59 protein-coding genes and 1 riboswitch (2 of these 60 running past the window's edge) are annotated in these 56986 nt (G+C 55.6%); of the genes, 10 read left to right on the top strand and 49 right to left on the bottom strand.

Annotated features, from left to right (window positions below; genetic code table 11):
* Positions 1-108: the 5' portion of an ATP-dependent RecD-like DNA helicase gene (locus WC600_01875; GenBank protein MFA4901472.1), read on the bottom strand. Its footprint begins 2106 nt before the window's first position; the window shows 108 of its 2214 coding nt (coding positions 1-108); the start codon lies at positions 106-108; its stop codon lies beyond the left edge, outside the window.
* Between the two features lie 379 nt (positions 109-487).
* On the opposite strand from WC600_01875, the gene WC600_01870 reads away from it, so the two are divergent.
* Together WC600_01870 and WC600_01865 are read left to right on the top strand one after the other, a co-directional pair.
* Positions 488-937, top strand: a complete 450-nt coding sequence (locus WC600_01870; protein MFA4901471.1) for a transcriptional repressor — start codon at positions 488-490, stop codon at positions 935-937.
* Complete coding sequence (locus tag WC600_01865) at positions 924-1229, top strand: FeoA family protein (GenBank protein MFA4901470.1); 306 nt, start codon at positions 924-926, stop codon at positions 1227-1229. Before WC600_01870 ends, WC600_01865 begins: the two co-directional genes overlap by 14 nt.
* A gap of 374 nt (positions 1230-1603) precedes the next feature.
* Here WC600_01865 and WC600_01860 read toward each other — a convergent pair whose 3' ends face one another.
* Positions 1604-2404, bottom strand: a complete 801-nt coding sequence (locus tag WC600_01860; GenBank protein MFA4901469.1) for an HD-GYP domain-containing protein — start codon at positions 2402-2404, stop codon at positions 1604-1606.
* A gap of 228 nt (positions 2405-2632) precedes the next feature.
* Here WC600_01860 and rnc point away from each other — a divergent pair, with 228 nt between their 5' ends.
* Complete coding sequence (rnc, locus tag WC600_01855) at positions 2633-3382, top strand: ribonuclease III (protein MFA4901468.1); 750 nt, start codon at positions 2633-2635, stop codon at positions 3380-3382.
* A 227-nt stretch (positions 3383-3609) separates the two neighbouring features.
* Here the strand turns inward: rnc and WC600_01850 are convergent, their stop codons facing one another.
* From WC600_01850 to WC600_01830, 5 genes are all read right to left on the bottom strand, one after another.
* Entirely contained in the window at positions 3610-4104 is a 495-nt protein-coding gene (locus WC600_01850) for a rubrerythrin family protein (GenBank protein ID MFA4901467.1), read from the bottom strand.
* Between the two features lie 14 nt (positions 4105-4118).
* Positions 4119-4241, bottom strand: a complete 123-nt coding sequence (locus WC600_01845) for a desulfoferrodoxin FeS4 iron-binding domain-containing protein (GenBank protein ID MFA4901466.1) — start codon at positions 4239-4241, stop codon at positions 4119-4121.
* A 1-nt stretch (position 4242) separates the two neighbouring features.
* Complete coding sequence (locus tag WC600_01840; GenBank protein ID MFA4901465.1) at positions 4243-4674, bottom strand: transcriptional repressor; 432 nt, start codon at positions 4672-4674, stop codon at positions 4243-4245.
* Positions 4675-4879: 205 nt separating this feature from the next.
* Positions 4880-5035 (bottom strand): hypothetical protein, encoded by a 156-nt coding sequence (locus WC600_01835; protein MFA4901464.1) that lies wholly within the window; start codon positions 5033-5035, stop codon positions 4880-4882.
* A 271-nt stretch (positions 5036-5306) separates the two neighbouring features.
* Positions 5307-5888 carry an acyloxyacyl hydrolase gene (locus WC600_01830; GenBank protein ID MFA4901463.1) on the bottom strand — a complete coding sequence of 194 codons (582 nt, stop codon included), beginning with the start codon at positions 5886-5888 and terminating at the stop codon, positions 5307-5309.
* Between the two features lie 486 nt (positions 5889-6374).
* Between WC600_01830 and WC600_01825 the strand changes: the two genes are divergently transcribed.
* Positions 6375-6608: a hypothetical protein gene (locus WC600_01825; GenBank protein MFA4901462.1), complete on the top strand. Its 234-nt coding sequence runs from the start codon at positions 6375-6377 to the stop codon at positions 6606-6608.
* A gap of 31 nt (positions 6609-6639) precedes the next feature.
* Here the strand turns inward: WC600_01825 and eno are convergent, their stop codons facing one another.
* The 7 genes from eno to WC600_01790 all read right to left on the bottom strand — a co-directional run bounded on the left by eno (position 6640) and on the right by WC600_01790 (position 17263).
* Positions 6640-7929 carry a phosphopyruvate hydratase gene (gene eno, locus WC600_01820; GenBank protein MFA4901461.1) on the bottom strand — a complete coding sequence of 430 codons (1290 nt, stop codon included), beginning with the start codon at positions 7927-7929 and terminating at the stop codon, positions 6640-6642.
* Between the two features lie 1426 nt (positions 7930-9355).
* Entirely contained in the window at positions 9356-11323 is a 1968-nt protein-coding gene (locus WC600_01815) for a DUF6600 domain-containing protein (protein MFA4901460.1), read from the bottom strand.
* Between the two features lie 283 nt (positions 11324-11606).
* Positions 11607-12353, bottom strand: coding sequence for a class II glutamine amidotransferase (locus WC600_01810; GenBank protein MFA4901459.1), 747 nt, complete (start codon positions 12351-12353; stop codon positions 11607-11609).
* Entirely contained in the window at positions 12353-13096 is a 744-nt protein-coding gene (locus WC600_01805) for a class II glutamine amidotransferase (GenBank protein ID MFA4901458.1), read from the bottom strand. Before WC600_01805 ends, WC600_01810 begins: the two co-directional genes overlap by 1 nt.
* Before the next feature lie 30 nt (positions 13097-13126).
* Positions 13127-15265: a DNA helicase RecQ gene (gene recQ, locus WC600_01800; GenBank protein MFA4901457.1), complete on the bottom strand. Its 2139-nt coding sequence runs from the start codon at positions 15263-15265 to the stop codon at positions 13127-13129.
* A gap of 283 nt (positions 15266-15548) precedes the next feature.
* The gene (locus WC600_01795) at positions 15549-16274 is read right to left on the bottom strand and encodes a CoA-transferase (protein MFA4901456.1); all 726 of its coding nucleotides are present in this window, start codon (positions 16272-16274) and stop codon (positions 15549-15551) included.
* 59 nt (positions 16275-16333) lie between these two features.
* Positions 16334-17263, bottom strand: a complete 930-nt coding sequence (locus WC600_01790; protein MFA4901455.1) for an MBL fold metallo-hydrolase — start codon at positions 17261-17263, stop codon at positions 16334-16336.
* A 201-nt stretch (positions 17264-17464) separates the two neighbouring features.
* Between WC600_01790 and WC600_01785 the strand changes: the two genes are divergently transcribed.
* Entirely contained in the window at positions 17465-17755 is a 291-nt protein-coding gene (locus tag WC600_01785) for a zinc ribbon domain-containing protein (protein MFA4901454.1), read from the top strand.
* 42 nt (positions 17756-17797) lie between these two features.
* Entirely contained in the window at positions 17798-18097 is a 300-nt protein-coding gene (locus tag WC600_01780; protein MFA4901453.1) for a DUF2442 domain-containing protein, read from the top strand.
* 178 nt (positions 18098-18275) lie between these two features.
* Here the strand turns inward: WC600_01780 and rho are convergent, their stop codons facing one another.
* The 13 genes from rho to WC600_01715 form a co-directional block, all read right to left on the bottom strand.
* Positions 18276-19523 (bottom strand): transcription termination factor Rho, encoded by a 1248-nt coding sequence (rho, locus tag WC600_01775; GenBank protein MFA4901452.1) that lies wholly within the window; start codon positions 19521-19523, stop codon positions 18276-18278.
* Between the two features lie 235 nt (positions 19524-19758).
* Positions 19759-20418 carry a dephospho-CoA kinase gene (gene coaE, locus WC600_01770; protein MFA4901451.1) on the bottom strand — a complete coding sequence of 220 codons (660 nt, stop codon included), beginning with the start codon at positions 20416-20418 and terminating at the stop codon, positions 19759-19761.
* Positions 20419-20572: 154 nt separating this feature from the next.
* Positions 20573-20833 carry a type II toxin-antitoxin system RelE/ParE family toxin gene (locus WC600_01765; GenBank protein MFA4901450.1) on the bottom strand — a complete coding sequence of 87 codons (261 nt, stop codon included), beginning with the start codon at positions 20831-20833 and terminating at the stop codon, positions 20573-20575.
* Positions 20830-21066: a hypothetical protein gene (locus tag WC600_01760; GenBank protein ID MFA4901449.1), complete on the bottom strand. Its 237-nt coding sequence runs from the start codon at positions 21064-21066 to the stop codon at positions 20830-20832. Before WC600_01760 ends, WC600_01765 begins: the two co-directional genes overlap by 4 nt.
* Positions 21067-21100: 34 nt before the next feature.
* Positions 21101-22060, bottom strand: a complete 960-nt coding sequence (locus tag WC600_01755) for an RluA family pseudouridine synthase (GenBank protein MFA4901448.1) — start codon at positions 22058-22060, stop codon at positions 21101-21103.
* 143 nt (positions 22061-22203) lie between these two features.
* Entirely contained in the window at positions 22204-23229 is a 1026-nt protein-coding gene (locus WC600_01750) for a TRAM domain-containing protein (protein MFA4901447.1), read from the bottom strand.
* A 183-nt stretch (positions 23230-23412) separates the two neighbouring features.
* Complete coding sequence (locus WC600_01745; GenBank protein MFA4901446.1) at positions 23413-23904, bottom strand: CarD family transcriptional regulator; 492 nt, start codon at positions 23902-23904, stop codon at positions 23413-23415.
* Between the two features lie 136 nt (positions 23905-24040).
* Positions 24041-24412, bottom strand: coding sequence for a hypothetical protein (locus WC600_01740; protein MFA4901445.1), 372 nt, complete (start codon positions 24410-24412; stop codon positions 24041-24043).
* 40 nt (positions 24413-24452) lie between these two features.
* Positions 24453-25334 (bottom strand): hypothetical protein, encoded by an 882-nt coding sequence (locus WC600_01735; GenBank protein ID MFA4901444.1) that lies wholly within the window; start codon positions 25332-25334, stop codon positions 24453-24455.
* A 117-nt stretch (positions 25335-25451) separates the two neighbouring features.
* Complete coding sequence (gene amrS / locus WC600_01730; GenBank protein ID MFA4901443.1) at positions 25452-26612, bottom strand: AmmeMemoRadiSam system radical SAM enzyme; 1161 nt, start codon at positions 26610-26612, stop codon at positions 25452-25454.
* Positions 26613-26753: 141 nt separating this feature from the next.
* Entirely contained in the window at positions 26754-27038 is a 285-nt protein-coding gene (locus WC600_01725) for an integration host factor subunit alpha (protein ID MFA4901442.1), read from the bottom strand.
* Between the two features lie 85 nt (positions 27039-27123).
* Positions 27124-28011 carry a 4Fe-4S binding protein gene (locus WC600_01720; protein MFA4901441.1) on the bottom strand — a complete coding sequence of 296 codons (888 nt, stop codon included), beginning with the start codon at positions 28009-28011 and terminating at the stop codon, positions 27124-27126.
* Positions 28011-28142 carry a hypothetical protein gene (locus tag WC600_01715; GenBank protein ID MFA4901440.1) on the bottom strand — a complete coding sequence of 44 codons (132 nt, stop codon included), beginning with the start codon at positions 28140-28142 and terminating at the stop codon, positions 28011-28013. The genes WC600_01720 and WC600_01715 overlap by 1 nt, the downstream gene beginning before the upstream one ends.
* A 405-nt stretch (positions 28143-28547) precedes the next feature.
* On the opposite strand from WC600_01715, the gene WC600_01710 reads away from it, so the two are divergent.
* The 3 genes from WC600_01710 to WC600_01700 all read left to right on the top strand — a co-directional run bounded on the left by WC600_01710 (position 28548) and on the right by WC600_01700 (position 30272).
* Positions 28548-28847 carry a metalloregulator ArsR/SmtB family transcription factor gene (locus WC600_01710; GenBank protein MFA4901439.1) on the top strand — a complete coding sequence of 100 codons (300 nt, stop codon included), beginning with the start codon at positions 28548-28550 and terminating at the stop codon, positions 28845-28847.
* A gap of 128 nt (positions 28848-28975) precedes the next feature.
* Positions 28976-29419, top strand: a complete 444-nt coding sequence (locus tag WC600_01705; protein MFA4901438.1) for a DsrE/DsrF/DrsH-like family protein — start codon at positions 28976-28978, stop codon at positions 29417-29419.
* 331 nt (positions 29420-29750) lie between these two features.
* Positions 29751-30272: an isochorismatase family cysteine hydrolase gene (locus tag WC600_01700; GenBank protein ID MFA4901437.1), complete on the top strand. Its 522-nt coding sequence runs from the start codon at positions 29751-29753 to the stop codon at positions 30270-30272.
* 288 nt (positions 30273-30560) lie between these two features.
* Here WC600_01700 and WC600_01695 read toward each other — a convergent pair whose 3' ends face one another.
* The 22 genes from WC600_01695 to WC600_01590 all read right to left on the bottom strand — a co-directional run bounded on the left by WC600_01695 (position 30561) and on the right by WC600_01590 (position 55896).
* The gene (locus tag WC600_01695; GenBank protein MFA4901436.1) at positions 30561-30728 is read right to left on the bottom strand and encodes a Flp family type IVb pilin; all 168 of its coding nucleotides are present in this window, start codon (positions 30726-30728) and stop codon (positions 30561-30563) included.
* A gap of 97 nt (positions 30729-30825) precedes the next feature.
* Positions 30826-30911: riboswitch (cyclic di-GMP riboswitch) on the bottom strand.
* Positions 30912-31099: 188 nt separating this feature from the next.
* Positions 31100-31840: a hypothetical protein gene (locus WC600_01690; GenBank protein MFA4901435.1), complete on the bottom strand. Its 741-nt coding sequence runs from the start codon at positions 31838-31840 to the stop codon at positions 31100-31102.
* Positions 31841-31888: 48 nt separating this feature from the next.
* Positions 31889-33697, bottom strand: coding sequence for a radical SAM protein (locus tag WC600_01685; protein MFA4901434.1), 1809 nt, complete (start codon positions 33695-33697; stop codon positions 31889-31891).
* Positions 33698-33866: 169 nt separating this feature from the next.
* Positions 33867-35057, bottom strand: a complete 1191-nt coding sequence (gene ftsZ / locus WC600_01680; GenBank protein ID MFA4901433.1) for a cell division protein FtsZ — start codon at positions 35055-35057, stop codon at positions 33867-33869.
* Positions 35058-35098: 41 nt separating this feature from the next.
* Positions 35099-36349 carry a cell division protein FtsA gene (ftsA, locus tag WC600_01675; protein MFA4901432.1) on the bottom strand — a complete coding sequence of 417 codons (1251 nt, stop codon included), beginning with the start codon at positions 36347-36349 and terminating at the stop codon, positions 35099-35101.
* 12 nt (positions 36350-36361) lie between these two features.
* Positions 36362-37270 (bottom strand): FtsQ-type POTRA domain-containing protein, encoded by a 909-nt coding sequence (locus tag WC600_01670; GenBank protein ID MFA4901431.1) that lies wholly within the window; start codon positions 37268-37270, stop codon positions 36362-36364.
* A complete protein-coding gene (gene murC / locus WC600_01665; GenBank protein ID MFA4901430.1) occupies positions 37267-38679 on the bottom strand; it encodes a UDP-N-acetylmuramate--L-alanine ligase in 1413 nt (470 codons plus the stop codon). Before murC ends, WC600_01670 begins: the two co-directional genes overlap by 4 nt.
* 40 nt (positions 38680-38719) lie before the next feature.
* Positions 38720-39397 (bottom strand): hypothetical protein, encoded by a 678-nt coding sequence (locus WC600_01660; protein ID MFA4901429.1) that lies wholly within the window; start codon positions 39395-39397, stop codon positions 38720-38722.
* Positions 39398-39452: 55 nt separating this feature from the next.
* Complete coding sequence (gene murG / locus WC600_01655; GenBank protein MFA4901428.1) at positions 39453-40544, bottom strand: undecaprenyldiphospho-muramoylpentapeptide beta-N-acetylglucosaminyltransferase; 1092 nt, start codon at positions 40542-40544, stop codon at positions 39453-39455.
* 284 nt (positions 40545-40828) lie between these two features.
* Positions 40829-41992 (bottom strand): putative lipid II flippase FtsW, encoded by a 1164-nt coding sequence (gene ftsW, locus WC600_01650; GenBank protein ID MFA4901427.1) that lies wholly within the window; start codon positions 41990-41992, stop codon positions 40829-40831.
* Positions 41982-43331, bottom strand: coding sequence for a UDP-N-acetylmuramoyl-L-alanine--D-glutamate ligase (gene murD, locus WC600_01645; protein MFA4901426.1), 1350 nt, complete (start codon positions 43329-43331; stop codon positions 41982-41984). Before murD ends, ftsW begins: the two co-directional genes overlap by 11 nt.
* 112 nt (positions 43332-43443) lie before the next feature.
* On the bottom strand, positions 43444-44523 hold the full coding sequence (gene mraY, locus WC600_01640) for a phospho-N-acetylmuramoyl-pentapeptide-transferase (GenBank protein ID MFA4901425.1): 1080 nt from the start codon (positions 44521-44523) through the stop codon (positions 43444-43446).
* 90 nt (positions 44524-44613) lie between these two features.
* Positions 44614-46035 carry a UDP-N-acetylmuramoyl-tripeptide--D-alanyl-D-alanine ligase gene (gene murF, locus WC600_01635; protein ID MFA4901424.1) on the bottom strand — a complete coding sequence of 474 codons (1422 nt, stop codon included), beginning with the start codon at positions 46033-46035 and terminating at the stop codon, positions 44614-44616.
* A 168-nt stretch (positions 46036-46203) separates the two neighbouring features.
* Positions 46204-47733, bottom strand: a complete 1530-nt coding sequence (locus tag WC600_01630) for a UDP-N-acetylmuramoyl-L-alanyl-D-glutamate--2,6-diaminopimelate ligase (protein ID MFA4901423.1) — start codon at positions 47731-47733, stop codon at positions 46204-46206.
* Between the two features lie 280 nt (positions 47734-48013).
* A complete protein-coding gene (locus WC600_01625; protein MFA4901422.1) occupies positions 48014-50056 on the bottom strand; it encodes a penicillin-binding protein in 2043 nt (680 codons plus the stop codon).
* The gene (locus WC600_01620) at positions 50053-50403 is read right to left on the bottom strand and encodes a hypothetical protein (protein MFA4901421.1); all 351 of its coding nucleotides are present in this window, start codon (positions 50401-50403) and stop codon (positions 50053-50055) included. The genes WC600_01625 and WC600_01620 overlap by 4 nt, the downstream gene beginning before the upstream one ends.
* A 17-nt stretch (positions 50404-50420) precedes the next feature.
* A complete protein-coding gene (gene rsmH, locus WC600_01615) occupies positions 50421-51311 on the bottom strand; it encodes a 16S rRNA (cytosine(1402)-N(4))-methyltransferase RsmH (GenBank protein ID MFA4901420.1) in 891 nt (296 codons plus the stop codon).
* Positions 51312-51328: 17 nt separating this feature from the next.
* Entirely contained in the window at positions 51329-51763 is a 435-nt protein-coding gene (gene mraZ, locus WC600_01610) for a division/cell wall cluster transcriptional repressor MraZ (protein ID MFA4901419.1), read from the bottom strand.
* 374 nt (positions 51764-52137) lie between these two features.
* On the bottom strand, positions 52138-52593 hold the full coding sequence (gene ruvX, locus WC600_01605; protein ID MFA4901418.1) for a Holliday junction resolvase RuvX: 456 nt from the start codon (positions 52591-52593) through the stop codon (positions 52138-52140).
* A 589-nt stretch (positions 52594-53182) separates the two neighbouring features.
* Positions 53183-53677 carry a hypothetical protein gene (locus tag WC600_01600; GenBank protein ID MFA4901417.1) on the bottom strand — a complete coding sequence of 165 codons (495 nt, stop codon included), beginning with the start codon at positions 53675-53677 and terminating at the stop codon, positions 53183-53185.
* A gap of 40 nt (positions 53678-53717) precedes the next feature.
* Positions 53718-55202: a glycosyltransferase family 39 protein gene (locus tag WC600_01595; protein ID MFA4901416.1), complete on the bottom strand. Its 1485-nt coding sequence runs from the start codon at positions 55200-55202 to the stop codon at positions 53718-53720.
* 286 nt (positions 55203-55488) lie between these two features.
* Positions 55489-55896, bottom strand: coding sequence for an EamA family transporter (locus WC600_01590; protein MFA4901415.1), 408 nt, complete (start codon positions 55894-55896; stop codon positions 55489-55491).
* A gap of 125 nt (positions 55897-56021) precedes the next feature.
* Between WC600_01590 and WC600_01585 the strand changes: the two genes are divergently transcribed.
* Positions 56022-56986, top strand: the 5' portion of a protein-coding gene (locus WC600_01585; GenBank protein ID MFA4901414.1) for an NAD(P)/FAD-dependent oxidoreductase. The gene runs 217 nt beyond the window's last position; the window shows 965 of its 1182 coding nt (coding positions 1-965); the start codon lies at positions 56022-56024; the stop codon falls past the right edge of the window.

Genomic DNA, 56986 nt, shown 5'->3' with positions numbered 1-56986 from the left:
GTAGTGGCTGGCCGGGTCGGCGAAGGTGAGGCGCTCCACGGTCCCTTCGAGGGTCTCCAAGGGATGAGAGGTCAGGTCTTGGGGTGAGGGAGGTTTGTTTTGTGCCAAGGTGTGGCTAAATCTCCTGTTAGAGTTGCCAGTGATCAGTGATCAGTGGCCAGTGGCCAGTGTGGTAGGGCGGGCCTCCCCGCCCGCCTCAGTAGTCAGAAAAAACTTGGGCAAAGAAGCAGGGTGGGCACACCCCAGGCACAGGCTGGAAAGCCTGTGCCACCAATTCAGTGTGGTTCATCATAAACTGGGCTGCCGCGGCCCGTCAACGGGAATCGGCCTTAAACCGGGACCACTACCCAAGGACTTCGCTCTCACCCCTGGGTTAATTTTCCGTGAGGATAAAGGGAATTCTTATAATTCGCTTGACTTCTCGGCGCAAAAAGTTATTATTGATATTGGTTCTCAATAATGTGGACTTGCTAATCCGAACATGGTAATGAAATCCGAAATCCAGGTTTTCCGGGAATATATTCGCCAGCGCAGTCTGAGGCGTACCCAGGAACGGGAAGAGATACTCCAAGAGATTTTTGCGATTCACGGGCATTTCGATGTAGACGAACTCCACCTGAGGCTTAGGGATAAGTGCTCCAAGGTATCCAAGGCCTCCATCTACAGGGCGCTGCCGTTATTCATTGATTGCGGTCTGGTCCGGGAGGTGGATTTCAGCGACGGTCATTGGCATTATGAGCACATTTACGGCCACGCCCACCATAGTCATCTGCGGTGCCTGGGATGCGGCGAGGTCCTGGAGTTCGTGGAACCGAGGTTGAGGCTCCTGGAAGAGCAACTGGCCCGGGAATACGGCTATCGGATTAAGGGCCACCAGTTGCAGGTGCATGGCTATTGCGCGACCTGCCAGGAGGCGGATAAAAGTGGCAGTTTTTGAAAAGGACCGAAACATCATGTCTGAAGCAGTGGAAACTCTGGAACACTCCCTGGCCGAGATGCCAGCCGGCCAGCGGGTAAGAATTACCGGGCATCGGGGCGGCCGGCTGTTGCGGGCGCGCTTGCTGGCCATGGGACTCAATCTGGGAAGGGAACTGGAAATTTTGCAGAACAACCGCGGCCTCATCATCGTAGGCATCAACGGAGGCCGCGTGGCTTTAGGAAAGGGCATCAGCGCGAAGATCCTGGCCGAGCCGGTGGTGCCTCTGCTCACGCACCAACACCCCGGATAACCGAAAAACGTCAAAATTCAATCCTGACGAAGTTGTATCCTGAAGAGTTTTCTATAGTTATGATAGGGAAATGCGTTCAAACAGGTATTTGGCAGCCGCAGGCTTTACCGTGAAAATCCAAATCCCCCTTTTTCAAAGGGGGACTTTTTATCCCCATCCCTTAAGGCCAGCCGGTTTCGGACAAGTTGGGTCAGCCGGCGCCTAACTTCTTTGAAATTGCCTTTATGAACGCGATCCGGTATGAGGGGAGGCGCATCTGCAGGTGCGACCACCAAGAGAGCGGACACATAGGTCCGCCCCTACAAAAACTATAATTACCTGTATGAACGCAGCTCGATATTACCGGCGCGGAGGTAGCTCGGACGAGAGTTCTATCAGAACACTCGGGAGCCAAACACCATAGCCAAGCCAACGACGGAGACGGTGCCGAAGGGCATCCAGGTAAGCTGGTCTTTGGAGAACAGTCTGGCCCACTTCCAGGTCTTGCCACTGGTGGTCTGGGGCAGTTTGCTCAAGTGGGTAAGATTAATATGGGCCTGGGAAAAGTCTCCCACGGGAGCCAGCGTTTGCGTGAGGTTGGTCAGCCTGGGGAGCAAGCCAGGGGTGGATGCTGTGGATTCCGGCAGGGTTTGCTCATAGAGCTTCAAGCAAGCTTCCACCACTGCGGGATCATAGAGAACCCCTTTGTTCATAGAGAGTTCTGCCAGGGCGACGGATGGGTCCAGGGCAGGGCGATAAGGCCGATGGGAACACATGGCCTCCATGACATCGGCTACGCCTAAGATCTTGGCTTCAAAGAGGATGTCAGGCTCCTTCAGACCTTGGGGATAACCGGAGCCATCCAGCCTTTCGTGATGCTGCAAGATGATCTCGGTGGTATCGGCAGGGAGCTTGAGGGGCTGCAAGATGTTATAAGCCACCTGCGGATGGGTCTTAATCAGGTCGAACTCTATGGACGAGAGTTTTCCCGGCCTGGCGAGCAATTCCGTCGGGATGGCGACTTTACCCAGGTCATGCAGCGTGGCGGCGATCCGGAGTTGCTGGACCCGGTCTTCAGGGAGGTCCATCTCCTGGGCGATAGCACAGGCGATCTGGGTTACCCGTTGCTGGTGACTAACGGTATACGGGTCCCGGGCTGCGATCGTAGACTCCATCACCTGAATGAGGGCATCCATGGCATCTCCTTCTTGACCGGAGTTTCTCCTCGACACCGTAGGTCATCTGCAGTATCAACCGTTGGCAGGCGAGCTTGATAATAGGGTATAATCCGAGAGTATGCCTGCCAATAAGGGTTTCCCTGATTTTATGTGCCGAAATCCCTTGGTTCTTCAGGAAAGGGAGGGTCAATTGAACATCATTGGTAAACTTGCGGCCGTACCCCTGCGGCCGGGGGAGAGGAGCTAGTGGTACAAGAGGGTACCGGCCTGCTTCCGGAGAGGAGGCAAGAACTGGAAAACCTGGCTCAACGGCTAGGATACCGCTTCGAGAACCTGGAGTTGCTCAACCAGGCCTTGCGCCACAGTTCGTATGCCCATGAGAACCCAGAGAGCGGCGTCAGCAATGAACGGTTGGAGTTCTTGGGAGATGCCGTCCTGGACCTTGTGGTGAGCGCCCTGCTTCTGGCCCGGTTTCCTCAAAGTCCCGAAGGAGATCTGTCTCGGGGGCGGGCCGCCCTGGTGAATGCCAGGCAACTGGCAAATCTGGCCCGAAATTTGGGCCTGGGGGACCACCTTCTGCTGGGACGGACCGAAGAACGGCAGGAGGGCCGGCAGAAACCCTCTCTCCTGGCTAATGCCCTGGAAGCAGTGCTCGGGGCGGTTTATCTGGACGGCGGCTTGGAGGTGGTAGCGCGCTTGACGGAACCATGGTTTAGCCCGCTTTTGGAGACCGCGCTTCCGGGCCAGGACTTCAAGACCTCCCTCCAGGAACTCACCCAGGCCCGCTACAAGGCCTTGCCGTCGTATCACCTCCTGGCCGAAAGCGGGCCCGGCCATGCCAAACATTTTCAGGTGGAGGTGCGGGTCAATGAGGTGTCCTTGGCCCAAGGGGAAGGCGGCACCAAGAAACAGGCGGCGCAACGTGCAGCCCGCCTGGCCTTGGAGAAACTGGCAGGGGAGGGACATGAACCGGAAGCAGGCGAGGCCACCGAGTAAGGCCGTTTTCGGTTTTCAGTTTACGGTGCCCAAGCAGAGCTTGGGCCAAAAGTAGCGTTCCCAAGTGCAACTTGGTAACGAGGGCGTAATTGGGGCGCAGGCAGATATGCCTGCGCCCCAATTGGTTATACTCATTGCCAAAAGTTTTTTCTTATCCGCCCCTCACCCTCTCCCACAAGGGGAGAGGGGAATAAAAGGAAAGAACTTTTGGCAAGCGCTATAAGTGGCTAATCGATGCGTTTAAATAATTTTTTTACCGCTTTACAGACGGGGCAGTTGTCCGGGGCCTCGCCTTCCGCGGTGTAACCGCAGACCGAGCACACGAACATATCCACCAATTTCTTGTCTTCCATGGTTTTAAGGGCTTTCTGATAGAGAGCAGCGTGGACCTTCTCCACTTCGTTAGCATAGGTAAAGGTGCGTTCCGCCTCCTTATGCCCCTCGGCTTGGGAGTCGGCAATCATCCGGGGGTACATCTGTTGGAACTCGGCGGATTCTCCGGCTATAGCTTCCTTGAGATTTTCCGCGGTGGCGCCGATGGCTTTTAAGGCCCTGAGGTGATTCAGGGCATGGACCGTTTCAGCATGCGCCGCAGCCCGAAACAGGCGGGCAACCTGAGGATAACCCTCGGCGTCGGCTTTTTCGGCGAAAGCCAGGTACTTACGGTTAGCTTGAGATTCCCCCGCAAAGGCTTCTTTGAGGTCAGCTATGCTCTTATTCATGGGTCGTTCCTCCCTTAACCTTCTACCTGTTTCATGGGAATGCCGCAGCACACCAGCACGCCGCCGCCGGCCTCAACTACCTTCACCTTATTGCCGCACACTTTGCAAACATATAACTGTCCTACCTCGATTGCCATACTAGTCCTCCTTGTGGGATTCTTGTTGTTGACACTGGGGGCAAAGGCCCCAGAAAATCAGGGATGGGTGCTCGACCTGGAAGCCGTGTTGGTCATGGGGCGCCAGGGCAGGAAACTCCTCCCGGGGCCAGTCAAGATCGACGATGCGGTGGCACTGCCGGCAGATGAGGTGGGCATGAGGCCCGGTCTCGCCGTCATAGCGCGCCACTTCGTGCAAGGGATTAACCTTGATCACCATGCCTTTCTGGCACAAGATCTCCAGGGTTTTATATACGGTGTTAAAGGAAATGGCCGGGAGCTTTTGGCGCACCTCCTGATAGAGATTTTCTGCAGTGGGATGGTCCCGGCGATGTTGGAGGCTCTCCATCACTGCCAAACGCTGGGGGGTCACCGCAATACCTTGGTCACGCAATTGTTGGATGAGATTTTCCATAGTCTGTTGGAACCTGATTATTAGATAATAATTGTTACTGACAGTGTCAAGGGGGGAAAATGCCGTAATCGATTCAAGGAAGGTTTTTTCGGAGAAGGGAAAAGCGTTTCGATGGCAGGGATGGCACAGAGGCGTTCATCCGGGATTACCCCTTGGATGTCGCCCCTCCCGGCTTCTGATGAAACGGTCTGGTCAGTGCAGCCGTTTAGCCCTCTTGATGAGGGGGCAGTTGTTGATAGGCCGCGGCTTCATGAAGCGCCTCGGCTTGCAGGCGATAGCTCCTGGCGGACAGGAGGGCCATGCCACTAAAACCCAAAAGAAAACCCGCGAGAATGCCGCCGAAAAAAATGACGATGACCATGTCATTACCTCCCTTCATCCCATAAAATACCCTGGGATGATTTTGGATGGTCTTGCAGGCTATCCCCCCGTAGCTAATCATATCCCCTATGAAAAAGATAATATTTCAGTATCCGCATGCAACTGGCAAAACTGCCTAATTGGCCCTCGGTAAAACTACCTACTGGGAAGTTGGAAATGGTGGAAGGTGGTGGGTTCGGTGAGAATCCTGGATAGAAAACGCGATGAAGAATCTGGAGATTCCTCACCGCGCTCTATCAGAAGGCTAAATATTAATAATAGTAATTCAAGCCACACTGAAAAAAATTAACATTAAAGGCGGGATTTTCTTTATAGATACCGGCATTGGAAGAATGCCGGAACCGGTAAGCCACGGTTAGAGCCGTTTGGGAAGTCAAAGCAATGTCGAAGCCGGCTCCCACTTGGGGGGTGAAGTTGAAGGCGTGAGCCAGGGCCGGGCTGTCAATACTTTCGCTGATGATCCCGGCGCCCCCCTCGATAAAGGCCAAAACCGAGGGAAAGAGGAGACAACTGAGTTTTAGCAGGGGGGTGAACCCAAGTTCAAAGCCGGTCGTTTCGGCGCTGGCGACGCTGGCGATGCCCTCAATGACAAAGGAGGCTCCGAAGGGACCCATTTGCTTACCTGGTTTCAGGAAAAAAATACCCCAACGAGGCAGTAAACTGTAGAGCTGGACTGTAGCTTTCTTAGTATTTTTCCCGTACGCGAAGCGCAGTCCCACTTCCTGGTTGAATTTACTGACGTCAAATTCGGCGCCCCGAGCCATCCCCGGCAGCATTATCACAGCCGCCAGCACTATGACCATCAGGCCATTCCCACAAATGCGCCGCACCATTTCTCCCCCCTTGCGATGCAGGCTAGCCTTCTAAAACGCTTCTAAAAATAGCACTGTGGCACCCAAAAGTCAAAGAGTTTGCGCCGAGAGTTACTGGTTGTGGCCTTTCCTGGTACGAGGTTTTTGGAGAGTAAAATTGGGCAATTACGAGGGCAGATCAGACTTAATTGTCGCTAAGAATAATAACATGGCCAATCAGAAACGCAATTTTACTTATTAGTTCCCCAGACTGATAAACCATGGGCTATGGGTAAAGGGACCAAGAAAGCCAGAGCTGAGCCGGTACCCAGAAGTAAGGTGAGGAATACTGCGATGGTGATGATCTTTGTGGAAATTGTCATCTCTATTCCACACACGGGGGTTGAAGGCTATGCAATAAAATATCATGCAATTACCATTCCAGCCGAATGCAAGCTCTTAGAATAGTACCGTCAATGGAATAATTGAGGATATGTGAGGATCGGACGGAAGGCTATAGGATGAATCATGTTCACCGAATTAAACACCGGCAAGCCCAGAATTCATGATTATTTACATTTCTCAGATATTAAAAAAGAATTTTTGATTCAAGAAGGTGAACAAGGCAGGGGTGGTGCCGGGGTTTCGAAGTCTGGTCATGCAGGAAGCATTTGCCACCGATGCGGCGAAAAGACCGCGATGATCAAGAAAGTGGGGGAGGAGTTTACCTCGATCAAGTTCCTGCTCCCCCCCAGACGATAAAATGCCTGTTGCTGGGCTCTGGCTGGCAGTCTTACTTTTTACCCTCCCAGAAGCAATCATCCTTAAACCGGGCCGCCGCGCCCAACTCGGTCTCAATGATCATGAGCCGGTTATACTTGGCGATGCGTTCGGACCGGGACACGGACCCGGTCTTGATCTGACCGACCCCTGTAGCCACGGCCAGGTCGGCAATAAAGGTGTCCTCGGTCTCACCGGAGCGGTGGGAAATGACCGCGCGATAACCGTTGCGGCGGGCCAGGCCGATGGCGTCCAGGGTCTCGGTGACGGTGCCGATCTGGTTCAATTTGATCAGGATGGCATTGGCTGCGCCCATTTCGATGCCGCGTTGCAGATAGCGGACGTTGGTGACGAAGAGATCGTCGCCCACCAGTTGCAGCCGGCCACCCAATTCTTTGGTGAGGTGCACCCAGCCGTCCCAGTCCTCTTCGGCCAGGCCGTCCTCTATGGAGACGATGGGATAGCGGTTGGCTAAACCCCGATAATATTCCGTCATGGCTTTGGCATCGCGCCGGGAGCCGTCACCTTTCTTGAAGACGTATTCCCCGGTGGCCTTGTCGAAAAATTCCGAGGACGCGGGGTCCAGGGCCAGAACCACGTCGGCGCCGGGCCGGTAACCCGCCTGCTCCACGGCCGCGTTAATGAGGTCCAGGGCGGCTTCATGGGAAGGCAAATCCGGAGCGAACCCGCCTTCGTCGCCCACGCCTGTGCCCAGCTTTTTGGAAGCCAGGACCTTTTTCAAGGTATGGAACACTTCGGAGGCGATCCGTAGGGCCTCTGCAAAGGTTTTGCCGCCCACCGGCATGATCATGAACTCCTGAATATCCAGATTGTTGCCGGCATGGGCTCCCCCGTTGATAATGTTCAACATGGGCATAGGCAAGGTGGCGGCTCCGGCGCCCCCCAGATAACGGTACAGGGGCAGCCCCGAGACTGCGGCTCCGGCCCGGGCCGCGGCCATGGAGACGGCCAGAATGGCGTTGGCCCCCAGGCGGCTTTTGGTGGGGGTGCCGTCCAGGCGGCACATGGTCTCGTCGATCAAGGCCTGCTCCAGGGGGTTGATACCCTTCAAGGCCGGTTGGATAATCTCCTGGACATGCTTAACAGCTTGGAGCACACCTTTGCCCAGGTAGCGGGGGCCGCCGTCCCGCAGTTCCAGGGCCTCGTTCTCGCCGGTGGACGCGCCCGAAGGCACCATAGCCTGGGTGCGGAGGCCGTTGTCCAACAGGAGTTCGGCGAATACGGTGGGTTGACCCCGGGAGTCCAGGATTTCTTGGGCACGGATGGCTTTGATATGGGGCATGTTTTCCTCCTCTCAGACAAAATGGCTGCGACTCAGCAGCGAGCCAATGGCAACTTGATTCCAACTGTAATCATATCAAGATAAAGTGCAGGGGCGCCATCCTTGACGCCTTCTAGGGGATAATACCACGTTGTATAATAAGCTGCTAGGCATACCCACGCAACCTTTCTCCAAAAGAAAAGCCGTCTTATACTCATTGCCAAACGAGCCTCTTGCAAAAGTCTCTTTACGGTCGAAACCGTATATATGACAAAAGCACAGGCTGGAAAGCCTGTGCTACCGGCGAATTTCTCAATACCAGGCTAAAGCTTGCGACCACATAAGGTCCGGTAATTTTGCAAGAAATTCTTTTGGCAATCACTATAAGAGCCTGCGCTTCGTTCATGATGACAGAGAAAAACGGTTTAAAAATGGCTTTTAGTCCCTCCAAACTACCCCAAAAATCGCTGAAAATGGCCGGGCGCGGGCCGAATGGACGGGCAAACCCGGCACATGTGCCGGGACATTGCCAAGGTACCCTCGCCATACACCCGGCCTAAACCCGCGTGCAAGCGCGTTCCGGTCGAGGCAGTGCCAAGGTTGTCACGCGCTTGTCCCGCGCTTGTCCCAGGGTAATAACCGGGCTTTCGTAATATTTAGTCTTTAATATCAATAGATTATTGATGGGCTGGCATCCTCGTGCCGGGACACGGCACAGGCGGAACGGCTGGAGTCTGCCGATTTTCCTCAGGTTGGCCAGCAGTGAACCGTTTTTATCCCGGCAAGTCATGGAGACAGCATAAACTCAGAACTGCGACGGACCCAGCAATGATGAGAAAGGTGACAGGTTTTCTTTTGCAAGTGCGGACATGATCCGGGTTGCAACCATGCCATAAAAGATGGCGTGGTAGAATTGATTACCCCTTTGAAGTAACGCCCACTTTTTTTTGAAATACTAAAATATACTTATTGCCAGGAGAGGTTCTTGCAAAAAGCCGTTTGGTCACTTATAGCGTTTGCCATAAATTTATGCCGCTGGCTGATTTTTAAATCCCCCTAAATCCCCCTTTTTCAAAGGGGGACTTTATAAGTAATTCCTTATAGTTCCCGCCTTTACCAAAAGGGGGTTAGGGGGGGGTGGAGTGTTAAAGTATCTCCTAATTACGGAAAAAACTTTTGGCAAACGCTATATGAGATGCTTCTGTTGCTTCTTTCCCTCAGAATGACAGGCAGGGAGATATTTGCAAGAGGCTCAAAAGTTTTTTCTTATTAACCCCTCACCCTACCCTCTCCCACAAGGGGAGAGGAGAATTAGAGGAAAAAACTTTTGGCAAGCGCTATAAATCTGAACAGGCCGGGAAGCGGGTGGTCTTGGGTCAGGCCCAGGCCCCGTTCCGCGAGAACGAGACCTGGGGTTGCATGGGTGTGGGTGATATTGGAGTGATGATTATTGTTCCTGCTTCTTTTTTTCTTTTTCCTGTCCCTTTTGCTGTGGCTGGCGCTGCTGTGGCTGAGGTTGAGGCCTCGGGGCCGCCTGTGGTTGCGGTCGCGGCGGTGGAGTCTGTACCCGAGGCGGCGCCTGGGGCTGTACCCGAGGTTGCTGCTGCTGGCGCTGTATCTGTTGTTGCTGTCTTTGTTGCTGTTGGTGTTGGCGTTCCTGTAACTGCCTTTGTTGCAACTGTCGTTGTTGCTGCTGCCGCTGCAAATCTTGTTGCTGCCTTTGTTGTTGCTGCTGTAACTGCTGTTGGCGTCCGCGTTCCTGCTGCTGTAGTTGTTGTTGCTGGCGTAACCGCTCCTGATCACGCTGCTGTTGTTGTTGGGGCTGGCCTGGAGTTCCACCGCGCTGCAGTCTCTGGTGTTCCAGGTCCTGCTGCCGGCGCGGTTCCGGCGTCAAGGCCCTGGGCCCTTGAGGAGGGCTCACGGCGCCAGGCTTCGCAGCCCCAGGAGGGCTCGGAGGGCTCGGAGTCCCTCTCGGAGTAGCCCCTGGGTGGAACTCCCCCGGTTTGGGTTGAGCAGAGGGTCGTGTCCCTGGCTTCACGTAACCCGGCCCGTTAACGGGCGGTTTGTAGCCGGAAGGCGGCGTGGCTCCAGGTTGGACATGCCCTGGTTGACCAGGAATAACGGCCTGTCCAGGTCCCGGTCTGGTCTGGCCCGTTGGTTGGAACTGTCCCGGTTGGGGCCGAACGCCGGGTTGGCCGGGTCCCGGCCCTGCCGGGGTCGCGCCGGCTGGTTTGAAAGGCTGGGATTTGCCGGGCACAAACTGCTGGTTTGGAGGCAGTTGTTGAATCTGCTGGGTCATGTGAGGGGTTATAGGCATGGTGGCCCTGGCAGGTAAGGCCGTCCCCGGCAGACCCCGGCCCGGAGTAATCGCCATCGGTTGAACGCGAGGAATCTGGGTATTGATCCGAGGCATGCCCTGGGGCGGCGGCAAGAAGTTAGGCCTATTCAGGTTGGCTTGGGCCATCCTGATATTATTTATCGGACGGGGTGGCGGCAAGGGCCGGCCGTGGACCAAATTTGGAGGCATGATCTTATTGATGTAACCATCCCGCCGCATTACCCGAGCCGGAGGCATCACATTATGGATCCGGTTGATATGAATGGAGTTGTTGTGAATGTTCCGGTTGATGATGGTTTGGTTGATCTGGGTGACCCGGGAGATGTAGGTGACTGAAGGCCCCATGTTATAGGCGCCGGGACCAAAGCGGCGGACCCCGTAAAAGCCCGGCGGATAATAAGCCGGGGTGACGTACCGGGGAATGAACACCGTCCGGCTATAAAAGACCGGCACATAGGTCACCGGCACCAGGATTCCGGATGTGACATAAGAATATTCCGGTGTATAGGGTTGGCCGAAACCCAGGAGAAAGCTGGCGGCTTTGGCAAAAATCCAGAGAGGCGAGGCCAGCGAATCGGTGACGGGGGCTCCTTGATAATAAGACGGCGGCGCATAAGCTGGGGGCGGCATATAGTCGGGAGGCGGGGTGGGGGCCCAGCCGATATAAGAGCTGTCCACCGGCTCGTTTTCGGGACTGCTGCGCCACTCCACCGTAGCGGGATACCAGGTACTGCCCGGCACCCAGACCCAGCCATAGCCCTCGGTGGGCATCCAGTTGCCGTAATGGTAGGTGGCCCAACCCCAAGGTTCCTCGGACTCGAAGACATTACCGTCGTTGGTGGGGACCCAGCGCCCATTGGTATAGGGACGCCAGTCCTCCGGAACCTGACTGGGACGCCACACCGGCCCATACTTTTCGTATTCCACCCATTGCCCATACTGGGACAGGTCGTCGTAAAATATGGCCACATCTTCCGACGCGGCCGCAGCTTCACCGGTGAATCCCGGACCGAAGACCAGAGCGCACATCAAGGCCAGGACGGCCATGAACCCCGCGGGCTGTCGGTATTTTTTCATTGCGGTTCTCCCAAAGAGAGGTTATGGGGTTCATATTACAAGTTACAAGGTGACCGATCGGTCAACTTATATTGATTGAAAACCAACTTTCTCACTCCTGCCTCTGCCTGCCGGCTCTCGCCGCCCTTTGGGGCCTGGAGGCTCAAGTGGGCAAAACCATTTAAGGGCCGCGATTTACATTATATTAGACGGCTATGCCTGCCAATATATTAAAAAATTTTTGTAAATTCTTGCTGAGGCAGGTTTGGCGCGGATTATGCGGGCAATCTTTGAACCTGGTGTGTCAGGGGAGCAGGTCCTCCATCAAAACCAGGTCGCCTCCGGCAATCAACAGAAGCAGTCCCAAACTGCCCTCTCTGGCAGCCATCCGCTGCCAGTTTTCCGAGCTCAGGCCCTCTTCGATGGTGGTGAGGAGCAGGGCGTCTTCTAACTTTTCGCTGCCCTTGAGCATGAGGAATTGCCGGTGGTTGGTGAAGGCCCAGATAACCTGACCATTGCTGAGAAGAAGATTGTATTCGCCGGGATAGCGCTGCAGCAAGAGAATCAGGGCCTCCTGGAGAATCGCAACGAATGGGGTATGAGGGCGCCGGGGTACGGCATTGAGGAAAAAATCCCGCAAGAACTCGAAGGCCCGGGCAGAATCGCTGGTGGCTTCGAGCCCCGGTGTGTTGGGGGAGGCGTAAAGCTCGATAGCCGGGGCCTTGCCGTTATGGGCGAAGATCCAGGATTGACCCCAAAAATCCAGGACGAAGGGGTGGGCGTGGCAGTCGTCCACTTCGCCACTGGATTTATAACGGATATGGGCCAGGATGATGGGGCTGTTGACCACCCGGGCCAGCCGTTGGAAAGACACATGGAGCCGACCATCGGCGAAAACCTGGTCGCCGGATTTCTCCACCACCGGAAGGCGTTGGCGGAAAAACCCTATCCCCCAGCCATGCACGTTCTTACGGCCCCGGACCGCGAACAAGGGCAGCGAGGTGGCCGCGGTGAAATGGTGTGAGGCGGACAGGGCGAAAAGGTCACACATCAGACGTGGCCCAGGTAAAGGAGGTCAGCCCCGGATATAATGAGGATCTGGCCGTGATCCAGGTTCTCATTGGGATAGGCGTGCCAGAATCCCGGGTCTCGGGTGAGGCCGCCTTCGACCGTGGTCAGCACAATGGATTCGCCCGGCGCCCCCGGAGGATGATAGGTGAGGATTTCCCCGTGGTTGAGAAAAGCGAAGAGCACCGTTTCGTTGGCCATGAAAAAGGCATATTCGCCTGGATATTGGCGGAGCAGTTTCTTGCAGGTCACCGCCAAAGCCTGGTAGAGACTGTTTTCTGGCCAGGCAGCCTGCTGCTCTGCCATCCCGTCCCGGACGAATTCGAAGACCCGGGCGGCCACGAGCCGATCCCGCATCAAGGGCCGGGGGCTTTCGTAAGCGTGGCAGTTTGGGGCCTCTCCGGTAAAGCTGAAGAGCCAGTGGTGGTCCAGGAAGAAGTCGGTGAGGGGCTGCGCCGATGACTCGGCCTCGTGTCCGCTTTTGGGGCAGCGGATGTGGGAGATGATGATGCGGCTGCCGATCACCCGGGCCAGGCGCTGGAAGCTGTCATGCACGTGGCCGCCAGCGTAGATGCCTTCGCAGGACTTTTCGATGTGGACCTGTCCTTCCCGGAAAAAGCCGATGCCCCAGCCGCTCATATTGTCTCGGGCCTTGTCGGCAAACAAAGGCAGGTATTCCTGGGCGGTGTAATGATAGCCCGCCGACATGGCAAAAAGTTCACACATGGCTTAACTCCACTCGCAGAAGTTAGATTTCTACGATTTTATGAATAGCCTGGCTATTTTTAATTCTTCATATGAAAATAGCTCGCCGAGCATTTCAAGAGCGGGCGACAAAGCTGTACCGCCAGATCCCTGAAATGCAGCTTTTATTTTTTCGAATCTCTCGGACGACGGCCTTAAGTAGTTGATATCAATTTTTTCTCCGCTGCTGACCAACTTTTCAATATGAGATACTATGGTGCAGGTTGAAAATCCTCTCATAGTCGCTATTTTCTCGATTGACATTTTTTTAAGAACCAGTTTTTGGGTTTCCCGATAGGTTGATCCCAGACGAGTTGGCCGTTGCGATCTTGCCGATCTTTTCACGGGAACATCTTTTTCGCTGAGATTATTTTGCTTGGCGTAAGTCTGAATAACCTCTGTAAATATTTTCCCATATTGCTTAAGCTTGGCCTCGCCCACGCCGCTGATTTTTGAAAAGTTCTCTTCGCTTTGAGGCAGGTATAAAGCCATCTGGCGCAGAGCCAGATCGCCAAAGACGACAAAAGGTGGAACCCCTTGTTCATCCGCCAATTTTTTCCGCAAGAGACGCAGTTTCTCAAAGAGGTCTATATCGTATTCGGTGTCAACCGCTGCACGTTGTTGCAGAGATTTTGCGATAGCTTTAAGTTTAGGCAAACGGATTTCTTGCCGCTCCTTCAAAAAATCCATTCCACTCTGGCCTAATTCAAGAATAGGAAATCCATCGCCGCCTTTGACAATCAGCTTTTTATAAACCAACTGACTGATAATGCGCCTTAAATCTTCCTTGGAAAAATCATCTACAATACCGTACACTGATAAATTATGATGATCGCGTTCAATGATATTTTTAGTCTTGGCTCCGTGCAGAACGTCGATAATATAATTTACCCCAAACTGTTGCCCTGTTCGAATAATAGCCGACATAATTTTTTGGCTGATTATGGTTGCATCAAAATCTTCTGTTGGTGAGAAACAAATATCGCAGCCGTTGCATTTATCTTGTGGATAATCTTCGCCAAAATATGAAAGTAAATGAGAACGACGGCAGGTTGCCAGCTCACAATATTCAACCATCTGGTCAAGTTTGCGATACGCATTCTTACGCTCGGTCTCATTTTCTATCTGCCGGATAAAATACTGCTGTTTAATTATATCGCCGTAGGAGAAAAACAGAACGCACTTGCTCGGCAGTCCGTCGCGTCCGGCGCGGCCCGTTTCCTGGTAGTAGCCTTCAATGGATTTGGGCAGGTGATAGTGAATAACCAAACGAATATCCGGCTTGTCAATCCCCATCCCGAAAGCAATCGTCGCGACGATAATTTGCGCTTCGTCTCGAATGAATTTCTCTTGATTAGTTCTGCGCGCCTCGCTTTCTAACCCGGCGTGATAAGGCAGCGTCTTAAACCCCTCCTGCCTCAAATCCGCGGCCAGATGTTCGGTTTCTTTCCTGGAAAAACAATAAATGATTGCTGATTCATTCTGGCATTCCCGTAACATTTGAATCAGTTGATCGTAAGAACCTTTTTTGGGAAACACTGCATAGGAAAGATTGGGACGGTCGAAGCTGGAGATGAAAATTTCCGCTTTATCAAGTGACAACTGGTAAATGATATCTTCCCGCACTTTCTTGGTGGCAGTGGCTGTAAGCGCCATCGCCGGCACCTTGGGGAAAATCTTTCTCAGCAGGTGAAGATTGCGGTAATCGGGACGAAAATCATGCCCCCATTCGCTGATACAATGGGATTCGTCAATAGCAATCAGACTGACATTAATGGTCTTCAAGAACTGCTGAAATTCAGGCATAATCAAGCGTTCAGGCGCCACATAAAGGATTTTGATTTTGCCATTGCGCGCTTCGGTTTGAATTTCATCAATTTCAGGGCGAGTTAAGGTGCTATTAATAAATTCAGCCGGAATGCCATTGGCCTTGAGGGCGTCCACCTGGTCTTTCATAAGCGCGATGAGGGGTGAAATAACCAAGGTCACTCCCGGCAGGATGAGCGCCGGTAATTGATAGCACAGCGACTTTCCTCCCCCCGTAGGCATCAGCACAAAGGCATCTCTTTGCGAAATCACGCACTTAATAATCTCTTCCTGCAAAGGACGAAATTGATCAAAGCCAAAATGGGTTTTAAGAATATTTAACATAGTAGTCTTGGCAGAAGTTTAACTCTCCTACTTTCTTGAATACAATATTAATATTATTTCGCCGTTACTTGGTGCGAAACTTGAGTTGTGTCTGAGAAATACCGGACAATATATTGGTCCTTATAACTCCCCCTCCCCTCGTGGGAGGGGGTTGGGGGGAGGGGGATAATTTACCGTGATTCCCAACAATTTCACCCCCACCCCAGCCCTCCCCCATCAAGGGGGAGGGAGTCAGAGGACTTAAAACTTTTGTAAGATAAACCTGGGACGCCACCCTAGAGTCCTAAGTCAGCCGGGCCGCAAATTGAGGGTAGGCCTGGGCCAGCTTATCTTTGACGGGACCATAAAGCAAGCGGCGGGTTTCGGGGTCCAGGTGCGGCGTGGCCGGAATTTGGTCCGGCACCTGAAACGCAAAGGCTGTAAGCTCCTGCACCTCCGCGAAAGTAACGCCGGAGTGCAGGCTTTTAAGCTTTGGCAGGGCTGGTGGCAACAGATCAAAAACGCACTTGGGGGTGATGAGGCAGGTGGCACGGCCAGGTCGCTGCCAGGGGCTCAACTCCGGGGTATAGCCCGGAGCGGTAAGGATATCCACCCGGGAAACCAAGCCCCGGGCAGAATGGTCGGCTTTGAACAGCACCACCCGCTCCACCACGTGGGCCAGGATAGCGGACCCGGCCCCACCTGGGAGCCTTACCTTTGGCTTTTCGTATTCGCCTATGGCCATTAAATTGATGTTGCCCTGCCCGTCGATCTGGGCCCCGCTTAAGAAAAAGACGTTAAGCCGGCCGTCCTGGGCTACATCAAAGAACTCCCGCCATTCGCCTTCAAAGGGCCAGTCAACGCTCCCAGCCACAAAGACCTCAGACCGGGGGGCATGGGTGAGCTTCGCCAGCCACAGGGCCGCGGCGGGCATAGGCGAGAGCGTCCCACAGGCGGCCCAATCGCCGTCTTTGATCTGGCGGGCCAGGGCCGCGATCATGGTTTCTTCGCCAGGAGTCAGGTTTTCCATGGATCATCCTCTTGGGGGGAGGGGCAGGGATTCACATCCCTGCCCCCTCCCCAAGACAGCTATCCTCCTACCACCATGACCTTGGTGCCGACGCAGCTGACCATGAAGTTATCGGGGAAGGCGACCGCGAGTTTGGTAAGGGCCCGGAAGCCGGTACAGTGGCCGGCCATGATCAGTTCCGGCTTAAGTTCTTTCAGTCCATCGATGGTCTGTTGAATCACGGTATCGCCATGGGGGGTGAGGTGGAAGCCCCCCAAGACCAGGGAGACCGTCTGGATGCCCGTGAGTTTCTGGGCGTATTTCACCATGTTGACGATGCCGGGGTGGCTGCAGCCGCCGATGACCACCAGACCCCGGCCTTCAACCACAGCCACCAGGGCCTGCTCGTCGGGGAAGAGGTCCTGCTCATCTTTATCGCCCACCTTGCGCCGGAAGCTGGGCAGCGGTTTTTCATAGGTTGTGGTGGTCTCCACCGTGCCGGTAAGCAGGGCTTGCCCGAGGACCAGCTCAGGCCCCTGATTTTCATGGAGTTCAACACCTGCGGCCAGCACCTGTCCTAAATCCAGGGCCCACGGACCGATGCGGCCCCGGGGGGTCACCAGGACCTTGGGCAGGAAGACATCGTTATGGAGATAAACCGGGATGTCGGAGCCTTTGCGTTTGGCCAGGAATTCGAGGAGTCCGCCGTAGTGATCGGGGTGCCCATGGCTCAGGACTACCGCGTCGATGTCGTTGATATCGTGTTCCAGGGCTTCCAGGTTGTTGAACAGGGGCAGGGGAGCGTTGGCGGCATCCATGAGGATACGGCTCGTTTTGCCCTGGTGATTCAGAGTGACGAGATAAGCCAGTCCGTGGGCGGCTACCAGGGGTTTTTTAAGACGGCCGGGGACCACCCGCTCGACGATGCCCGGGCGGGAAGGCTCAAAGACATCGAAAAAGTTGTCCACCAGGATTTCGACGGTAACGGATTGGAGGGCGGGAATTTTCATAGAAGCCTCTTTAAAAGATCATGAGAAGATAATGGTCGGAGAGCCGCCGCCATCGGCATGGGCTGCTTCCGGGGCGAGCCACGGTAATCAGTGCTTGGCCTGGGGCGAAAAATCTGTTAATAAATAAGCGATAGTTATCTATAATTAGCGTCACCGGGTATATCTGTCAAGCATTTAGGCAAGACCTGAAAGGAGTGCCACATGCCTACCTATGAGTATAAGTGCAAGGAACACGGTCATATATTTGAAGCAGAACAGAAAATGAGCGATCCGCCGCTGTCCGTTTGTGAGATCTGCGGCGGCGAGGTGGAGCGTCTCATCAGCATGCCCACCATATTTGTTAAAGATTCGGCCAACAGTCCGTATAAGAAGGACTTCCGCTCCGATCCCCATAAATGGGAGTCGGTGTGCGAGTCGGCTTTCGGGGCCACCAAAAAAGATAAGGAAGAAATTAAGAAAAACTGGAACAAGAAGGAGAATACCTGGGTGTAATACCGTTTTCGGTTTTCAGTTTTCGGTTGGAATACTCAATTAATGAGTAACAAATATTATGATGTTGTCTCCGCCGAATATGTTGGAGATTATAGAATAAAACTATGTTTTGCCAATGGGAAAACCGGGATTGTTGATTTTGCCGGTTATATCGGAAAGGGTGGAATTTTTCGCAAATTGGCAGACCTGGAAAATTTCAAGAAATTTGTGATAAATCATGAACTTGGAGTAATAACCTGGGATAACGAAATAGACATTGCTCCTGAGACTCTTTATTGTGAAGCCACGAAAGCGGCATTACCTCACTGGGTAGAAAAAGAGGGACTCAAAAGGAGTGCTTGAGGTAGTTTTTGACGCCAGCCAAAAACCAAAGGGCGCACCGAGATGCGCCCTTTTTCTTTGCTGTTGTGAGAGATTATACTCATTGCCAAAAGTTTTTTCTTATTAACCCCTCACCCTACCCTCTCCCACAAGGGGAGAGGAGAATTAGAGGAAAAAACTTTTGGCAAATGCTATATGGTTAGCGGTTCATAGCCCCCAGAAATTCGGCGTTGTTCTTGGTCCCCCGCAGCTTTTCCAGCAAGAATTCCATGCTGTCCACCGGACTTAACGGTGACAGCAGCTTCCGTAAGATCCAGATGCGGTTGAGGTCCACCGGGGCCAGCAGCAGTTCTTCCTTCCGGGTGCCGGAGCGATTGATGTCGATGGACGGGAAGACTCGCTTCTCGGTGAGCTTGCGGTCCAGGTGAATCTCCATGTTGCCGGTGCCCTTGAATTCCTCGAAAATGACTTCGTCCATGCGGCTGCCGGTCTCGATGAGGGCAGTGGCGATGATGGTCAGGCTGCCGCCTTCTTCGATGTTGCGGGCGGCGCCGAAAAAACGCTTGGGGCGCTGGAGGGCGTTGGCATCAAGGCCGCCGGAAAGGATCTTGCCACTGGCCGGCACCACGGTATTGTAGGCCCGAGCCAGGCGGGTGATTGAATCGAGCAAAATAACCACGTCACGCTTGTGTTCCACCAGGCGCTTGGCCTTTTCCAGGACCATCTCGGCCACCTGGATGTGGCGCTGGGGTGGCTCATCAAAGGTGGAACTGACCACTTCAGCCTTGACGCTGCGCTGCATGTCCGTCACTTCTTCGGGCCGCTCGTCAATGAGCAGCACGATGAGCACGACCTCGGGGTGATTCGTGGCGATGCTGTTGGCCAGATTCTGGAGCAGCATGGTTTTGCCGGTGCGGGGGGCGGCGACGATGAGACCACGCTGGCCCATGCCCACCGGGGTCATCAGGTCCATGATTCGGGCGGAGAAGTTGTCCGGGGCTGTTTCAAGTTTTAAACGCTGGTCGGGATACAGGGGCGTTAAGTTGTCAAAGAGAATCTTGTCCCGGGCTACGGAAGGGTCTTCGAAGTTGACCGTTTCAACCTTGAGGAGGGCGAAGTAACGCTCCCCTTCTTTGGGGGGGCGAATCTGTCCGGCGATGGTGTCCCCGGTGCGCAGATTAAAGCGGCGGATTTGGGAGGGCGAGACATAGATGTCGTCGGGGCCTGGGAGATAATTATAATCTTGGGCCCGGAGGAACCCGAAGCCGTCCGGCAGGATTTCTAAAACTCCGCCGCCGGAGATGACTCCGTTTTTCTCCACCTGGGCCTGGAGGATTGCGAAGATCAGCTCTTGTTTGCGCATCCCGGCTGCGCCTTCCACGCTGAGGTCTCGGGCGAGCGAAGCTAAGTCATTGATTTTCTTGTGTTTCAAATCAGATAAATTCATTATTACCTCTTGTTCACGCATATCCACGCATCCGACACCAGGTGTTGTTCAGTTATGGATATCTATAAGTTTAATTATCGCTCGAATAATATGTCGTGTGACCCGCGTCTGGACGGCTACTACCTGCGGCTCAAGGCCGCAATGAGGGATAGAAGGGCAGACAGGTTCCCACTAACGCCAAGGGGATGTACGGGGTTTTTCCTTAATTTTTACTTATAAGGCCAGTAGATTTCTTCTAGGGAAGGTTATTATGGACGCTAACCTTTTTAGTTCCCCCTGTCAAGCGGATTTTTTGTAGTTCCTCCCAGATGTTTTTTACTTGCTCCCAGGTATAACTCTGGTCCCCGCCATTATCCACCACGTAGTCCGCCCGGGCCACTTTGTCTTGAAGAGGCCACTGGGCCTGCAAAATTCCCTGAATCTCTTCTTGCCCCCGGTGGTCCCGGGTCTCAAGGCGCCGGATTTGATCGACTTGAGAAGCTGCGACCACGATGACCAGGTCGAAGAATCGCTCCCGGCCGGTTTCAAACAGCAGCGGCACCTCCACCATCACCAGGTCCACGCCACGATGTTCCAGGTCTACCACTTGGCTTTGCAATTTTTGGGCCACTAAAGGGTGGATGAGAGCATTGAGATGGCGCCGGGCCTCCGGGTCGGAAAAGACCAGGTCTGCTAATTTAGATCGGTTCAGCGAGCCATTTTGATGAAAGAAATCTTCGCTATAGAGGCGGCGCAGCTCCTGCCAGGCCGGGGTGCCCACCGCCACCGCATCCCGGGCCACGGCATCGGCATCCAAGACCTCGGCCCCGAGTTCTTTAAACATCCGGGCCACGGTGCTTTTGCCGGACCCGGCCCCTCCGGTGATGGCGATTTTTAGCATATTAGCCTTAACCAAGTTCCTCCAAAAATTCGAATGCTGCCTGAAAATCCTCCGGGAGCGGCGCGCTTCCCAGGTGAGCGGCTCGCCGGTGCGGGGGTGGGTGAAGCCCAGGTCAGGTTTTCAGGAGTGACATTGGACCAGGAATTTGAAGTTTTGAGCCCAGGGCAGCCTACCGATAGGCTTTTCCCCGAGGAAGAAAGGCAATAACGATAATCTCCAGGTTTATTTCATTAACTCGATAAATAATGCGCCAATCCCCGACCCTAGAAGTGCGTTGTCCCGCCTCCATTTTTACTGCCTTTGAGATTCTGGTCGAATAAGGGTCTAAGGTTAATTCTTTAAGGCGATCGTCCAAACGCCTTGCAGTCACCTGATCCAATCTGTCTAATTGTTTTTTCGCAGGCAGTGATAATTGAACGTGGTAGCTCACAAACCGCGTTCCTTTTCATAATCTTCCAGACTGATAAATTCACCTCGTTTGAAGGCATCTTCTCCTTCTTGTATGGCTATCAGATCTTCCGGTGAGAAAGGCTCTTCGTCATACTTTTCCCGCCGCTCTGCTTGTTCATAGAGAACATCTACCAATTTGCACAGTAGTTTGGCGTTTGGCCCCTGGGCAATGACTTTAATTTTTGTCATCAGCTCGTCTATTGCGGGTTCCATGGATTACTCCTCATTTATGAGTCCTGTTCCTAAATTAATGCAAGTCTTCCAACTTGTCCAGCACCGCCTGAAAATCCTCCGGTAGGGGCGCTTCCCAGGTGAGGGGCTCCCCGGTGCGGGGGTGGGTGATGCCTAAGCGCCAGGCGTGGAGGAGCTGGCGGTGCACCAGACCTTTGAGCCCCGTAAGGGCCGGGTGGCCCGCCAGGCGGCTGACGCCACCGCCGTAGGTGGCGTCGCCCAGGACCGGGTGGCCCTCGGAGGCCAGGTGGACCCGCAGTTGATGGGTGCGGCCGGTCTGAGGCGAAAGCTGCACCAGGGTCAGGGGGCCGGGAAATTCCTTGATGACCTTCCAGAAGGTGATCGCGGGTTTGCCCCGGCGGGCGTGGACGCTCATCTTCTGACGCGCCGTGGGATGGCGGCCCACCTCTTTTTCGATGCGGCCTTCCGCTTCCGGCAGGCGCCCCCAGACCAGGGCCTGGTATATCTTGGTGATGGCGTGCACCTGGAACTGGGCCACCAAGGCCGCGTGGGCCAGCGCGGTTTTGGCCACCACGAGGAGGCCGCTGGTGTCTTTGTCCAGGCGGTGCACCAGGCCGGGGCGGCTTACTTCGCCGATGTCTTTAAGGTCGGGACAGTGGTGCACCAGGGCATTGAGCAGGGTGCCGTCCCGGTGGCCGGCGCCGGGGTGGACCACCAGCCCCGGGGGTTTATTCACCACCAGGATATCTTGATCCTCAAAGAGAATCGTCAGGGGCAGGGCTTCGGGGGCCAGGTGGCTGGGTGAAGGCTTCGGCACCGTCACCACGACGCCGTCATCAGTTCGCACCCGGTAAGAGGCTGGGCGGGGTCGATTGTTGACCAAAACCAGGCCGGATTTGAGGAGCTTTTGTAGCCGGGCCCGGGACCAGCCTAATTGCAGCGCCAGGAACTGGTCCAGGCGAGTGCCGGCCTCTGGAGCGGTCACGGTGAAGGCCAGGGTTTCAGAAGATTCCATGAATTGAACATGAGCGAAACGGCGGGCACGGCCCGCCCTATGTTACTGAATAATCCCATACAGGGGGTTGGGTAGAAAACTTTGAGGGGAGGGAGGGGGTATCCCCTATAAAAAATCCCCCCAGCCCTCCCTTCGAAGAGAACTTACACTTTCCGGATGGCGGCGCCGCCGTTTTTGATTTCGCTAAAGATCATACGTCCCGCGGTGGTCTGCAAGACGCTGGTGACGGCTACCTCTACCTCCCGGCCAATATAGCGCCGGGCATTTTCGATTACCACCATGGTGCCGTCATCGAGATAGGCAATCCCCTGGCCCTGGGATTTTCCCTCCCGGAGAATCTGGACGTGCAGGGTTTCGCCGGGCAGGACCGCGGGTTTCATGGCATTGGCCAACTGGTTGATATTCAGAACTTCAATTCCCTGGAGTTCGGCCACCTTGTGGAGATTGAAGTCATTGGTCATGATTTTGGCCCGCAGTTTCAAGGCCAGGCCCACCAGCTTGGAGTCCACCCCGGCGGCCTTGGGGATATCGTCTTCGATAAACTCCACCCGGAGAGGGTTTTGTTGTTGGAGCCGTTTCAAAATGTCCAATCCCCGGCGGCCCCGGGTACGACGCAGGTCGTCGGAGGAATCGGCCACGTACTGCAACTCCTCCAGGACAAATTTCGGCACAATGAAAGTGCCGTCCACGAAGCCGGTTTCGGCGATGTCGGCAATACGGCCGTCGATGATGACGCTGGTATCCAGAATCTTCAAAGCATGACGCGGGGTTTTGCTGGCAGGGTCGAGAAAGTAAGGGGTGCTGACCTCAGACATTTTCTTACCCCCTAACACCAAGCCGATATAACCAAAGATTGCAGAAAAAAAGATGTATAAAGGAATTTGCAGGTTAGGAAGTTCCAGGTATTTGTCGAAGGGGTAACTGGCCAGCTTGCCTATGCCCAGGCCGATTAACAGGCCCAGGGTGCTGCCGATAATGGTTTTTAAAGGGATGCGCTTGATGACCTGCTCAAGCCCTAAGGTGAGTGCGGCTATGGCCAGACCCGCCGCGGCGCCGGCGTAACCGGCCCACCATAAATAATCCAATTGTGGGATTTGTGAGGCGATCAGGTATCCGCTGACCGCACAAATAGCCCCCAGGATAGCCCCGGTGACCATCTTCTGTAGCACGGAGATATCACCTCCTTTCATAGGAATAATTCAAGGGGGGACGATGAACCCCCGACGCCGGATCGTAGGGGGGTCGCGGTCGACGTCGCTTTAGAATTCATGTCCCGGCACTCCTTGCCGTGGAAAACATGATGAACTTCCGGAAATTGCGGTCTAATCTAATGTACTGCTGGGAAAAGGTAATTATTCGCCGGCTTCCAATAACGCCAGGAGTTCTGCTTCAATATCGTCTTCGTTTGAGTTGTTTACCAATGAAAGTTCTTTAACCAGGAGGTTCTTGGCAGTATCCAACATCTTGCGCTCGCCAAAGGAGAGATCCTTTTCGGTTTTGAGAAGGGTCAGATCGCGCAAAACTTCCGCCACCCGGAAAGGGGAGCCGGTCTTGATTTTATCCATGTAGTCCCGGTACCGGCGGTTCCAGGTCTGATTGTTTACGCGAGAGGGGCGGTGACGCAGGATTTCATGAATTTCGGTGACCGCCTGAAGATCAATTATATTTCGAAGTCCGATGTTCCGGGCATTGCCGGTAGGTATCATGATGATCATGTCACTGTCAAGGAGGCGCATGATGTAGAATTTTTCCTGATCATTTCCCGAGACGGCGCGTTCTTGGACGGATTCGATCCTGCCGACTCCGTGGGCCGGGTAAACGGCCAACTGGCCAATTTGGAACATTCTTTTCCACCTCCTTTCCGCATTATTTTTATCACAAAGTTGCATAAAAAGCAAATGCCGCGGACTGGCGCTCAACGCTGGAAGCGAAACAGGAGGATGTCGCCGTCGGCCACGAGGTAATCCCGGCCTTGCACTTTCAGCAGTCCGGCCTCCTTGACCCTAGCAGTAGAGCCCAGCCGGTCAAGGTCGGCGAACCGCATAACTTCGGCGCGGATGAAGCCTTTTTCCATGTCGGAATGGACCTGGCCGGCGGCCCGGGGAGCCGCGTCTCGACAGGCATGTGCCAGGCCCGTACCTCGGGGCCGACGATGGTATAGAAGGTTACGAGCCCCAACAGGCGGGAGGACTCCCGGACGAGGCGGGCAATGCCGGTTTCTGTAAGACCTAATTCGGCTAGAAATTCCTGGCGTTCCTCCGGGGAAAATTCCTGCAGTTCCCCTTCCAGGGCATTGGAGATGGTGGTTTTGCCGGTGCTAGGCAGGCCGTTGATGCCACAGCGGAAAGACATGGTTTTCAGTTTTCGGTTTTCGGTAAAAAAGAACTGATTATCAAAGGTGTTTTGAGATTGAATCAAAGCACCTGTTTTTCTCAGTTGCATCTTTGATAGCGCAGAAGTCCTGATAAACTTTTGTAGCTCTATCCCCATCACATACATCAAAAAGCCGCTTTAGAAACACCTTTCTATTCTCTTCACCCTCAGGAACCGACTTAATAGCTTCCTTAATTATTTCTCTTACAATGGACTCGAACTTATTAATAATTTGCTTATCTCGAATGCTATCCTTGAAAGAGGAAATATCGTCGCCATGGACTATTTTCGACCTGACTTTATAGAAATCCCTTAAAAGACTCTTTATACCATTGTCATATATATCAGGGTTCTTAAGTAATGAAGCTGCTCTTTCTCTTAAACGTCTTCCAACAAAATTATTCTCAGTGACCAAGATAGACTCCATAACTATCATGTAATCGACAATGCGATCTACCTCATTCTTGATTGAATTGAAATACTTACTACTTCCATATAGGAAGAAGCGACGGGCTGTTTGAAACCAAGCGGAATCCCAATTATTTTGAGACATCATTTCAGATGAAAATTTATCAAATTCAGAGCATTCCTCATTTTCCAGCTCATACTTTTGGAATGGACGAATATCTGCCATAACTCTATATGGCAATTGACGGAACATAGGTTCATCTTGTTCTGTTATGCAATGGTTTGTAAATACTAAATCACCTACTTTAAATAATCTTAATAGCAAAAGGGTATCTTCAACATCATTTGGAATTATATCCGTCAAATCATCTAGTACTATATCAGGATAGCTTCTTTCATAGACCCAATCACCATAAAGGGGAACCCCTTTTGAGAATAGCTTTTGAGCTTTTTTTAGATCATCATGGCCTGCATACTGCTGAATCTTAGTCAATCTAAACTCAGAAAAATTGAGTTCGTTAGAATTTGATCTCAAATTCTTGATAAGAACAAAGGATTTGTACATTTGCATTCCTTTTGTTGTTCTGGATTATCTATCAGAAACAGGAAACTAAGCTTTTCCCCAAATGCCCGGAATAACCGTGCCGCAGTAAGCGCACTTGCCGTCCTTGAGGTGCATCTCGCCGATCTGGTAGCCCCGGCGGGCGATAAGCGGTTTGTGGCAATTGTGGCAGTAAGTATTTTCGGCCTCATGGCCCGGCAGGTTGCCGATATAGACATACTGCAAGCCGGCCTTTTGGGCCAGGTTCCGGGCTCGCTCCAGGCTGCTCACCGGGGTGGGATGATGGTTGAGCATCTTGTACAGGGGATAAAACCGGGAGAAATGCACCGGCGTCAGCGGCCCCAGCTCAGCATTAATCCAGTTACACATGCGGCTGATGGTTTCCGGCTGATCGTTGAACTGCGGGATGACCAGGTTGACGATCTCCACGTGGACTTTATGGCGGCGCAGGATTTTCAGGGTATTCAGCACCGGTTCCAGTTCCGCGTCCACCAGATCGCGGTAAAACTTGCCGTCAAAGGCCTTGAGATCGATGCAGGCCGCGTCCAACAGCGGCGCCAGTTCTTCCAGGGGTTCGGGATTGATATAGCCCGCGGAATGGCAGGTATTGAGAATTCCTGCGGATTTGGCCAGACGGCCCACATCCCGCATATATTCATAGAAGATGATGGGCTCCACGTAGGTGTGGGCGATGGAGAGGCAACGGTTCTCCTTAGCTTCCGCCACCACTTTTTCCGGGGGTAGATCGAAATTGTAGGTCTTGTCCGGCCGGGTCTGGGAAATTTCCCAATTCTGGCAGAACTTGCAATGCAGGTTGCAGCCCGCGGTGGCGATGGAAAATGACTGGCTGCCAGGGAAGACATGGAAGAAAGGTTTTTTTTCGATGGGGTCCAGGTGGACGGCGCAGGGGTTGCCGTACACCAGGCTATAATAAGTGCCCTCCCGGTTTTCCCGGACGCCGCACTCGCCCCGGTCGCCGGGCAGGACTTCGCAATTTCGGGGACAAAGTTGGCACTGCACCAGGCCTTTGTCCAGGCGACGATAAAAGGCGGCGGGCTGCGGGCTTATGAAGCCGTATTGCATGGCCTGGGCGCGGGCCGGGGCCGGCCAGGCGGGCAGTGACAGGAGCGCCAAGGCCCCCGCGCCGGCCTGGATGAAGTTCCGGCGGCTGCATTTAAAGTCACATAAACTTTGCAACCCGGGTTTCATCAGCGTGGCCTTCCTTGACCGGGTTACCCGGTCAACGGGGGCGTTATGATGCGTGCCTGAACGGCTGGAATGGCGTAGGGCGACGGGGAATCATTGCCGAGCCCTAGGCCTTTAGCGATGCGGCGAGTTTCTTAAGGTGAATCAGTCCCCGTTGATGCGATTGCGCAGCACCCCGGAGGTTTTAAACACCACGACTTTGCGGGCGCGGAGGATGAGATTTTCCTTGGTTTGAGGGTTGCGGCCCCGGCGGGCATTCTTTTGCCGCACCGAAAATTTCCCAAAGCCGCTGATGAGCAGATCCTCTCCCACGGCCAGGGATTCCTTCATAATGTCCAGGACCCGTTCCACCACGGAACGTGATTCTTGCTTGCTTAAACCTACCTGCGTCTGTAAGCGGCTGATCAATTTTTCCTTGGTGAGGGCCATGCTTGATCTCCTCCGGCTATCCCGGTGAAATTACTTAATTAATTATGAATAAAATCCGGAAGGTGTCAAGCATTTTTTCTTCAGCTTATAAAGGAGAGGCGGCGCGCTTGACTTTAACCGGTTTTCCCGGCGGACGCCGAATGCCGAAATCCAGGGCCCGGAAGTGGCAGGAGTCCACGCACTTAAGGCACATGATGCACTCAGGGCTGTCAATTTCTTTGTTGGGCACCAACCCGGTGGGACACTTGCGGGAGCAGGCGCCGCACTCCACACAATTGCCTTCGACGAACTCCAGTTGCACCAGACTGATCCGGCTGAACAGGCCGTAAAAGGCGCCCAGGGGGCAGATCACCCGGCAGAAGAGCCGGCTGATGAGAATGGCGCCGATGAGGATCAGGATAAGGATGGTGAGCTTGTTCCAGAAGGCCCAGCCCACGGTGCTCCACAGGCTGGGCTTCAACAGGAGCAGGGGCATAGCCCCCTCCAGGGTGCCGGCGGGACAGATGAGCTTGCAGAACCAGGGGTGACCCAACCCGGAGCTATCCACCAGGAAGATCGGCATGGCCACCACCGTCAACCCCAATACTGCGTACTTCCCCCAGCGTAGGGGTTTCCATAGGGAAAATTTCCGGGTGGGGATCTTGTGGAGCAGGTCCTGGATGAAACCGAACGGACAGATCCAGCCGCAGGTTAACCGGCCTACCACGCTGCCAATAAAACCTAGGTACCCCACCACGATGACGCCCATTTGGGGAAAGCCACCCGTACTGAAGCGCAGGCTGGCCATGAAATTCTGGAAGGCCCCCACCGGACACGACAAGAGGGCGCCTGGACAGGAGTAACAGTTGAGGCCGGGATGGCACACCGCCTTCAAGGGCCCTTGATAGATAACCGAGCCTCCGAAGGGGAAAAGGAGATAGGCGTTGGTCCCGAACGCCACCAGGGTTTGGATCAACCAGCGGAGGCGGGGCATCAGCCGACTCCGATGCAGGACAGGCAGATGGTGGCGCCCAGGTTCAGCAGATAGGTGAGATCGCCGGTGTTAACTCCTATAATAAATAGAACGGTAAAGAAAATGATGAGCAATAAGAACTGCTTCGGCATAGACAACCTCCCGCTGGCAAGAATCCCTAATAAGATATCGAGCAGCTATAGCGAAACAGCATTCAGGCATTGGCACCCAATGCCAGCGGGGCCTGGACCGGTGACCTTGGTCATCATCCCACCCCGATACATGCTAGTCAGATAGTGTTTCCCAGATTCATCAGGTAGGCCACTTCACCGCTGTTGACCCCAATAATGAATAAGATGGTGAAGACGATGATGAGCCACAAGACTGTCTTGGACATGGCTACCCTCCTGCTGAATCCCGCTCACCTTGGCAAGGCGGTTGTTGATACCCACTTTTCTAATCATCATTATATCCATGGGCAAAGGTCCAGGGGAAAAAATTTTCTGAGTGCAGAGAATTTCTTGACTAATTCATATTTATTATTATATATGAATATTATGAATAACGAATATATGAGAGAACGCTTGGAAAGAGCGGCGCGGTGTCTCAAGGTGCTGGCACACCCCATCCGCCTGATGATCATCCATCTCCTGGGAGAAGGGGAGCTGTCGGTGCAGGAGTTGGAAAAGGCCGTGGGCATCAGTCAATCCAGCGTGTCGCAGCACCTTAGTTTGCTGAGGGACAAAGAAATCCTGGAGTCCCGCCGGGTGGCGCAGCAGGTCTTTTACCGCCTGCGGGATCCACGACTGCTGCAACTTACAGCCATTACCCGGGAGCTTTTTTGCAGGATGGAGTAAAGGCAAGAGTTTAGCCTTCCGCCTGATTAGTTTTTAACCGAGAGCAACACGGTGCGGCCCGGTCTTTAAAGTCTGGGTCGACTGATAGACCAAAAACAATTTCTGCAAAAACATTAAGGAGAATAATCATGACTGCCACAAAAGAAAAAGCCGCCTTTATCTGCTCAAAGGATACCTTGGATGGCGCCTATCCGTCACTCATTTTGGGAATCAATGCCGCCCGGCAAGGCATGGAGGCAAAGGTGTTTTACACTTTTATGGGCATCAACCTGGCCCGTAAAGGGGGTATCGAAAAGGCCAGGTTCATCCCCCCCGGAGTGATGGGCGCGGTGCCGGGCATGTCGAAAATCGCTACCGGCATGATGAAGAGAAAGATCGACAAGGCCAAGATTCCCTCTCTGCCGGAACTGATGGAGATGGCTCAACTGGAGGGAGTGGAGTTGATTGTCTGCAAGATGACCATCGACATGATGGAATTGGATGAAAATGAACTGATTGAAGGTTCCGTTGTGTGGACGGCCGAGGACTTCATCAGGTACGCCAAAGACTGCAAGATTTGTTTGTTTACTTAAAACGGTGTTTCAAAGGCTGGGTGTCCAAGATCGCTGCTGGCTGGGCCTCAGCACCGGCCGGATGACTCGGGCGTCCGAAACATCGAGGGAGGACCTCATTGAGGCCAGAAGTCCGCCGGGGCCGGGACTTTCCGGCTAGGCCGCTGACGCAAATATTACCCTAGTTATGCAGGATCTTGGAGAAAGTTTTTTGGGGCCAGGGGCCGGGCCCCTTCCTACAAACCTGCATCCCCAGGGAGTTTAGCCTTGCCTGATCTCCGATGAGGTCTTATGTTGTGCTATAACTGCTACTTCCTCATTTCCTTAGAGGAGAGGCGGCAACGAGGCGGACATGGGCAAGGCGGCGTTGATCGTAGCGGACATGCTCAATGATTTCCTGGACCCCCAGGGGTCGCTCTATCTGGGGCCCCAAGCGCGGGAGATCATCCCTTTTATATCTCAAAAAATCGACGAATTCCGGAGTCGAGGCTGGCTGGTGATTTTTGTCTGCGACGCTCACGCCAAAAATGACCGAGAATTTAAATACTTCCCGTCTCATGCGGTCAAAGGTAGTTGGGGGTCCCGGATCGTCCCGGAATTGACCCCTGCCCCTGGCGACTTCCAAGTGGAAAAGACGCGGTACAGCGCCTTTTCCCACACCAATCTGGACGATATTCTCAAGCAGGAAGGTGTGGAAGAGGTGCACGTAGTGGGGGTGATGACTTCCATCTGCGTCATGGAGACCATCAAGGAACTCTTTGACCGGGAAATACCCGGGGTGGTATATCGCTTAGGGGTAGCGGACTCGGACCCCGAGGCCCATGCCTTTGCCTTAAAACAGATGCAGCGGGTTTTAGGGGCCAAGGTAGTGTAATCCCGTAGAGCGTTACACTTGTGCTTGCCCCAACAACAGCTCCCAAAGAATTCCCTGGTCCCTGACGAAAAGTCTCGGGGATCGTCGATAGCTCGATTTTTCCCGAGTATCCCCAAAACGGAACCCAGGGGAGAGTCCTTCTGGCCCTCGCTTCTTTAGTACTCCGAAGAGATTTCATATCAGACGGGAAGAATGGCGGAAAAGCCAGGGCAGACATCGTTCCAAGAAATAAGAAAAGGGGCCGTCGCTTTAAGGCAACGTCCCCTATCCTTGGAAACCGCGAAGCGTTTACGTACCCAAACTGGTCGTAATTGAGCTGAAGGTTGAGGCAACCTTCGTGCCCAGGGCGGTCACCGCCGCCACAATGGCCACCGCGATCAGGCCAACCAACAGAGCATACTCGATGGCCGCGGCGCCTTCCTCATCCTTGAGGAACTTCTTGGTTTGATCCAACATTTCTTGTTCCCTCCTGTTTTTGGTGTGCATCTCAGTGTTGAAACCGATTGAGGCTACCCAGAAAGGTAGGAGAGATACTTTGGGGAAGCATCTGCTCTTCGGCAATCCCGCTACCTTGGCCATAAGGCTTTAGGTCGTAGACTTTGCGTCCTCCCCTTTCGGTGGAGTTTGCCTTTGTCGGTAGCAACATCTAGCTTATCGGTAGGTTTACTGAGTACCTTAAAAATTTTTTATATCAGAGGCACTCTCCTAAAAAGATGCGCCAAGACTGGGGCGCAGAAGATTTTGTATACCTTCAGAGAAAAGGTCCCAAAAATAATCCGTGGAGTTTGCCGGTTTGAGGACTGCGGTCCCGAACCTGGTCATTCCGGTCAGGTAATTTCGGGGGTGGCGAAGGGGTCGAAGGGGTTGGTGCGCAGGGCCAGAGAATAAAGATAGGGGTAGTGGATCTGGAGGTGGGCCATATAGGCCAGCCATTCCCGGATGAGCGAGACGTAGCCCCGTTGGACGTCGTTCGCCAGGTGCTCCCGGTCAGGTTTGGCCAGGCGATGCAGGTCGTTCCGTTGGGTCAGTTCCTCCGTCAGGTGGAAGACCGCCAAGAGCAGGCTGGAGAAGGAGTCGTGCTCCAGCAGGTTGGGGTTTTCCAGGAGTCGCAGCAGAAAGTCCCGCTTCTTGACCAGAAAATCCCGCAAGTCCCCCAAATCGCCTGCCTGAAACTGAATGCGAAAATCGTCCTGGTCCAGGCTCTGACTGAACCCGGCAAAATCCGGTTCAGTCCAGTGGCTGATGTGAGCTACTTGTTGCTGAAAAGTTGGGAGATGAAGATCGTAAGCTGACAGGGTTTTCAAAAGGTCGTGGCCCACTTCGCTGAAGAAGGCCCCGATGACCATGTTGAGTTTGTCCAGCTTGGCCGCCTTGGCCCGTTGGGCCAGGAGTTGGTTCAAGATGATGGTGACCAATAACACCGAAATGGGCAGAAACCCCAACTGGGCCAGAGCCAACCGGAACATGTAGCCCGCGTCCTGAAAGATCAGGAAGTTGAGGAGATAGATTGCCGCCGAGGCGCCGATAAGGGCCAGGGCCAGTTGAATTTTCCAGTGTAAAAATTTCATGGCGATTCTGACCCTACTCCTTACTAGAGAGGCTAAGGGTGACTGCCCTTAGCCTCCTTCCCCACGATTCTCTTCCCCGCCTGTTCCGGTGCAGACGCCGCAGCGGCTGCAGACCGCGGGGCGGCACGGCGGCGTTTCTTTGCCTTGCAGGGCCCGCTGGTATTCTTCCCAAAGGTAGTCCTTCTTCAGGCCGTGGTCAATGAAGTCCCAGGGGAAGAGTTCATCTTGATTGCGTTCCCGCAGGGTGAAGAAGTCCGGATTGATGGGGCTGGTGCGGAAGGCCTTATTCCAGCCCTGCTCGTGCGCCGCCAGGAGGATATCGGCTACCCGGCGGTCCCCCCGGGCCAGCAGGGCCTGAACGTAGGCCCACTTGGGCAGGTCCGTGTGCACCCGAACCGCTTTCACGCCGTGGAACTCGCGGGCTACCAGCTTCAGGCGCTTTTTAAGCTCCGCTACCTCCATGAACGGCACCCACTGAAAGGGGGTGAAGGCTTTGGGCACGAAGGACGACAGGCTCAAGGTAATGAGGCCCAGGCGTTTCTTGCCCTGGCTGGCTTTGGTGACCACGTGTTCCAGATGTTTCACCAGGCGGGGGATTTCAGCTACATCGTCTGTGGTCTCGGTGGGCAGGCCCAGCATGAAGTAAAGACGAAGTTGGGGGATGCCGGACTCGCTTAAGGCCACCACGGCCCGGTCCAGGTCATCTGCGGTGAGGCCCTTGTTGATAACCCGGCGCAAGCGGGGGCTTGCGGCCTCTGGGGCCAGGGCGACGCTGCGCACCCCTCCCCGGGCCAGGAGGGCAAAGAGCTCGGCGTCGGTGGAGTCGGCCCGGAGCGAACTGATGCCCATGGTGCCTCCCGCGTCCAGAATCTTCCGGCAGAGGTCCTTGATGGCGGGGTGGTCGCTCACTGCGGCACCCACCAGGCCAATCTTGCGACGGTCCAGGACGGCTTGAGACACCTGGGTCCACAATTCTTCTAAGGGGCGCTCCCGGGGCGGGCGATAGACATAGCCGGCCGCGCAGAAGCGGCAGCCCCGGGAACAGCCCCGGCCGGTCTCCACCAGGAACATCTCGCCCCACTCGCTCTGAGGGGCCAGGAGATGGCTGTGGGTGGGGTAGGGGGCCAACTCCGGCAGGTGGGGAGCCACCACCCGGTCCGGGAAGCCGGGCAAGGCCTCAACGGCCGCCAGGGTGCCGTCGGCGTGGTAGCGGGGGGTGTAGCCGGAGGGTACATAGGCGCCGGGAACGGTGCAGGCCAGGTCCTTAAGCATGGCGGCCCGGTTAAGGGCCGGGGTTGCCGCGGCCAGAAACTCGAAGAAGGGCACGGCGCCGGCTTCCCCTTCCCCCAGAAAGAAGGCGTCCACAAAGGGAGATAAGGGTTCGGGGTTGAGAAAGGTGGCCACCCCGCCGGCCAGGACCAGAGGGTCTTCGGGGCCTCGATCTGCAGCGTTCAAGGGGATACCGGCCCCGGCCAGAAGCTGGAGAATGTAAGGATAATCGGCCTCAAAGGAGACGGAGAAGGCCACTACCGCGAAATCTTTGAGGGGCCGCTGGGACTCCAGGGTGAGGATGGGGGTGCGGCTGCGGCGGTACTCCTCGAACTCCTCCGAGGTGGGTAGAAAGGCCCGTTCGCACGTGAACCCGGGGTGGGCGTTGAGGAGGTGGTAAATAGCCTGGAAGCCCAGGTTCCCCATGGCCACGGGATAGACCTGGGGGTAGACCAGGGCGATCGGAAAGCGGGCGCCCCATTCGCGGACCACCGCGCCCTTTTCTTGGGAGAGGAGTTGCTTTAAGCGGGCTTTGATCTTGGCGGACATGAGAAGCGTGACCGTAGGGGCGGGTATAAAACCCGCCACGGGTGGTGCCCAAGCTGAGCTTGGACCAAAAGTGGCATTCCCAAGCTGGAGCTTGGGAATGAGGGTTGAAAGCACCCCTGGAAAAAGGGCGGGGCGTGATTAATCACGCCCCTACGTGCCTTGTGAATATTTTTGGTGCGCAGGGCGCACCCTACACCGAAAACCGTCTCTAATCCGCCTTGCGCAGGAACGGCGGGGTGTCCAGTTCATTTTCCTCGTACTGGAGATCGGGGTGGACGATGAATTTCTTGGCGGCCACCACGCCCAGGGTTTTCTTGGCGTTAGGTTGACGCGGGTCCTGAGGCCGGTTGGAGGGTTGCTCGGGAGTCCGCAAAATTGTGGGGATTTCCAGGTCTTCCGGCTGGCCTGACCCGGCCGACCAGGCGACCCGCTCGGCTTCAGCCCTTTTCCCGATGCCGGTGGCGATGACCGTGACCCGAATTTCCTCCACCAGGCTCTCGTCCCAGACCAGGCCCCATTTGATGATGGCCTCTTCGTGGGCCTCTTCCTGGACGATGCCGCAAATCTCTTTCAATTCATCCATGGAAATGTCGGGGGCGGAGGTGATGTTGATGAGTATGCCCCGGGCGCCACGGATGGAGATGTCTTCCAGGAGGGGACTGGAGATGGCCTTGTGGGCGGCGTCGGAGGCCCGGTTGCCGCCGTTGGCGATACCGGTGCCCATGAGGGCCATGCCCCGTTCTTTCATAACCGTGCGCACGTCGGCAAAATCCACGTTGATAAACCCGGGTACCATGATGAGGTCGGAAATGCCCCGCACGGCGAAGCCCAGGACTTCATTGGCCATGCCAAAGACGTCCTTGATCCGGGAATTCTTGGAGCTTAAGGAAAAGAGGCGGTCGTTGGGGATGGTGATGATGGTGTCCACCACCTTGCGCAGCTCATCGATGCCGTTATCGGCGAGGCGCCGCTTCATCTTGCCTTCGAATTCGAAGGGCTTGCTCACTACAGCCACAGTCAAGGCCCCCAGGTCCCGGCTGAGTTCGGCCACAACAGGGGCGCCGCCGGTCCCGGTGCCGCCGCCCATGCCCGCGGCAATGAAGACCATGTCGGCTCCCTGGAGCACCTGCTTAAGGTGCTCGGCTTCCTCCAGGGCGGCGTTCTTGCCCACCTCGGGATCACCGCCGGCCCCCAACCCCCGGGTCACATTGGAACCCAACTGGATTTTAACCGGAGCCAGACTCCGTTCCAGGGCCTGGGCGTCCGTATTGGCGGCGATAAAATCCACTCCCACCATCTGGGAGGAAATCATATCATTGATGGCGTTGCCACCGGCGCCGCCAACACCTAACACCTTGATTTTAGCCGATAATTCGTTGGGGACTAATTGGATTTTCATGTGGTACCCCCTCGAGAATCATCATAGCACGTTTCGCATCTTCATACCACCTCGCGAAACCATTTTTTAATCTTATCCATGAAACCGCCGCCTGATGAGCGCTTATAACCGCGGCCGCCGCCGGACCAGCGGTCAGGGATACGCTGGGCCTTCTGCTGGCCCCGGAAACCGTAGAGGACTAAGCCCACGCCGGTGGCGTAGGACGGGTCATGGATGACGTCAATCAGGCCGCTGACCCCCATGGGATACCCGATGCGAGTGTGCATGTTAAAGGCTTCGCTGGCCAACTCCGCCAGGCCATCCACCAGGGCCGTGCCCCCCACCAGCACCGCGCCGGAGTGCAGGGGATTGGAAAAGCGGGCGCGCTGGATTTCTTTGCTTAAGAGATTCAAAATTTCCGCCACGCGCATATGGATGATCTCTGCCAGACGGCTGCGGGGCATGGATTGAGTTTCCCGGCCGGTGAGGCCCGCCACCTCGATGAGTTCATCCGGGTCCGTCAAGGCATTGAGGCAGGCGCCGTAATGTTTCTTCAATTCTTCGGCATGGTTCAGGGAGGTGGGCAATCCCACGGCAATGTCATTGGTCAGATTGTTGCCCCCCACGGGGAGGACAAAGTTGTGCCGGAGGGCGTTTTCTACAAAGATGGCCAGGTCCGTGGTGCCGCCGCCGAAATCGACGAGGGCTACTCCCAGTTCCTTCTCCTCGTCGGTGAGGACCGCCTCTCCTGCGGCGAGGCTTTGGAGGGCGATGCCGTTCACTTCCAGGCCGGCCCGGTTGGCGCACTTGATAATATTATTGAGGGAAGTCACGGCCCCGGTGACGATGTGGACCTTGCATTCCAGGCGCACGCCGTGAATACCCACCGGGTCTTTGATGCCGTCTTGGCCGTCTATCAAAAAGTCCTGGACCAGGGTATGGATGACCTCCCGATCCGAAGGAATAGCCACGGTGCGGGCGGTCTCGATGACCCGGTCCATGTCTGCGGGCGTCACTTCGCGATCCTTGATGGCTATGATGCCCTGGCTATTGATGACCTTAGTTTGGCCGCCGCCGACCCCGGCATAAACCGAGCGGATTTCGCAACCGGCCATGGTCTCGGCTTCTTCAACGGCGCGGCGGATGGCCCTTACGGTATTTTCAATATTTACCACCACCCCCTTGCGCAGGCCGCCTGCAGTAGGCGCCGACCCCAGCCCCACGATATCCAACTGTTGGTCCCGCACTTCCCCCACCACAGCGCAAATCTTGGTGGTGCCGATGTCCAAACCGACGATCAAGTCTTGAGGCACTTTTCTATCCTATTAATTTTGGTTGTCTTCCATCCCCTTCAAGGTGACCAGCGCCCGGCGGGGATAGTTGAGGTTGATATGCCCAACCCTGGCCAATAACCCTTTTTGCACTAAAACGGGCCACAACTGAGCAAACTTTTGCAATTTTTCCGCATGATCGATAAGGCCGAGGTCCAAGGGCGCGCCCAAACCGTTGGCGTAGAGGGTGAATCCCCTTTCCAGGTCCACGTGCACCTCGGAGATATTCTCCAGACTGAGGGGAGGCGGGTTTTTTTTCAGGACTTCCAATAACTGAAAGGCCTGAGTAACCACCTCGGGTTGGGCTCCCTCCGGATGCTGAAACTGCTCCGGCCCCAAGCCCGTAATGACGGGAAAATTATGGGGATCTCCGGGAGACAGGGGTTTAAAGAGAGTCCCCTGGTGATCCACATAGAGTAATTCTTCGCCAATCTGGACCAGGGCCACCGGGTCCCGTTCCTGAATCAAGATTCGGAGGTTGTGGGGCCATTTCCGGGAGACCTCCGCCTTGGCGATCCAGGGATGGGCCGTCAAGGAGCGCTCCATCTGGCCCGGACGAACGGCTAAGAGACTGGCGCCCGGCGCCAATCTAGCCTGTTGCACTACCACGCCGCGGCTTAAGCGCTTGGCGCCCTCAATCTCGATCTGGTTGATATCTTTAATGCAAAACCAGGAGCAGGTCAAGAGTTGATGGTAGCCCACCAGCAAACCCACCGAGAGACCTGCCAGGGTCAAAAACGCCAAGACGAAGGCTATCCCTTTGAGCCAGGTGCGGCGGGACTGCCCCTTGACCCGGTTACGACGATAACTGTTTTGGGAACGCCCCCGGGGCAATAAGCTCTTTTTGCGCACCGGGCGCTGGGGGACGAGACGAGAAGTTTGCCGCACGGTGCTTTTCTTCATGTGAGACCCATCTTCAAGCCTGCCGCCTGGTTTTGCAAGCGGGCCAGCAGCTCTTCGCCGGTCTTCCAAATATCCCCGGCCCCCAGCGTCAGGACCATATCCCCGGCGCTGAGGTGTTGGAAGATATAATCGGCCTTTTCAGCGTTATCTTCAATAAAATGGACCCCGGGGTGACCGGTGCGGCAAATGCCTTCAAAGACGGAGCGGCCGGAGATGCCGTTAAGGCGCTTTTCTCCGGCGCCGTAGATTTCGGTGATGAACACCATCTCAGCCTGTTGGAAGACGGGAAAAAATTCCGGCAACAAGGCCTGGGTACGGCTGTAGCGGTGGGGTTGGAAGGCCACCACCAGCCGCCGTTCGGGAAAGGCCTGGGCCAGACCGGTCAGGGTGGAGCGAATCTCCGTGGGATGGTGACCGTAATCATCAACCACAAGGATGCCTTGGGCTTCGCCTTTGACCTGGCAGCGGCGGTGAATCTGGCCCAAGTGTCTGAGACCCTGCTGCCAGGCCGGGAAGTCCAACCCCAACAGGTGTCCCACCGCGCAGGCGGCCATGGCGTTGAGGACGTAATGGGACCCTGCCAGGGGCAAGCTTAGGCTTCCCAGGGGCCGCCCCTGGTGCCAGAGGCGGAAGCGGTAGCCCAATCCCTGGGGCGACAGATCGGTGGCGTAAAAATCGGCCGTGTCCTGCGTCAGACTATAGGTAATGAGCTCGTGGGGGCAGCCTGCGAGGATGGGGGCCAGGTGCGGGTCATCGGCCCAGGCCACCACCCGGGCGCCGGCCGGCAGACGCGAGATATAACCGGCAAAGGTTTCCTGGATGTGGGCCAGGTCCCGGTAGTGATCCAGATGTTCCCGGTCCAGATTGGTGATAATGCTGATCTGGGGGGATAAGTAGGTGAAGGAGCTGTCGCTTTCGTCGGCCTCGGCCACGAAGTACTCGCCCCGGCCCAGGATGGCGTTGGAGCCCAAACAGTCCCACAAGGCTCCCACCACCACGGTGGGATCGAGGTTCCCGGCCCGCAGGATCGCGGCGGTCATGGCGGTGGTGGAGGTCTTGCCGTGGGCCCCGGTGACGGCCACCTGATAATGATTTTGCATCAGCGCGGCTAACATTTCCCCCCGCCGGAGCACGTTAAGCCCACGAGCCCGGGCCGCGGCCAGCTCAGGGTTGTCCTCTTTCACCGCGGTGGAGTGGACCACGACGGTCGCGTCTCCCAGGTTTTCGGCCCGGTGGCCCTGATAAACGCGCACCCCCAGGGGCTCAAGACGCTGGGTGATGGCGTTAGTGGCCAAATCCGAGCCGCTCACGCGATGCCCCTGGCGCACCAACAGCTCCGCCAGGCCGCTCATGCCGATGCCGCCGACGCCGATGAAGTGGTAGGATAAGGTGGAGGTTAATTTTGGCATCTAACGCCCTTAACAATATTACTAGATTTTAAATTTAATATTAGTGGAAATCCTTTGATTGTTTCATTATTTTTTCTAAAAATATTTTAGAATTATTAATGACTTCAGGATTACACCATTTTAAATAAAAGAGGTCTTCATTTTCAAAAAACTGTGGAATCTGTTCAACTGCGATCTTGCTAAAACTAGTTCTTTCAATTGTAGAATTGCCATGTGCCCAAGCGATCATTTTAAAAATAGTATCATCAAGGTTCGATATAAATCCATCTAAGTCTTCTATAACAATTTTGCAATCGCCAAACTTTGGATAATCATTCTTAATATCCATTCTTGGAGCATAGTTAACATAATTACGTAGTTCAAGACCTTTCTCAAAGATAGTAAGACAATAATTCTCCAATCCTTTTGCGACACATTGTTTAAGAAAATTATTGACCATTCTGTGAGATATTGTGTCCGATGGATCACATCCATTTCTATTTTCTATTTCTCTTATGATTCTATCACGTTGGTCACAAAATAGTTTATCATGGCAGAAATACATGAGACTCATTCCTAAATGAAAAAGCGAATAATATCCTGAAATTGCTGCAGTGATGCGATCACCTTCATTTAGATTTTTATGGGCTAATGTTCTAAATATAGTGACTTTTGCCAAACTTCCTACCCCAAAATAGAAAAACTTTGAGGATATATTTAATTCTTTAATGATATCCATTTATAGATATTTCCCTATATTACAACACCATGATAGATTGTGCGCAGTGCGCACCCTACATTTCTTCCTCCGATTTCTGTATAAGTTCCATACACCCCCGCACGATATCTTTCGCCGCGTCAGGCTTCGCTAGTTGGCGGCTGGCCGTTTCCATCTTCTGGAGGGTCTCGGGCTCGGCCAGGAACTGTTTTATCTTACCAGCGAAAGCCTCTCCGGTAAAATCTTTATTTAACAAAACCTCTCCGGCCCCGGCCGCCGCCATAAACCGGGCGTTGAATTCCTGGTGATTATTGGCCGCGAAGGGGTAGGGCACCAGGATGGCGGCCCGGCCCACTGCCGTGAGTTCCGCCAGAGTGGAGGCCCCGGCCCGGCAGACCACCAGATGGGACCGGTGCATTAAGGCCGCGACTTCGGGGGTGAAGCGCAACACCTCCGCAGCAAAGCCATGCTCCCGGTAGCCCGCAGCTACGGCTTCCCGGTCGGCGTCGCCGGGGAGATGGAGAAAGACGAGGCGGGCTTTTAAGTCCGAAAGCCTCGGGAGCCCGGCCAGGACTTCCAGGTTCAGGTGGCGGGCGCCCTGGCTACCCCCGGTGATCAGCACCGTGAAGGGGGCGTCGGGTCGGGGCGGCCCGGGCTCAAAGAACTCCGGCCTTATGGGATTGCCGGTCCAGAGGCAGCGCTCCGGAGGAAAAAAGTCCTTCTCGGCCGGAAAGGACACGAAGATTTTTTGGGCCAGACGGGCCAACCAACGGTTGGTAGCCCCGGGGATGGCATTTTGCTCATGAAGCGCCAGGGGGATGCCCAAAAGCCAGGCCGCCACGCCCACAGGCCCGGAGGAATGCCCCCCCATACCCAGGACCACATGGGGCTTGAGACGCTTGAGCCGGGATAAGGCCGCAAACACCGCTTTCGGGATTCCCAGCAGGGTGCGGACCCGGCTGAACAGCCCTTCCCCCTTTAAGGGCCGGGCTGAGACGGCCTCCCAGGCAAAGCCGTAGCGCTCCAAAATCTGGGTGGTGACCGCCTTGGGAGTGGTAAGGAAGGTGACCGCAGCCTGGTGGCGCTCCAAAAACTCCTGAGCCACAGCGATGCCGGGAAACAGGTGCCCGCCGGTGCCGCCTGCGGCGATGACCACCCTCAGGTCCATGGGTCTCTCCTCAGCCAGAATGAGGGGGGCGGGGGAAGACTATTTTTCGTTCTGCGGTTTTATTTATTCGAAAGAGGGCCCCCGCCCTCCCAACTATAATCGCTGCCAAAAGTTTTTTCTTACCGGCCTGACTCTCCCCCACTAGCGCCAAAGGCGGGATGCGCTTCGCTTTCCCGCCCTACGGGTTACGGGCAGGAATCTGTGCTAATTTATCACCAAGGCATAGCCTCTAGGGCGTGCCGTGCACGCCGGCTTATGGCGGGCATGGGCCGCCCTATTTTCGACTATCCTTTATTTTCCGCCCCTACCGGTGGTTTGGGTGGCGGCCCTGAAGGAAACTTGATCTGACGGCTGATATTCAGCAAGATGCCCACGGCGAGCAAGTTGACGAGCAGCCCGGACCCCCCGTAACTGAGGAAGGGTAGGGACAACCCCTTGGTGGGCAGGATGCCGCTCACCACGGCCATGTTGATGAGGGCCGGCAGACCGATCATGAGCGTCAGCCCCAAGGCCAGGTAAGAGCCGAAGCTGTCCGGGGCTTTGAGGCTTAAGCGAATCCCCCGGCAAATCATGATGGTAAATAAGGCGAGGACCAGCAAAAACCCCAAAAAGCCCATCTCTTCGCTGAAAATGGCCAGGATAAAGTCAGTATGGCAGTCGGGCAGATAGAAGAGCTTGGCCCGGCTCTGTCCCGGACCCAGGCCCCATATTCCGCCGGAGCCAATGGCGAGCAGGGCCTGCTTGAGCTGATAGCCTACGTCCTGGCCGTGCTTCCAGGGATCCATGAACGACAGGATGCGGGCGAACTTTTTGGGGTCCCGAAGCACCATGAAAGCGCCCAAAGGAATGCACGCACTCAGGGCCAAGAGGATGTGAGTAACCCGGGTGCCTCCCACAAAGAGCATGGTAAAGACTATGGCCAGCAGGGTGACGGAAGTGCCAAAATCCGGTTCCTTGAGAATCAGGGCGATGAAGAGGCCGGCCACCAGCATGTGAGGCAGAAAACCGATGGCGAAATACTTCATCTTCTCCTGTTTGCGCGACAGAGAATAGGCCATGAACAGGACCACGGCCAATTTGGCGAACTCCGAAGGCTGCAGAGTCAGAGGCCCCAGACGCAGCCAGCGGGCCGCGCCCCGGACCTTGCCGCCGATGCCCGGCACAAAGACCAGGACCAGGGAGACCAGGGAGAGAAAGAGGATGCGGTAGACCCAGGGCTTGTAGCGGTGGTAGTCGATGCTGCGCCCCAAAAAGAGGGCCGCCAGACCCAGGATGGCGTACATGCCCTGGCGCTTGATGAAGTAGTAGGCGTCGCTGTACTCGGCTTGGGCCATGACATTGCTGGAGATGAAGATCATGGCCATCCCCAGGGCCAACAGGGAGAACGCGGAGAGCTGGAGAGTCTGATCGTAGTGGGCCGGCGCCGCTACCTGAGCCTCATTCGCCATGAGCGAGCTCCCTTACCAAGCGTTGAAAGGTCTGGCCGCGGTGGACATAGTCCCGATACATATCGAAGCTGGCGCAGGCGGGTGAAAGCAGGACCACGTCGCCGGGGTCTGCCAGGTCTGAGGCTTGGGCCACGGCGGCCGCCATGTTATCAACCAGATAGGCTGGGGCTAACCCCTGCCATATCCGGGCCAGGCGCTCCCGGGTTTCCCCGATAAGCACCAGGGCTTTGACCCTGGTGCGAATGAGATCGTTCAAGAGGGAGAAATCACTATCTTTATCCCGGCCGCCGGCGATGAGGATGACTGGCCGGTCAAAGTGACCCAGGGAACGGGCCACCGCGCCCACGTTGGTGCCCTTGGAATCATCAAAGTAGGAAACCCCGCTGATGTCGGCCACCCATTCAACGCGGTGATGCAGGCCGCGAAAATTTGCCAGTACCGCCCGACAGGCCTCGGGATCGGCCCCGGCGTCCAGGGCCAGGATCAGAGCGGCCATGATATTTTCCAGGTTATGGAGTTCGGCCAGCCGGATCTGCTTAAGAGAAAAAGTAGCTTGCCGGTCGGCCAGACAGACCTGGATGGCGCCGTTGTTCAGCCAGGCCCCATTCTTCAGGCGTTGGGTGGCGGAGAAGTAATAGGCCCTGCTCTTATGGTGGTTGAGGGCCGCGAGCGCGGGATCGTCGGCGTTGAGGACCGCGAGATCGTTCTGCCCCTGACGCCGGAACAGGCTGGCTTTGGAGGCGATATAAGCCTCATAATCCGCATAGCGGTCCAGGTGGTCCGGGGTGATATTCAGGAGCGCCGCAGCCTGGGGATGGAAGCGGGAAGTGGTATCCAACTGGAAACTGCTCACCTCCAGCACCAGGCAGTCAGCCTCCTCTTGCCTAGCCAGCAGGGAGACCACGGGGGTGCCGATATTGCCGCCCACCAGGGGTTTTTGGCCTGACGCGGCGAGGAGTTCCCCCAACAGGGTGGTCGTGGTGGTCTTGCCGTTGGTGCCGCTCACGGCCAACAGCGGCCGGTAGATGAAATGGCTGGCCACTTCCAGTTCGCCCATGACCGGCAGGCCCTCAGCACGCGCGGCCTTAAGCCACGGGAGTTCCGGCGGCACCCCGGGAGAGAGGACGATGGCGTCGAATCCCTGCCATTCAGGTTGGGGCACGCCCAGGTCTTCAGTCACCCCCAGATTTGCGATGTCCCGGCGTTGGTCCGCCAGGGCCTCAGGCGCGGCCTGGTCGGTGACCGTCACCTTAGCCCCCTGCTCCGTCAGAAAGCGGCACAGGGCTACGCCGGTGCGGGCCAGACCGACTACTAAGATGTTGGTGTTTTTAAAGTCCATGATCATATGCACGCGTATCGTTGTCTAAAGGTTCAGGGGCGAAAAGGGGAAAAGGAAAAAACCAAAAGCTTAAGTGCGCATGTATTTAACCCTTTCGCCTTTTCCCCTAAGATCATCTAAGCTTCAAAGCACTCAACGACACTAAACCCAGAATAATCGCGATAATCCAGAAGCGCACAATGACCTTGGGTTCGGGCCAGCCCATCAATTCAAAGTGGTGGTGCAGCGGTGCCATGCGAAAGATGCGGCGGCCGTTGCTCACCTTGAAAAAGCCCACCTGGAGAATGACGGATAGGGCTTCTACCACGAAGAGGCCGCCCACGATGGCCAGCAGAATTTCCTGTTTGGTGGCCAGGGCCACGGTGCCCAGGACGCCGCCCAGGGCCAGGGCGCCTACGTCCCCCATAAAAACCTGGGCGGGATAGGCGTTATACCACAGGAAACCCACGCCCGCGCCCACCAGGGCTCCCAGAAAGATGGAGAGTTCCCCCACCCCCCGCACATAGGGAATTTGGAGGTACGCGGCGATTTTGATATTGCCCCCCAGGTAGCAAAAAATCATGTAGAAGGCGGCAGCGATGGTCACCGGGCCGATGGCCAGGCCGTCCAGGCCGTCGGTGAGGTTGACGGCGTTGGCGCTCCCAACGATGACAAAGACCGCGAAGGGGATGAAAAAGATGCCCAGATCCGGCTGAAACTGCTTGACAAAAGGAACCGTCAACGTGGTATCAAAGGTCGGACTGGCATAGAGCCAGATGGCCGGCACCAGGGCCACCAGAGTTTGGCCCACCAGCTTGGCCCGGCCGCTCAAACCCTTGTTATGCTTCTTGATCACCTTAAGATAATCGTCCAGGAAGCCGATAAGGCCAAAACCCAGCGTCACCAGGACCAGGAGCCAGATATAGGGGTTGTTCAGCTCCGCCCATAGGAGGGTGGCGGTCAGAGTAGAGAAAATGATCATCAGCCCCCCCATGGTGGGGGTGCCGTTTTTGGAGTAGTGGGACTTGGGCCCTTCTTCCCGAACCGTCTGTCCGATCTGCAGTTTCTTGAGTTTGCGGATAAACCAGGACCCCACCACCATGGAGATGATCAGGGCCGTGAGGATGGCGAAGATGGTCCGGAAGGTAATGTACCGGAAAACGTTGAACCCGCCGAAGACCGTCTTTAATGGATAAAGTAGATGATAGAGCACCTAAGCCATTCCCCCTTGGTAAATCTCCCTCATCCTTGAGGGACCTGTGTCCGGTGTGGTAGGTCAGCCCCGCAGGGCCAACCCGGCGTTTTACTGGGAAGCCGTTTCCTCCAGCCGGTCAATAAGGCCTTCCATGTGCATACTGCGGGAGCCCTTCACCAGGAGCCAGTCTCCGGGCGCCAGAGTTTGCCGTAAGATCCGGGCGCCATCTTCCCGGCGCTCTACCGGGAAGATGCGCTCCGGGACCAGGCCCGCTTCAGTGGCTCCTGCGGCCACTTCCTGACGAAAGCTGCCATAAATCACCAGCATATCCAATCCCAGGCGGCCGGCCAGCCGGCCCAAGGTCCGGTGATCGGCGGCCGCGCCTTCGCCCAACTCCAGCATATCCCCCAGGGCAGCCACAGCCCGGCCGTGGTCTCTGAGTTCCATCAGGGTGGCGAGCGCCATGGCCATGGAGCCGGGATTGGCGTTGTAACAGTCATTGATGAGATGCACCCCGGAGTCCAGGGTGACGACCTGGGAGCGCCGATGGATGGCGCGAAACTGGCCCAACGCGGCCGCGGCCGCCTTAAGCTCCAGCCCCAGGGAGAGGCCCACGGCAATGGCGGCCAGGGCGTTATAGAGCATGTGCAGCCCTGCCGCGGGTAAAGCCAGGGGCCAAACCTGGCTAGCACAGGAGAGGATAGCGGTCTGGCCGTCGCGTCCTTTGGTCTGGCGCTTCTGGGCCCGGAGGCGGGCTCCGGCGTTGAGGCCGAACCCGAGGCGGGGGCCGCGAAAATTCTGGGCCAGGCGGGCCACCCAGGGGTCATCGGCATTGTAAATCAGGCCGGCGCCATGGTTCAAGGTCGAGATGAGCTCTCCCTTGGCCCGGGCCACACCGGCGATATCCCCCACACCTTCGGTATGGGCCGGATGGACGTTGGTGAGTACGCCGAAAGTGGGGCGGGCGATCTGGGTGAGGCGCTGGATTTCGCCAAAGGCGTTCATGCCCATCTCCACCACCGCGGCTTCATGCGTCCCCTCCAACTCCAACAGGGTCAGCGGCATACCGATGAGATTGTTGAGGTTCAGCCGGTTTTTCAGGACTCGGAAATCGGGGTCCAGAACCGCAGCGATCATCTCCTTGGTGGTGGTCTTGCCGCAACTGCCGGTGATGCCCACCACCGGCACGGTAAAGCGGGCCCGCCAGGCCCGGGCCAGATCGCCCAGGGCGGTTAAGGCGTCGCGGACCGCGATGACGGTTATTTCTGGCGGTACCATATGGGCGAGTTTGACACCCGCGCCTGTAAAAATTCTTTTTTCCACCAACACGCACCGGGCGCCCCGCAGCAGGGCCTTGGGGATGAATTCGTGGCCGTCGTGGCGCTCCCCGGTGAGGGGGATGAAGAGCTCTCCGGTCTGGCAGGTGCGGGAGTCGGTGCTGACGCCGCAATAGGTGTCCCAGGCCCCCGGTTGCACCAGGGCGCCGCCAGTGGCTGCCAGAATTTCCGAGATGGTAAAGGTTGCTGACATATCAGTCGATGGTTCCTATTCTTTCGCGCCCCCTGGATGGGGGAGGTTTAGGGTGGGGGTGGCGTTCACCCCCTCCCCCTACCCCCTCCCACGAGGGGAGGGGAAAAAAATAAAAGGCTAAAATAGACTATCTTTATGTTATTATTATCTTTTTATTATATTACCTTCTCATTTTTCCTTCAAGGCCTGGGCCACTTCTTCCCGGTCGTCGAAGTGGCGGCACTCGGCTCCCCAAATCTGATAATTTTCGTGGCCTTTGCCGGCGACCAGGACCGCCTCTCCCGGACGGGCCAGGCTTACTGCCAGGCGGATGGCGGCCCTTCGGTCAGGGACCACCAGATAGCCGGTCTCGCCTTGGCCTGCTGCGGCCGCGGTGAGCTTAGGCAGGCCGCTGGCCAAAAGGCCAGGTTCAATCTCCCGAATAATGGCCAGGGGGTCTTCGGTGCGGGGATTGTCACTGGTGACGATGACCAGTTGAGATCCCGCCGCGGCGGCCTGTCCCATGAGCGGCCGCTTGGTCCGGTCCCGATCGCCCCCGCAGCCGAATACCGTGATTATCCGGGAGAACTCCAGGGTCTGGAGAGCCCCCAAGGCCTGGGTGATGGCTGCAGGCGTATGGGCGTAATCCACAAATACGCCGGGGCCAACAGGTGGACCGAAGCGTTCCAGGCGGCCCGGCACCCCGTCAAGCGCGGCGATGCCCCGGGCAATGGTGTCCAGGTCGATACCGAGCCCCAGGGCCGTGGCTGTGGCCGCCAGGATATTGGCCAGATTGAAAGGTCCCACCAGCCGAGAACTAATTTCCACCTCGCCCCTGGGGGTGGTAAGCAACGCTTGCAGACCGTCCTGACGGAAATGATGGTTCAGGGGCCGCACCTGGCTTTCCGGATGACAGCCATAGGTAAGCGCCGGCACCCTGACGGTGTCCTTGAGTTCATGGCCCCGGGGGTCGTCCAGGTTGAGGACCGCGAGCCCCTGAGAGCCGCCGCCGTTGGCCAGGATTTCCAAAAAGAGCCGGGATTTGACCGCAAAATAGTCGTCCAGGTCCTGGTGGTAGTCCAGATGGTCCTGGGAGAGGTTGGTGAAGACACCGGCATCAAAGGCGGCGCAATCTACCCGCCTTAAATCCAAAGCATGGGATGAGACCTCAAGAAAGACATGGCTAACGTCTTGACTGCGCATCTCCCGTAAGAGCCTTTGGAGGTCCAGTGATTCGGGTGTGGTCACCGGGGCCGGCCAGGTGGCCTCGCCCACGCGGTAATTCACTGTGCCCACCACCCCCACCCGGCAGCCGGCAGCATTCAAAATGGCTTCCAGCAGATAGGTAGTGCTGGTCTTGCCGTTGGTCCCGGTAATTCCCACCAGGGTCAGCTCCCGGCTGGGGTGGTCATAAAAGGCGGCGCTGAGATGGGCCAGGGCCAGGCGGGCCTTGGGCACCCGGACCACCGTGACGTCCTTTGGGGTGGCCAGTTCCTCTTCGGTGACCACCACCCGGGCCCCCTGGTTGAGACTCGCATCCAAATAGAGGTGACCGTCGGTGCGGCAGCCCTTCAAGGCCACGAAAAGCCCGCCAGGAAGGACTTCCCGGGAATGATAAGCCACGCCGGTCACCATAGCGTCAAGGTCGCCGGTCACCTGGCAGCCGGGCAGGCCGTCCAACAGCGTTCTTAAAATCTTTGGGGTCACCACATGCGCCACCGGAATTCTCCCCACACCACCGAAATGTCCAGAGAGCCGGCCCTGATCTCCCACCCCATTTTGTCAGCCACGGGGGAGGGGTGGGTTTTAATCCTGGGTGATTAGCCGGGAAAAAATACTAAACGGGATTTATTCTTATTCAGCAAATAAGGGTAGGCACCGAGGCCTACCCTTGTTATCGCAGTCGAGTTATCACCGGCACAGGTTATCAAGACTCACCGCCTGGTTATTTAATGGTATAAAAACTTGTGAACCTTGGCAAGGGCCGGTCCCGGCGCACTTAAGAGCTGGAACCGAACTTCACCATGCAGGTGGCCCCGGGGGTGATGGCGGTACCGGGCGCCGGCTCTTGATTAATGGCCATACCGCTGCCTTCGAAGCGGCAGTGCAATCCCGAGCGATTCAGAAGATTCAAAACCTGACGGATGGTGTAGCCCCGGAGATCAGGCATGACGGTCAGCGGCCCTTTAGGAATCTGCAATTTCGGAAGGGTAAACTTCACCTCCGGGGCGGTGGCCGCATCGGCCGGGGTGGCCAGGAGGTTCGCCAATACCGGTTGGTTCTTGTCTTTCGGGGGCTCCTTGGGATAATAGCCCAAAACCCGCAGGGACTGGGCCGCAATTTCCCGGAAGATGGGGGCTGCCACCACACCGCCAAAGATGGCCCCCTTGGGTTCATCCACGATGACCGATATGGCCAATACCGGGTTGTCCGCGGGTATCATGCCGATGAACAAGGCATTAAACTTGCTATGAGAATAGGCCCGCCCGACGATTTTCTGGGCGGTGCCGGTCTTGCCGGCCACGGTATAGCCTTCAGGGGCCGCCTCCTTGGCGGTGCCGCCTTGTTGGGTCACGGTCTCCATAATCGCCAGCATCTCCCGGGCCGCCTGCCGGGAGAGCACCCGCCTTACCGGGCGGGGCGGATACTCAGTGACTTTTCCTCCGTGGGGGTTGACGACCTCTTTCACCAGGCGGGGCTCCATGAGCACACCCTCGTTCCCCATGGCCGCCAGGGCCAGAGTCATTTGGAGTGTCGTCACTGACACGCCTTGACCGAACGCCACGGTTGTACGGTCGATGAGAGAGCGGGTGCGGAGTAGATTTTTCACCAATCCCGCAGTTTCCCCGGGAAAGAGGATGCCGGTGCGATTCCCGTAGCCGAAATCATGGAGGTATTGATCCAAACGTTTGGCCCCGACTTTATGGGAAATTTTGGCCGCCCCGATGTTGCTGGATTTCTGGATGACCTGCTGCACGGTCAGGGTGCCGTAAGGATGAACATCATGAATCACCTCTTTGGCTCCCAGGCGCCAGGTGCCGTTTTCGCAATGGAACCGGTCTGCGGGTTTGACCACATGGGCGTCCAAGGCGGAGGCTGCAATGAAGACTTTGAAGGTGGACCCCGGCTCCAGGCAATCGGTCACCATGCGGTTGCGCCGGGCAAATTCATCGAACTGGCCATAACGGTTGGAATCCATGCAGGGGGTCTGGGCCATGGCCAGGATTTCTCCTGTTTGGGGCCGCACCACCAGAGCTAAACCGCCGGCCGCATGGTACTTCTCCACCCCCCGGGCCAGTTCCTTTTCCGCGATATACTGGATGGTGCGATCCAGGGTGAGGACCACGTTGTTCCCCATGACCTCCGGATCCCAGGCCTTCTCCCCGGTGACCACGATGCGGCCCCGGGCATCGGTCATCTTCCAGCACTGCTTGGGCTTGCCGTAGAGCTGGTTATCATATTGTATTTCCAGGCCTTCCAGGCCCTGGCCGTCAATGTTGCAAAATCCCAAAACCTGCCCGGCCAGAGCCATCTGAGGGTAGTAGCGCTTGGCCTCGGGAATGAGGTAAACGGCGTCCAGGTCGGTGTGCCCGGTGACTTTGGCCGCCCGGAGCTTTTGTTCCTCGGCGGCCTCCCAGGCCCGGAACGCCTCTTCCCGTTCCGGAGTGAGATGGCGTTTAACGAAGACGAAGGGTTTAGCCCGGGTAAGGAGCTCCTGCAAGTCCCGGGGATTACAACCCAAAATGGGAGCTAGCTGCCGGCTCAGGCGGGAGGCGTGCTTGATCTGGTTGGGATGGGCCACCACAGACGAAACCCGGGTGCTGACGGCCAATTCGGTGCCGTTGCGATCCAGGATCATCCCTCGGACCGGCAGGACAGGGCAGAATTTCTGGTACTCCCGGCTGGCTTCTTCCCGGAGTTCAGATCCCCGGAGGATCTGGAGCTGAAAGAACCTGCCGCAGATCCAGAAGCCGAAGGCTAAAAGCGCCAGGGCCACCAGACCGATGCGCAGCCGGACCCATTTGCCGCCAGCGGGATTCACGGCAGATTCACAACCTGGGTGGGCTGAGGCGCCACCATGTCATACTGGGCCGCCAGCTGCTCCAGGCGGTGGATGGAGGTGAGACACGACAGCTCAATACGGAGCTTGCGGTTCATCTCCAAATACTGCTTCTGGATCTCCTGGGCCTGAGAAATCTGATAGTTCTGAGTGATATACTGCAGGTCGCCCCAGGCCAGGAAGAGGGAGGTGAAAAAGACCCCCGCCGCAGCCAGGACCACTATGCTCACCACAATCCTGCTCCAACGCCAGGGGTGGCCAACCTTGCGGTTTTTGGAAATGAACACCTGACCGGCAGTGCTCAACCGGAGAGTCAGATTGTTAGGCATCCCCCATACCTCCAAAGTTAATGGACCATTTTCTCGGCAATACGCAATTTGGCGCTGCGGGCCCGAGGGTTGGCCTTGATTTCGGCCAAGGTCGGGGTGAGAGGCTTGCGGGTAAGGCGAGCCATCACTCCGGCTCGTTCCCAGGCCACCATGCGATGCTTAACCAGGCGGTCTTCCAGGGAGTGGTAAGAGATGACCACCAGGCGCCCGCCGGGCTCCAGCCAGGCTGGGGCGTGGTCCAGAAAAAAGGCCAGCTCCTCCAACTCCAGGTTCACGGCTATGCGTAAGGCCTGGAAGACCCGGGTAGCTGGATGCAGTCTCCCCCTGCGCCCTCCGGGTCCCTGGGCCTTTTCCGACACTTTTACCAACTGATGCGTTGTTTGGAAGGGGTGGCGGCGTCTTTCCTCCACCACCAGACGCGCCAGGCGCCGGGCTCGATGCTCTTCGCCATACTCCCAGAAAATTCTTTCTAACTCGGCCTGGGTGGCGCGGTTCAATAATGTTGCAGCCGTAGGCCCTGACCCTTCCGAATTAAACCGCATGTCCAGGGGTTCATCCCCGGCAAAAGAAAAACCACGTTCAGACTGCTGCAACTGAAAGGAAGACAGGCCCAGGTCCAGCAAGATGCCTGCCACACCTGGGCGCTGGGTTTCTTCCAGCAGTTCTCCCAACTGGGCGTAAGAGCGGTGGAATAGTTGAAATCTGGAGGTGTGGTGGGCCAGCCGGCTTGCTGCCGCCCGGAGAACGTTTGGATCGCGATCGAGGCCCCAGAGCTCCCCCTCCGGGCCACAGTGGTCCAGAATGGCCGCGGCATGCCCCCCCTCACCCACGGTGCCATCCACATACAGGCGGCCGGACCGGCAATTCAAGCCCACCAGTACCTCCCCCACCATCACCGGTTCATGCACCGGATTGTGGACTGTGATTAGATCAGTAATTCGTGCAACATCCCTTCATCGATAGTTTCTTCCAAGTGCTTGCGATGGGACTCGAAGGTGCTACGGTCCCAAATTTCAAAACAGCGGATGGCCCCCACCAAACAGACCTCCCGGTTAAGCTTGGCGTAGTCCCGGAGATTTTGGGACACGAGGATGCGGCCCTGGCGATCCAGGGAACACTCCTCGGCGCCGGAAATTATGAACCGCTGCAAAGCTCTTACCCGATTGTCCAGTATCGGCTTCGCGGCCAGCCCTTCTTCGAATTTAAGCCATTCTGATTGCGGGAAAGCCAGGACGTAACCTTCCCAGTTGGTAATGATTATATGACGATCCTTGCGATCCTTGAGGGTCTCCCGGTAGCGGGCCGGAATGCTTACCCGTCCCTTGTTATCCATAGTGTGGAAATAGCTACCGGTAAACATGGTTCCCAGCCCCCATCAAATCCCACTCTATTCCACTTTTTCCCACATGTTGTCAAAATATGCCCTTTATTAGGGAAATGTCAAGAGAAAAGATAAGAATAGAAGAAAAATATCCCCCGAAGAAAGGTCCTCCGGGTCGCAAGATTCCGGGAAAAGAGGGGGTAGCAGGATCGTAGACCCCTGTTTCAGGGGAACGGGAATATCAGGATGGTTTGTTAGAATTTTGACGACTGTGAATATTATGCAATAATATCAATATGGTATATGAAAAGGGCTTGGGTTGAGCCAAGCCGGCCTAGGCTTACGAACTCTGGGGAGGGATACCGCTTCCGACGAGGAGTACCGCATTGCCGCGGCTATCTGAAATTTGTGGACTATAAGTTTAGCCCGAGGGAGTCCAGGTAACTCTGCAAGATGAGCACGGCGGCCAATTGATCCACCACCTGGCGCCGACGCCGGCGACTTACGTCCGCCTGTATCAGCACCCGTTCGGCCGCAGCAGTGGTGAGGCGTTCATCCCAAGGGATGACCTCAACCTTCAGGGCCTCACCGAGCGCGCCGGCGAACTCCATGATGCTCGTCGCGGCATCCCCCAGGCGGCCATCCATATGGCGGGGCAGGCCTACCACGATCTGCTGCACCTGATATTCACGGGCGATCTGAAGGATGTGGTCCAGGTCAGCCTGGCGGTTCCGGCGAATCCACACCTCCAGGCCTTGGGCCGTGATCCCCAAAGGATCGCTCACGGCCAAGCCGATACGTTTCTCGCCCATATCCAAGCCGAGAATTCGGCTGGCCTCGCGCTTAGGAAAGGTCTGGTCGTTGGTCATAGTGAGCTTTTAAGTTGCAATCTGGGGCTGGCAGCTGATTGAGCCGCTGGCCTGGTTGGAGGCATAATATCCGGCCATGATCCCCAACTGTACATGAAAAAGCCAGTTAATCGGAGGAAAAAGGAGGGAGTCGTAACTCATAGATATGGATAGCAGGCCGAACAGGACGAGCAGCCGGTACCAATCAGTGACTCCGGTGGACGTTGAGGACCGCAAGGATGCGAAGACGCCAGTGACCAGGAAGTCTCGCATCTGCGGAGTAGATTTAGCGACAGCATCGCTCAAGAATGCATTAATTACTCCAAGAGTAATTATCGAGACTATTAAGATTATTTCACAGCGATGATTTTTGTCTGTAAGAACCTGCCAAGAGTAAACCAGCCAAAGCATACCCCAAGGTAATAAGAAGATTATGATCTTATTCCAATAATCGATACGCTTGCCCAAAACATTTGGGGACCATAAAAGAACAACGAAGGCACAGGAGCCTAACAGGACATAAAAGGCAAGTCTATTAAGTAGTGAGGTTTTGAAAATATGAGATAAATATTTCATGAACGGGAGAATAGCAAATTAATATAATAGATTATTAATAAGATACTTTACTCAGTTCATCTAATTTGTTCTTTAATTTATCAAGTTCCTCATTGTATGAAGTTATTTTTTTTTCGAATTCTTTGTCATTCATCAATTCATCATTACGATTACGCATAAATTGCTGTTTTTTGTTGGATGGAATATTATTGAACAGGGCCTCGAGATTCTTAAGTTTTCTCTGCACCTTAACTTGGGTCTTGTAGGCCAAGTACATATTAATATTCCATGCAAATTTTGGCGAAAATGCTCTGATACATTCAGAGAAGGGTAGGTGGAGCATCCAGTCTACAGAAAAAGCCTGAGGAGATTGTCTATGAGCCAGAGACCATTCGAGATAATCAATTCTATACTGCAAAGATGGTAAGCCATCCCTTATGTGCCAATCCTCATTATTAACAGCCTGAACCTTTACTGCCCAATAATTATCTGGAAAAAAATAATCCTGAAAATCGGGCAGTTGCCACAAGCCCTGAACCATTACCGCCACAAGGCCCGCGGTAAGAAAAAACCTCCGTATTTTTGTTGATTTAACGAACATTTTGACGGGGACCGAGCTTTTTATAGATTTCGATTTCGGCCAAAGGCTGAGGGTCAGGAATGAAGCGATGCGCATAAGGGTCGGCGATGTTCCCAAATTCTTCGTCCGCAAATGGTAAAACTATCCGGCAATAATCCGAGCCCAGGGGGAGCTTTTCCTTAATGAAAAGCTCCGATTCATTTAAATGATAAGTCCGATTCCATCGGGTAACCCAACGGGGCACCACCCATTCGGGGGATTGAGAGAGGGCAATGGGGCCCTCCAAGCCACCGACCACCCGAAAAGGCGTATAGAATTGTAAAGGCAAATCACCATAGGTGGTCAGGATGGTATCCCCGGGTTGCGCGTGAGTTTGAAAAAAGTGGATGTAACTGCCGTTCACGTCGGGGTAGCCGGAGATAAGTTCAGTAAGAAAGAGCTTGAGGGGAATATTGGGGGAAGTGAGCATGTTACGGTCATTGAGCGTAGGCCGATTGGTGATGGTCAACCAATCCATGGGCACCAGATAAAGCCAGTTGGTAAATAGCAGGAGCAAAGCCAACAAAACCCCGGCAACTTTATAATAACGCCAGGTTTGTATAATGACCCACCCAAGGATAATAGCGCACAAAGGATAGAGGTGCATTAAATAGCGATGCTCACATTGGGGCGCCGGAGACAGGCACAAGATGTTGCCCAAAATAATTAAGGAGAGGAACAGGACGAATCTCTCTCCCGGTTCTTGTGGCAGGGCGGCACGAGGCGCTCGAAAAACCCGGCGCCATCTCCACAGCAAGTAGAGCGTTAGGGGAAGGGGAATCAGGTATTGCAGCAGGCCACCAAAATATTGTTCCAGATTTTTTGGAATCAGAGCCAGGTTTATTATTTTGGATTGGGCCTGGATTCTAAATAGGAATAAACCAGGTAAAATAATAATCAACGTAGCAATTATAATTATTGCAGTTCGCTTTAAAGGCAATTTTTCCGGATATAGCCAAATTGCCGCAACCAACGCAGGCAATAAAAAAGTAAAAAATAGTAAATAGTTTGTATGGAAAAGTAATCCAGCCGATAATGATAATAATAAAGCCGGAATAAACTTAGATTCCCAGTCATCCTTAAAAGCATAAAGACTAATTAAGGTGAGTAAAGCACCCAAGCTGTAATATCGGCATTGACGGGCATAGAGGAGAAAGGGAACGGAACAGGTTAAGAGGGCCGCTGAAATTAAGGCCCACGAGTAGTTATTAAAATTATGCCTCACTAAATAATAAACCAATAAGATGCACGCCAGCCCCATGATCGCATAGGGCAAGCGACCTGCGAAGGTGGTGAGCCCGCCGATCTTGAACGCGGCCGCGGCTATATAAATTTGGAGCCAGGGCGACCAGCGCCATAAATAGTTCTGGTCATACTCACGCCCCTGTTCCTGGGAAATGATATTCACCTCATCATAGGCCCGAGGCACGCCATATTTGAGGACATTTTTGGCCAAACCGGCGGTCTCGGCTTCATCCTGCCAGAAGGGCCGATGGTCTAAATGAAACAACAGAAGAAAGGCCCCCAAAGCAAGAATTGCTAAGAGAGGCAAGACGCGGTAAACCCGATGGGAGGGCTCTGCCATAATCCTTATCTTAGGAGTCGCAAGCAGAAAGTCTGGATAACGTGCATATGGAGAAATGGGGTCGGAAAAACACGTACATATCTTAGGTCATTTGATTGGAGATTTCAACTTTATTCAAAAAACTGAGTCAGAATAGATAGTTCCCTATTTGGTGGCATTATTCGGATAGTAGCCAGACGGCTGCCAGCGCCAGGGCGAGGCCAATCAGGTGCCGCAGGGTCAGGGCTTCCCGGAGGAAAATCCAGCTCAGAGCCACAGTGACCGCGGGATAAAGCGCGGTGAGGGGCACCACCACCAGGGCCGGACCCCGGGCCAGGGCCTCCAGGAAAAAGAGGAGCGCCACGGCCATGGCAATTCCGGAACCCACGGCGGCGCCAACTCCCCAAGGCTGCCAGGAGACCGGGCCTAGCCCCTCCATCAAAAGGTAGGCGACCACGACCAGGTGTCCGGAAATGGTCAGAAGATAGATCATGGGGGAGGGCAAATGTTGGGAGGCAACCTTGCCCAAAAAGCCCCACACGCCCCACAAGCCCACCGCCAGGAGGGAAAACCCCAGCCAATTCATCGTTGTCCACCAATCTTGCCAGCCATCCGTCTTTCATCTATTATACGAAAGTATGCCCAGGCACAAGGGCCAACTACTTTTTCCCTCAACCCCGACGTCGACATGCAGCCTAGCACTGGTGAACCATGACTCTCCCGGAGGTGACGCATGAGGTCGCCATCATCGGCGCCGGCCCCGCCGGAGCAACCCTGGCCCTTGAGCTGGCGCAAGGCGGGCTTAAGCCTGTCCTCATCGATAAGGCAGTCTTTCCCAGGGTCAAAGTCTGCGGCGGTGGCCTGACGATCAAAGCCTTGAAGTTTCTCCCGCCGGATATGGGCGAAGTCCTGGAAAATGAGATTCGCCGGGTAAAGTTAAGCTTCGGCCTTCGCCAGTCTTTTGCCAAAACCTCCTCTCAGTCCCTCATGTATACGGTGGAACGGAAACGCTTCGACGCTGCCCTGGTGGACCGGGTGCGGCGCGCCGGGGGCGGTTTCAGGGATGGAGAACGGCTGCAGCAGTTAGCTGCCGGTCCGGGGGACGCCGTAACCATTACCACCTCCAAAGGGAGCCTCAAGGCCCGGGTCGTGGTGGGAGCCGACGGCGCCCGGAGCCGGGTAGCCAGCAGCGTCGGGCTGCAGCCGGTAGATTTTTTCCACTTAGGGGTCCAGGTGGAGGTTCCCCAAAGTCTGATAGGCAAAAACGCCATTGATTTCACCGAAACAATTTTTCTGGATATGGGGAGCATTCCCAACGGTTATGCCTGGGGTTTCCCCCGGGGCGATCTCCGGGTCATCGGGGTTGGAGGTCTGCTGCACCAGGGTGCGCCGCTCAAGGCGTACCTGGCCCGCCTGCTGGCTCACTTTGGAGTGGAGCCGCACGCCTTGTCTTTATCGGCCCATCTTGTTCCCCACCGGATTACGCCCAAGCCCATCGTGCGGGACCGGGTCCTGCTGGTGGGCGATGCCGCGGGTTTGACGGATTTCTGGACCGGGGAAGGTATTTGTTTCGCCTTAGAAAGTGCTCACCTGGCGGCCCGCCAGATCCTCAAATTTTTCCGGGGGGATGCTAGAGCCCTCAACGACTACCAGGTCCAGGTTGACCGGAAGATCAC

The organism is Desulfobaccales bacterium (genome assembly GCA_041648175.1).
Classification (GTDB): domain Bacteria; phylum Desulfobacterota; class Desulfobaccia; order Desulfobaccales; family 0-14-0-80-60-11; genus 0-14-0-80-60-11.
Note: the sequence above shows the minus strand (reverse complement) of the source record. Positions and strands in the feature narration are given on the sequence as shown.

What these genes read in the sequence shown, in the direction of transcription:
- ftsW (MFA4901427.1), bottom strand. Translation starts at nt 41,992, where the DNA reads ATGGCGAATGAGGCTCAGGTAGCGGCGCCGGCCCACTACGATCAGACT.
- WC600_01835 (MFA4901464.1), bottom strand. Translation starts at nt 5,035, where the DNA reads ATGGTCATCGTCATTTTTTTCGGCGGCATTCTCGCGGGTTTTCTTTTG.
- murD (MFA4901426.1), bottom strand. Translation starts at nt 43,331, where the DNA reads ATGGACTTTAAAAACACCAACATCTTAGTAGTCGGTCTGGCCCGCACC.
- WC600_01795 (MFA4901456.1), bottom strand. Translation starts at nt 16,274, where the DNA reads ATGGAAAACCTGACTCCTGGCGAAGAAACCATGATCGCGGCCCTGGCC.
- WC600_01690 (MFA4901435.1), bottom strand. Translation starts at nt 31,840, where the DNA reads ATGAAATTTTTACACTGGAAAATTCAACTGGCCCTGGCCCTTATCGGC.
- WC600_01660 (MFA4901429.1), bottom strand. Translation starts at nt 39,397, where the DNA reads ATGGATATCATTAAAGAATTAAATATATCCTCAAAGTTTTTCTATTTT.
- WC600_01830 (MFA4901463.1), bottom strand. Translation starts at nt 5,888, where the DNA reads ATGGTGCGGCGCATTTGTGGGAATGGCCTGATGGTCATAGTGCTGGCG.
- WC600_01590 (MFA4901415.1), bottom strand. Translation starts at nt 55,896, where the DNA reads ATGAATTGGCTGGGGTTTTCCCTCCTGGCGGTGGGCTTGTGGGGCGTG.
- WC600_01760 (MFA4901449.1), bottom strand. Translation starts at nt 21,066, where the DNA reads ATGGAACCCGCAATAGACGAGCTGATGACAAAAATTAAAGTCATTGCC.
- WC600_01790 (MFA4901455.1), bottom strand. Translation starts at nt 17,263, where the DNA reads ATGAAAATTCCCGCCCTCCAATCCGTTACCGTCGAAATCCTGGTGGAC.
- ftsZ (MFA4901433.1), bottom strand. Translation starts at nt 35,057, where the DNA reads ATGAAAATCCAATTAGTCCCCAACGAATTATCGGCTAAAATCAAGGTG.
- WC600_01725 (MFA4901442.1), bottom strand. Translation starts at nt 27,038, where the DNA reads ATGGCCCTCACCAAGGAAAAATTGATCAGCCGCTTACAGACGCAGGTA.
- ruvX (MFA4901418.1), bottom strand. Translation starts at nt 52,593, where the DNA reads ATGACCAACGACCAGACCTTTCCTAAGCGCGAGGCCAGCCGAATTCTC.
- WC600_01755 (MFA4901448.1), bottom strand. Translation starts at nt 22,060, where the DNA reads ATGGAATCTTCTGAAACCCTGGCCTTCACCGTGACCGCTCCAGAGGCC.
- murC (MFA4901430.1), bottom strand. Translation starts at nt 38,679, where the DNA reads ATGCCAAAATTAACCTCCACCTTATCCTACCACTTCATCGGCGTCGGC.
- WC600_01700 (MFA4901437.1), top strand. Translation starts at nt 29,751, where the DNA reads ATGGGCAAGGCGGCGTTGATCGTAGCGGACATGCTCAATGATTTCCTG.
- WC600_01740 (MFA4901445.1), bottom strand. Translation starts at nt 24,412, where the DNA reads ATGTCTTTCCGCTGTGGCATCAACGGCCTGCCTAGCACCGGCAAAACC.
- WC600_01695 (MFA4901436.1), bottom strand. Translation starts at nt 30,728, where the DNA reads ATGTTGGATCAAACCAAGAAGTTCCTCAAGGATGAGGAAGGCGCCGCG.
- rho (MFA4901452.1), bottom strand. Translation starts at nt 19,523, where the DNA reads ATGAATTTATCTGATTTGAAACACAAGAAAATCAATGACTTAGCTTCG.
- recQ (MFA4901457.1), bottom strand. Translation starts at nt 15,265, where the DNA reads ATGTTAAATATTCTTAAAACCCATTTTGGCTTTGATCAATTTCGTCCT.
- WC600_01780 (MFA4901453.1), top strand. Translation starts at nt 17,798, where the DNA reads ATGAGTAACAAATATTATGATGTTGTCTCCGCCGAATATGTTGGAGAT.
- WC600_01840 (MFA4901465.1), bottom strand. Translation starts at nt 4,674, where the DNA reads ATGGAAAATCTCATCCAACAATTGCGTGACCAAGGTATTGCGGTGACC.
- WC600_01715 (MFA4901440.1), bottom strand. Translation starts at nt 28,142, where the DNA reads ATGCCGAAGCAGTTCTTATTGCTCATCATTTTCTTTACCGTTCTATTT.
- eno (MFA4901461.1), bottom strand. Translation starts at nt 7,929, where the DNA reads ATGCCCCATATCAAAGCCATCCGTGCCCAAGAAATCCTGGACTCCCGG.
- WC600_01815 (MFA4901460.1), bottom strand. Translation starts at nt 11,323, where the DNA reads ATGAAAAAATACCGACAGCCCGCGGGGTTCATGGCCGTCCTGGCCTTG.
- murG (MFA4901428.1), bottom strand. Translation starts at nt 40,544, where the DNA reads ATGGACCTGAGGGTGGTCATCGCCGCAGGCGGCACCGGCGGGCACCTG.
- WC600_01745 (MFA4901446.1), bottom strand. Translation starts at nt 23,904, where the DNA reads ATGTTCCAAATTGGCCAGTTGGCCGTTTACCCGGCCCACGGAGTCGGC.
- WC600_01810 (MFA4901459.1), bottom strand. Translation starts at nt 12,353, where the DNA reads ATGTGTGACCTTTTCGCCCTGTCCGCCTCACACCATTTCACCGCGGCC.
- amrS (MFA4901443.1), bottom strand. Translation starts at nt 26,612, where the DNA reads ATGAAACCCGGGTTGCAAAGTTTATGTGACTTTAAATGCAGCCGCCGG.
- WC600_01850 (MFA4901467.1), bottom strand. Translation starts at nt 4,104, where the DNA reads ATGAATAAGAGCATAGCTGACCTCAAAGAAGCCTTTGCGGGGGAATCT.
- WC600_01845 (MFA4901466.1), bottom strand. Translation starts at nt 4,241, where the DNA reads ATGGCAATCGAGGTAGGACAGTTATATGTTTGCAAAGTGTGCGGCAAT.
- WC600_01825 (MFA4901462.1), top strand. Translation starts at nt 6,375, where the DNA reads ATGTTCACCGAATTAAACACCGGCAAGCCCAGAATTCATGATTATTTA.
- WC600_01670 (MFA4901431.1), bottom strand. Translation starts at nt 37,270, where the DNA reads ATGAAGAAAAGCACCGTGCGGCAAACTTCTCGTCTCGTCCCCCAGCGC.
- WC600_01720 (MFA4901441.1), bottom strand. Translation starts at nt 28,011, where the DNA reads ATGCCCCGCCTCCGCTGGTTGATCCAAACCCTGGTGGCGTTCGGGACC.
- WC600_01860 (MFA4901469.1), bottom strand. Translation starts at nt 2,404, where the DNA reads ATGGATGCCCTCATTCAGGTGATGGAGTCTACGATCGCAGCCCGGGAC.
- WC600_01785 (MFA4901454.1), top strand. Translation starts at nt 17,465, where the DNA reads ATGCCTACCTATGAGTATAAGTGCAAGGAACACGGTCATATATTTGAA.
- WC600_01705 (MFA4901438.1), top strand. Translation starts at nt 28,976, where the DNA reads ATGACTGCCACAAAAGAAAAAGCCGCCTTTATCTGCTCAAAGGATACC.
- mraZ (MFA4901419.1), bottom strand. Translation starts at nt 51,763, where the DNA reads ATGTTTACCGGTAGCTATTTCCACACTATGGATAACAAGGGACGGGTA.
- murF (MFA4901424.1), bottom strand. Translation starts at nt 46,035, where the DNA reads ATGTCAGCAACCTTTACCATCTCGGAAATTCTGGCAGCCACTGGCGGC.
- WC600_01620 (MFA4901421.1), bottom strand. Translation starts at nt 50,403, where the DNA reads ATGCCTAACAATCTGACTCTCCGGTTGAGCACTGCCGGTCAGGTGTTC.
- WC600_01805 (MFA4901458.1), bottom strand. Translation starts at nt 13,096, where the DNA reads ATGTGTGAACTTTTTGCCATGTCGGCGGGCTATCATTACACCGCCCAG.
- WC600_01870 (MFA4901471.1), top strand. Translation starts at nt 488, where the DNA reads ATGAAATCCGAAATCCAGGTTTTCCGGGAATATATTCGCCAGCGCAGT.
- WC600_01710 (MFA4901439.1), top strand. Translation starts at nt 28,548, where the DNA reads ATGAATAACGAATATATGAGAGAACGCTTGGAAAGAGCGGCGCGGTGT.